The sequence below is a fragment of the Pyrinomonas sp. genome, assembly GCF_040289685.1.
Classification (GTDB): Bacteria; Acidobacteriota; Blastocatellia; order Pyrinomonadales; family Pyrinomonadaceae; genus Pyrinomonas.
On the sequence record NZ_PSLQ01000015.1, the window covers coordinates 1 to 53197 of the forward strand.

Genomic DNA, 53197 nt, shown 5'->3' on the forward strand with positions numbered 1-53197 from the left:
CCCGACGAAGCGCGCACACGCTCGGATCACCTCCGAGAATCCCCCGGCTTTAGCCGTGGGGAGGATGTCAACCTCGTGCCTTGAGACTCAAAACGCGCCGTGCATCCAAGCTGCTTTGAGGGCCAGCATCGCCCAAGCGATGACGAAGCCGAGCGCGGCGCGATATTCGCGGTAGCGCATGTAGAGCCGGGGGTCGAAGTTCGATGCGGCTCGGCCCACATAAACCGTCGGACGTGGAAAAAAGAGCGGCACAGCGCGCGCATAAGCATCGTATTCGGCGCCGAACAAACGGCGCATCGTCGCCTCTTCGACGCGCATGACGGGCAAATAGATGCCCACAAAGAAGGCGACGAAGAGCAGACCGAGAACGACTCTCCCGGCGGCGATGGTGAACCCAAGTCCTAGGAGGAAGCTGCCGAAATAGAGCGGGTTGCGCGTATAGCTGTAAGGTCCGGAGGTGGCGAGTTCGGCGTTTTTGCGGATGTGTCCCGCAGCCCAAGCTCTAACCAAAAGGCCAAGCGCAGCGACGATTCCGCCTGCCATCATGCTCCATGGATGTGGTTGCGCCAGTGCGATGAAGACCGCACCGCAGGCAAAGCCGAGCGGCACGCGCCACCGTTGAAGCCGCGCTTTGAGACCATCGCGTGGCCTCTCGGTCAGCGTCGAGTCTTCGCCGTCGTTTGCCTCTTTTGCCGCATGCCGAAATGGGGGCGACGTTTGCATTGAAGCTTCGTCGTTTTTCATCGCATGTAAATCAGTCGCGTTTGGTCAATGGTTTGGCCAGTTCACATTGAGGCTCATATCGAGTTCGAAGCTCGGTCCAAGGTGCGAGCGAAAGAAGTTCGCACTGAAACTACGTCGTTGCTCGTCGCGAGCGCGTGACATGCCTTCTCTCATTGGGTGCGCGCGGAATTCGCACTGAAGTCGCTCCTCACCGTTCAAGCGAATGGTAGTTCATTCGGTCGCAAAATGGAAAGCGTAGCCCGATGTTCAACCTCGGTTGACTCAAGGTGCTTGCGGTTGAGATGCAAACGCCTCTGCTTTCGCTGCGCGTCGCAATCTTTCTGCAACTGCGTTGAACACGCGCTCCGTTTCGATCTCCATGCAAACCCAGCGACTGCACGAGCGACGGTGGCAGTTTTCGCGGCAGCCGATATCGGTTCTTTCGACGCAGATGTCTGCCGCGCGCGGCGAGCCGTTGCGCCACCATTCGGTTGGCCCGAAGATTCCGACGATCGGGGCACCGGCGGCCACCGCTAGATGAGTCGGGCCAGTATCGCCGCCGACGTAAACGCGCGCGCGGCGGGCCAAAGCGTAGAAGCCTTTGAGCGAGGGACTGGCGACATGGACCGCATTCGCGCGACATGCGCGCGCTGCTCGTTGAGCCAGTTCGATCTCGCCTGGACCATGCGTGATGATGGAGGGAAGACCAAATCGCCGCCACAAAGCATCGGCCAGCTCGCCGAAGCGCTCGGCGTCCCAGAGTTTGGTCGGCCAACCTCCGCCCGGATTGAGCAGGGCAAAGCTGCCGCCGACGGTGGCGATCAATCTTGCTGCCTCGCATTCATGCTCGGGCGCAACCGTGATCGGAAAGCGATACTCTTCCGGATCTTTCGGCACGTCGATGGCGAGCGCTTGCGCTGCCAAGGCGAGGTTGCGCGCGATGACGTGTGCGCGCAAAGGGACACGATAGGTTTCAGTCAAAAGAAAGCGACTCGCCGGTTCACGCAACGCATCGCGGGCAAAGCCGCAACGACGCTCGGCCCCTGCGAGTCGGGCCAAAAAAGCGGATTTGATCAATCCTTGTAGATCAAGGGCGACATCGAAGGGCTGGGCGCGCAAACGGCGCAACTGTTGGCGCACAACCAACAGCGTCTCCCCAAGCCTCGACGCGCGCCGCAGCGCCTTCGTGTCCACTTCGATGAGCCGATCGAGCGACGAGTTGTCCTGCAGTATTTCAGCCGCGCGCCGTTCGACGACCCATGAGATCTCGGCGTGCGGCAGCGCGCAACGAATGGCAGCCAACGTTGGCAACGCGTGAACGACATCGCCGATGCTGCTCAGTTTGACGATGAGAATTCGCATCGCATCACCGGGCCTGGCGGGGCGCATCTGCAACTGAGACCGCATTCATGAGGAGCGCGTTTCAGTTCTGATCCGTCCGACGCAACTTTTCGACCATCGCCGAAGAGGAATGGTCTTTGGGATCGCCGACGATCACGACGCGCCCACCGTAAGAACGCACGATCTCGCGTTCGGGCACGGTCTCTTCAGTGTAATCGGTCCCCTTGGCGTGGATCTCCGGGCGCAAAGCCAACAGCAACGCTTCCACGGTCGGTTCGTGGAAGATCGTCACTAGGTCGACAGCGCGCAAAGAGGCGACGACCTCGGCGCGTTCGCGTTCGGGCACAATGGGGCGTCCTGGTCCTTTGAGCGCGCGAACCTGCGCGTCGCTGTTGATTGCCACCACGAGTAGGTCGCCGAGGGCACGCGCCGCTTCAAGGTAGCGCACGTGGCCGACGTGTAGGATGTCAAAACATCCGTTCGCAAGGACGATGCGCGCGCCGTTTTTACGCGCGATGGCGACGCGCGCGATCAAACGGTTGCGCTCGAGAACGCGCCCTGCCGCTTCCGTCTGTTCGCTGTCGATTCGCATGTGAGCTCGTTCTTCAAGTCGAATGCGCCAGCGCCGCCAGCAGTTCTTCGATTGAAACGGTCGCCGTGCCGCGCTTCATCACGACGACGCTGCCAGCGTAATTGGCGACGTGCGCTGCTTCTTCGAAAGAAGCGCCGCAGGCGAGCGCCAAAGCGTAGGCGGCGATCACCGTATCGCCAGCGCCGGTGACGTCCACTGCATCGCGCGAGCCGACGGCTGGGATGTGCAACGGAGCGCGATCCGGTTCGACAAGCAGCATCCCGTTGGCGCCGCGCGTGATCAACAGCGCGCGGTAGTGCAAGCGGCGGCACAACTGTTGACCGATCTCTTCGAGATGCTGCGCGTCGCGGATGCGCTCGCCGCACAGGTCCTCCACTTCCGCTTCGTTGGGCGTCGCCGAAGTGAGCCCGAAAAAGCGGTCTAAGCTGTGACGCGAATCGACGACCACCGCGATACGCCGCTCGTGCGCCAACCGGCGAGCCTGCTCCGCAATCCGTTCGGAGGCGACGCCGTAGCCGTAATCCGAGATGATCGCGGCGTCGCATTCTGCAAACGCCTTGTGGGCTTCGGCGTCAAGCGTCGGACGCAGCCGGTCCGCTTCATCCATGTTGTCTTCGTAATCGAGGCGGATCACCTGCTGCCGCGGCGCGTGGGCGCGTCCGGCCAAGATACGGACTTTGGTCGTCGTTTGCGCCCCCGAGACGGTCTGAACCGCGCGGCAGATGACGCCGGCTGCTTCCAGCTTCTTCCGCAACGCATGCCCTGCTGCATCATCTCCGATTACACCGACGAGCTGCGCCGTCGCTCCGAGCGCCGCGACGTTCATCGCGCAATTGGCCGCCCCTCCCGGAACGGTCTCGGTGTGTTCGTGGCGCAGAATCAACACCGGCGCTTCGCGTGAAACGCGGCTGATCTCACCGTGGACGAACTGATCAGCGATGATGTCGCCGACGATGGCGATGCGCCGACCGGAGAAGAGAGGCGCGAGCGAATGCAAACGGGAACGCAAAGCGGTTTCGTTTGCGGACGCGCGAGGCGGATTGGCGTCACGGTTTCGCATGATACTCTATTTACCTTCAGTTCTCGTCGGCGCGCAACAAAGCACATGTCTTGAGCCGACAATGAGCCGTTTTTTGCTCATCTGGCGTGCGTGCCTTTTGCGCCTTTTGTTCATCGGCTTTCCAAGCGCTTTTGTTCATCGAAAAGGATGATGCGTTCAACCGCTTCGCCGAGATCGGCGGCGACTAGATCGGGCATCTGCTTCCACTGATCGCGCTGATATTCCCATTCGCCAAGTCCGTAACCGGTCAGCACAAAAGCGGCGCGTACGCCGGCGTTGCGCGCTAATTCCACGTCGCTGTAACGGTCGCCGATCATCCAACTCCGTTGAAGATCTATCTCGAGCTCTCGCGCCGCGCGATGGATCAGGCCGGGCTTCGGTTTGCGGCAATCGCAGTCGAGCTTGTAAGGCGGTTTGCCCGCTGCCGGATGGTGTGGGCAGTAGTAGATCGCATCGAGATGTGCGCCCTGTTTTTCAAGCGCGTCTTGAAGCATGCGATGCACTTCGAGCAAAAGATCTTCGGTGAAGTAGCCGCGTGCCACACCCGCTTGATTCGTCACGAGAACGGCCAACCATCCGGCTTCATTCAACCTGCGGATGGCCTTTGCCGCGAAAGGGAAAAGACGAAAGCGCGAAGGGTGGTTGATGTAGCCGACCTCTTCGGAGAGCGTTCCGTCGCGGTCTATGAAGACGGCGCAGCGCAAATGAGTGTTTCGTCGGTCCATGGGTGATGGCAGCCCTTTCGGTCAAGTTTTCCGGGCGGAAAGATGCGATTCGATCTGTTGGACCGCTCGGTGAAAGACCGTTTCCACCGTGATGCGCCTCATGCACCGATGATCAATAGGGCAGCGGCGCAAGTGGCACGGGGCGCATGCAGGTGGGTTGGCGATGATCTGCGCCGTCGGCGAAAAGGGGCGCGTCAATTTCGGATCGGTCGGGCCGAAGATCACCAGCGTCGGCGTGCGCAGTGCGCCGCCGATGTGAGCCGGACCCGTATCGTTGCTGATGAGCAATGCGGCAACGCTGAGCAGCGCTACCGTCTGCTCAATGGCGAGCGCGCCGACGAGCGATTTCGGTTCGCGTCGCATGCGACGTGCGATCTCGCGAGCGACCTCGACTTCGCTTGCAGCGCCGATGAGTACCACTTCGACGTCCAACTCGTCGATCAAACGATCGGCCAAAGCGGCGAAGCATTCGGCAGGCCAACGCTTCGCCTGGCTGTTGGTCGAACCTGGGCAGAGCGCGACGATGGGGCGTTCGATGGCAACGCCACGTGCGCGCAAAAGGTCGCGGGCAAATGCGCGGCGCTCCGGCGAGACGCGCAGCTGCGGCAACTTTTGGTCGCTCGGATCGCCTTCTCGCGGCGTCTCCAGCGTCGCTGGCTCGACAGCGCGACCAACTGCACAGGCTCGTTCCACTTCCGAGGCGAGATGAAGGTAGTAGAAGACCTCGTGGCGTTCGCGCCGCCAAGCCGGGACGGGCACCGCATGGGTGAGAAGAAACGCGCGTCCATCCGTCGCATAGCCGATGCGCCGTGCGATGCGAGCGAGCGCAGTGGTCGCCGCTGCCCCGAAGGCGTTTGGCAAAAGCACGGCGAGATCGAAGCGGCGAGCACGCAACTGTTGGGCGTAGCGCAACGTGTCAAGAAGAGAGCCCCGCTGGTGGACCAGAAGCTCATCGATTAAATCCGTTTCGGCGAACAATCCGGCCGTCCACGGGCGCGCCACATATGCGATGTGCGCTGCGGGAAAGACGCGCCGCAGACGCTCGATTGCCGGAAGGGACATGACCGTATCGCCGACCCAACTGGTGCCGTAAACGAGTATACGCTCGGCCTGTTCGATTTTCTCGCTCACCGTTTCGCCTTCGGCGCGAGGTTTGATTGTTGGATTGAGCGGGCCGTTCCTCACATTGGTGCCCGCCGTTTCGCCATCAAGAGACCAGCTCTCTGATGCCTTGTTCAAGCGTGAACGTCGGCGCCCAACCGAGTTCAGCGCGCGCGCGTGAGATGTCGGCGACGTAGTGGCGAGGAACGGGCTCCGCTTCGCTCCGTTCGATGAACGGTTCGCGCCCAACGACGCGACCGATCGTCTCAACGATCTCGCGCAACGTGGCGGCATGTTCCGGCCCAGCGCCGAGATTGTACACCCCATAGCGCACGTTCGAATCGATGAAAGCGCGACAAGCGCGGGCGAAATCTTCCACGTAAAGCGGATCGCGTCGTGGCGTGCCGTCGAGCGGCAGACGAATCGGCAACCCGCGCTGTATTCGCTCGACGTAATCGCCGACGAAACTCGGTTGATTGCCGTCAGATGGCGGCGCGTAGACAGGCGACAGGCGAAAGATGCATGCGCGTAGGGCGCGCGCGTGCGCGTAGAATTCGACGTACCGCTCGCCGACGAGTTTCGCCCACTCGAAGGCCGTTTGCCCGCAGTAATCGGTCGAACACGTTTCGGGAACGAACTCGTAAGCGTCCGCATGAGCGCCGTACACATCTTTGGTCGAGGCGTAAATGAAAACAGCTCCCGGGCGCACATGCTGCAAGACGTTGGCCGTGCCCTCGGCGTTGACGCGAAAGCAAGTTTCGGCGGCAACGAGCCTTTTGTCGGCGTGGGCGGCCAAGTGTATGACCACATCGTAGTCGCCGACGAGCGCAACGTCGTGTGGATTCAAAACGTCGTAGAACGAACGGCGCGAAAAATCGTCAGCCTTGAAGAATCGGCGTAGATGCGTGCCGAGATAACCGCTGCCACCTGTGACGAGAACTTTCAACAGCTTCTTTGCCTGCGATCCAAGTGGGTTTCACTCTCACAACGGCGCACGCGCGCTGTCGCGTCGGTTTTGCTCCGCCTCGAAGCGGTTCGCGTGCCGAAGCGCTTCCTCTATCTTCCATCGGTTGGCTCGCGTCTCATACGTCGCCAGCCGGGACGAACGATGATGTGCTGTTCCTCGCGCCGAACGCAATCCCAGCAAACATAGTGGATGTCGTTGTCCGGGCCGACGTACTGAATGAAATGGTCCGTTTCCGCATCGCACCGTTCGCAACGGACGATGGGTCGCCCTTCAGTGCGTGTATCGGAAGAGACGAACGGCAAAGGATTGGTTGCAGGTCGCTCCAAAGCTTGCATCGTCTCCATGTTTGACCTCCTCAAGCGAGCCATGCATCCGGCAAGGAATGAAAATACATCAAAGTCGCGGTGCGCGGCAAAGCGTCTCAAGGCCGGTCGGCGCACTGAGAAAGAGGGTGGACAGCCGACGGGCAAAAAGTTTAGAGTGAAATCGCGGCGGAAAGTTTGGTCGCTGCGCCGTTGGCGAGAAGATGGCTGCCAGTCACTCACCAAAAAAGAGTCCGCGTCGAGCGCGCGTCATCCGTTACGATGATGACTGGCCCGACGAGCCGCGGCGGCGCTGGTGGCGCGCGCTATTAAGCGCACCGGTGATCGCCGTGCTCGCTATTTTAACTACGGCCTGCGTGGGGGTTTTGGTCTATTACTACATCGTGTTCTCGGCACGGATTGATCGCTTGCTGCGCGGAGAGATCTTCACTCGTTCGGCGGGCATCTACGCTGCGCCGAAGCAGGTGCGCACTGGCGAGCCGCTGTCGGTCGAGGAGTTGGTCGCGAGTTTGAAGCGCGCCGGTTACGTCGAACGCGCGCAGCGGGCCGACAGTTCGCGCGGACGTTACGCGATCAACGGCGGTGCAGTCGAGATCGAACCGAGCGAAAACAGCGTCGTTGATGGCAAGCGCGTGTTCGCTCGTCTGCGCGTTCAGTTCACGCGCAACGGCAAGGGGATCGCCGCGATCACCGACCTCGACAACAATCAGCGGGTCAACCGCGCGTGGCTCGAACCGGAGCAGATCAGTTCCGTCACGGGGCGTGAGCGTGAGAAGCGGCGCATCATCGGTTTCAAAGACTTGCCGCCACACCTCGTCAAAGCCATCCTCGTCACCGAGGACCGCAGCTTCTTCGAGCATCCGGGCATCAACTTCCGCGGCATCTTGCGCGCGCTTTTGCGCCGCTACGAGGCGGATCCGAATTCGCCCGTTGCGCGACAGGGCGGATCGAGCATTACGCAACAGTTGGTCAAAAACCTCTTGCTGTCGCCCGAAAGGACATTGCGCCGCAAGTTGGCTGAAGCCTATATGTCGGTCATCCTCGAGACGCGCTTGTCGAAAGAGGAGATCTTCGCGCTCTATTGCAACGAAGTCTATTTGGGCCAGCAAGCGGGCTTTTCGATCAACGGTTTCGGCGAAGCCGCACAAGCCTACTTCAACAAGGACGTGACGGAATTGACGCTGCCGGAAGCGGCCTTTCTCGCCGGATTGATCCGCAGTCCGAACCGCTACAACCCCTACCGCGATCTCGAACGGGCGACGGCGCGCCGCAATCAGGTCCTGCAATCGATGGCCGAAGCTGGCGCGATCACGCCGCAAGAAGCTGCTCAGGCGCAAGCCACGCCGCTTAAAGTCGCTCCGGCCAAAGGGCGCGTCGATATGTCGGATGCGCCTTATTTCGTCGATTACGTTCAAAACTTGCTCGGCGATATCTTGGCCGACGTCAGCGTCGCGCAGCACTTGCGCATCTACACTTCGATCGACATGGACCTGCAGCGGGCCGCCTACGCCGCTGTGACGAAGAATCTGACGGCGCTCGATCGCGTGCTCGCGCGCAGAAAGATCGCGCCCGGCACGGTGCAAGCGGCGCTAGTGGCGATCAACGCGCAGACGGGCGAAATCGTGGCGATGGTCGGCGGACGCGACTACGAGCGAAGCCAACTCAACCGCGCCGAGGCGATGCGGCAACCGGGATCGGTCTTCAAACCGTTTGTTTATGCGACGGCGCTCAACACGGCTTATGACCCGGTGCCGCGCGTCATCACCGCCGCCACTACCTTCATCGACGAACCGAAGACCTTCACCTTCGACAACCAAGAGTATTCGCCAGGCAACTTCGGCGATAGCTACACATACGGTCCTGTGACCCTGCGCGATGCGCTGGTGCGCAGTTTGAACGTCGTCACGGTCGAAGTGGCCAACGAAGTCACCATCGGGCGCGTGATGAATCTTGCGGCCAAAGCAGGTTTGCCGAAGCCGCCGCGACCCTATCTGGCCATGGCGCTCGGCACAAACGAAGCCACCCCATTGCAAATCGCCTCGGCTTACACGGCGTTTGCGCAAAACGGCAGACGCACGACGCCAGTACCACCGGACGCGGCGAGACGGTGGTGGCGCCCACCGCGCAACGTAATGAGGTCATGACGCCTGAGGTCTCCTTCATCATGACTTCGATGATGAAAGACGTGGTCAATCGCGGCACGGCGGCGCGCTTGCGCGCGCGCGGATTTCGCGCCAACGTGGCGGGCAAAACGGGCACGTCGCGCGACGGATGGTTTGCTGGTTACACGCCTTCGCTCGTCTGCGTCGTATGGGTCGGTTTCGACGACGGTTCGCAGCTTGGGTTGACCGGCGCCGATTCGGCCTTGCCGATCTGGGCTGATTTCATGACGGCTGCGCTCGCCGAACATCCAGAGTGGGCCGGGGATTGGCCGGTGCCGCCGGGCATCGAAACGGCGGAGATAGATCCGAGCACCGGCCAACTCGCCGCGCCCGATAGTCCGAACAAGCGTGTCGAATACTTCATTCGCGGCACGGCTCCCACAGCTCAGAGCCAAACGCCGCCCGATGCCTTGCCGACGCCCGAAATAGAGATGCCCGAAGCGCCGCCGCCCGATTACGTGCCCATGCCTGAAGCTTCACCGGAAGAGCCGGGCACGCTCTCTGAGCCGACTTCGACACCGCGACGCCTTAATGCGCCGCGGCTCGAAGGGCGCGGCGTAACACAACCCGACGGGACGACGCGTTTGGTCGGCACGATCACGCTTGACATAGACCCGACCACCGGCTTGATCGCCGCACCGACGTGTCCGGTAATTCGGACCAAAACTTTCCTCATCGGTCAAGAGCCGCGCCAGTATTGTGGACCGGAATACCACAGCGGAAAGACGCCTGCCCAGCCGAGCGGTGCAACCCGCCCACGACTGACGACGCCGCGCGCGCCTTGACGAAGGACGCCTCTTCTTCGTTGAGAAAGCTTCAACGCGCAGAGCAAATCGCTTGCCGTCTGAACCGACCTCGAATTCAGCGAGCGCAGAACCCCATAACCTTTGATTTCGGGATACGCTCCCCTCGAAGAACACTCTTTCGAGATGGGGCCTGAAGGTTCTCGTGCGGCTTATTCGGATGCAGCTCGTTGCGCGCGAGTCCGTCGCAGCTAGTGCGCGGGCCTGAAAATTCTCGCGTGGCTTATCCGGATGCAGACCGCGCTCGTCAGCGAAGGTCTTCGCGCTTACGGCAAGAGGAATCAGCAATGCGTAGATCCGCCTGCGGATCAGGCCCGTCGCTTCGGCGAAGCTTTTCCATCGAGCGCCCGGTCTTGCCACTCTTTCAATCGGTCGCTCAGCGCACGCAGCCAGTAGGTGTAGCGCTCCGGATGACGACTGATCTCGCGGACCAGTTGTTGAGCATTCACCCAGCGCCATTCGCTCACTTCACCATTGTCGGGCGCTGGCGTGCCATCGAAGCTGCCGACGAGCACGTGATCGTATTCATGCTCGATCATCTGGTTGTCTAACTCAGTGCGGTAAACGAAAGCGAAAACGGGATGCAGTTCGCAATCGAAGCCCATCTCTTCCCGCAACCTTCGGTGAGCAGCTTGCTCCACCGTCTCGTGCGGGCGCGGGTGGCCGCAACAAGTGTTGGACCATAGGCCGGCGGAATGGTATTTGTTCGGCGCGCGACGTTGGAGCAACAGATCGCCGCGCGAATTGAAGACGAAGATCGAGAAGGCGCGGTGCATCCGCCCGTGAAGGTGGGTCTCATGCTTTTCGCCCGTGCCGATAGCTTCATCCATTTCGTTGACCAAGATCACTTCTTCTCGCATTGAGTTTCATCCGTGGCGCCGAAGCGATGGTTTGTGATAACAATAATGCATGTTGATTGTCAAAGTTTTGTTACACACGTCTGGTTAAAGGTTGGCGACGCAGCATGATGATTCGTTGGCGAAGCGGCAACAACGTCTGGAACGAACGAGAATGGGCCAGAAGCGAAGAAGCATTGCGCCGGCGCGCGCTCGGTTCGCCGCAAAGCGCATGGCACGAGATCGTCCGTGGAGCGCGCGCCGTACTGCGTCGTTACAGCACGAGCTTCTTCATCGTGACGCGCTTTCTGCCGCCGGAAAAACGGGCCAGAGTCGAGGTCATCTACGCGACGGTGCGCTTTCCGGACGAAATCGTTGACACTTTCCCGCTCACTGCTGAAGAGAAATTAGCGCGGCTCGATGCGTGGGGCGAAGGGTACGAGCGCGGGCTGCGCGCCGATTCATGCTATTCGGCGCTGCTCGCAGGCGTGCCCTCTTTTCTCGCTGGGTTCACCGCTGTGGTGCGCGATCATCGCATCCCGCACGAACACTATCGCGCCTTTCTCGCAGCGATGAAGCGCGATGCGCAACCGCGCCCATTCGCTTCGTTCGATGATCTGATCGAAAACTACATCTACGGTAGCGCCATCGTCGTCGGATATTTCCTGACCCACGTCTACGGCACTGAACGCGGGCAACCGCTTGAACGCGCGCTTCGCTCAGCGCGCGCCTTGGGCATCGCGCTGCAATTGACGAACTTCGCGCGCGATGTCGCTGAAGATGCCAAGAGAGGACGGCTCTATGTCCCGCTCGACCTCCTGTGCGAACACGGCATCGATCCACATGAGATCGGTAGCGCGCACAGGAACGGAAAATTAGCCGCAGCGGTTCGCCACATGACCCAAGTGGCCGAAGACCACTATCGGCAAGCGGAAGCGGATCTCGACTCCTTCGCCGCTGATTGTCGGCCTGCGATCCGTGCGTGCATAGATGTCTATCGTCAGTTGAACGACCGCGTGGCGGCTCATGCGAGCGACGGTCGACAGAGCGTGCCGATGCGCGAGAAGTTTCGCGTCTTGCCCGTCAGCAAGTACTGGAAGTTGCCGCTCGCATATCTTGTGCGATGAAACGAGCGAAAACACGCCCGCCGGTCGCCATCGTCGGCGGCGGCATGGGCGGACTGAGCGCTGCGATCCACCTGCGCTTGCGCGGGCATGAGGTCGTGCTCTACGAAGCGAACCCTAGGGTTGGCGGACGGGCCAACCTGCTCGAGCGAAACGGCTTTCGCTTCGACACGGGACCTTCGTTGCTCAACTATCCGTGGGTCTTTCGCGATCTGTTCGCTGCTGCTGGACGGAGCATGGAGGATGAGGTCGAACTGTTGCCAGTCGATCCATCGCTCGTCTTCGTCTGGCCCGATGGAGTGCGCTTTGCGCTGTCGAATCGGCTCGATCGCCTTCTCGCCGAATGCGCGCGGCTCGACGGCGACGTAGAGCCGCGCCTCTTCGCGTTTCTGCAAGATGCGGAGGCGAAGTATCGCATCGCTTTCGACAAACTCGTCGTGCGCAACGAGGATCATCCGCTGCGGTGGTTTGGCGCGCTTTCGTGGCGCGAGATGAGTCGTTTGAGCATCTGGCATTCGCTCGACCGCGAACTCGAACGCTTCTTTCGTTCCGCGCGCATTCGTCAAGCGCTGGGCGCTTACGCCATGTACCTTGGCGGTTCGCCTTATGCGCTGCCCGGCTTTTACTCGATCCTTGCTTACGGCGAACTAGCTTACGGTCTATGGCTGCCGCGCGGCGGAATCTACGCGCTCGTCGTCGCGCTCGCGCGATTAGCGGAAGACTTGGGGGTCGAACTGCGTCTCGGACGTCCCGTGCGGCGCATCCGGACCGACGGGCGGCGCGTGCTTGGGGTGGAGACCTCTTCGGGCGAACGCGATGATTTCCCCATCGTCGTCTCCAACGTCGATGTCCCGACCACCGATGAACAGTTGCTCGAACGCAAGGCTCGGCGCATGCAGATGACTCCCGCTGTGGTCACTTTCTACTGGGGCGTGCGCAACGCGGTCGGCGGGCTGGGCCACCACACGATCTTCTTCCCCGAAGACATACGCGCCGCTTACGATGATCTGTTCGTTCGACACAGAATCCCCACGGAGCTGCCGTTCTACGTGAGCGTCCCATCGGGGACGGATGAGAGTTTAGCGCCGCGCGGCGCGACGACCATCTTCGTCCTCGTGCCGGTCCCGCTGCTCAGCGAGATGCGCGGCGCAAATTGGGCGAGCGTCGCCGATCACCTCCGCGCGCGCGTGCTCGCTCGTCTCCGCCATGAGGGCGTCGAACTCGACGAGACTCAAATAGATGTCGAAGAAACGTGGACGCCCGTCGAATGGCAAAGAAGGTTCGGACTCTACGACGGCTCAGCATTTGGGGCGGCGCACACGCTGCGTCAAATCGGCCCTTTTCGCGCGCCGAACTACTCACGGCGGATCAAAGGGCTTTATTATGTCGGTGCGAGCACGACGCCCGGAACCGGTCTCCCCATGGTCGCGCTCGGCGGACGTTTAGTCGCCGACAGGATCGAGGAGCAACTCTAGAAAGCGATGTTCGTCAAACGTTACGGCGCGGGAAGCAGAGTGATCTTCGGGTTGCACGGCTGGGGCAGCGATCATCGCGTCTTTCTGCCCCTTGCCAGAAGGGTTCCAAGAGGCTTTGCGCTCCATGGCGCGGATCTGCCCGGTTACGGACAAAGCCCAGCGCCCGCAAGCTGGAGCGTCGAAACCGTGGTCGAGGAGATCGTCGAAAACATCCGGCGCACCGAAGCTGAGGAGTTGACTTTGGTCGGGCATTGCAGTGGAGCGATCTTCGCCTATCTCGCCACAGAGAGACTAGGCGCGCACGTTGATCGGCTCGTGCTGCTCGATCCGTACGCTTACGTGCCATGGTATTTCAAAATCTTCCTCTTCGGCGAGATCGGGAAGCGGGCGTATTTTACCAGCTTCGCCAACCCCATCGGACGTCGCGTGACGAACGCGCTTCTGAATTTAGGCGTCAAGACCGAAAGCGACATGACGCGCTCGTTCGCCGAAGTCGATCACGAAGCGACTTACAGGTACTTGCAGATGCTCGGCGAGTTGGAACCGAAGATCGTCTTCAAACCTCTGCCGTCTAGAATTGCGCTGGTTTACGGCGAGCACACGTTCGCTGATGTCAAGCGTTCGATTGACTTCTTCGCGCGCGTTTGGCCCGAAGCAGAGCGCATCGAACTGAAGCGCGCAGCTCATCTTCCGCTCACGGAAGCGACCGAGCAACTGAAGGGCATCCTTTACGACGAAACGAAGCCCGCTTCAGTCTTGGCCGGAGAGCGGCGCTGAAGCTCAAAGCTCCATTTCAAAGCGAGCGGCGATCAGGGAGCGGGCGGGTCTCTTCACGGAGCTTGCAGGAAAGTTCGTCGCGCGCTGAAGATAGCACCCGAAGCGCGCGACGCAGGTGCGGACGCGAGTCAAGAACGGTGATGAAAGCAGCGTCATCCGGGCGCGGGGCAGAAGAGGCGAAGTCGCAAAGAACGCCGAAGGTTTGGAAAAAGATTTTATGGACCAGTTGCGGAAGTTCATCGAGTCACACAGAGAACGTTTAGAAGAAGCGCTGGCCCGATACTTGCCCGTCTCCGCCGAGCCGGGAACTGAGTGTTTGAATCGAGCGCTGCGCTACGCCATTTTTCCGGGCGGCAAGCGCCTGCGTCCGATGCTCACGTTGGTCGGCGCCGCTGCTCTGTGCGGATCAACCGAACGAGCTTTGCCGGTCGCTTGCGCCATCGAGTATCTGCACACGAGCTCGCTTATCCTCGATGATCTTCCGGCCATGGACGATGCCTGCGAAAGGCGTGGGCGGAAGGCGTTGCATCTGATCTTCGGCGAGGGGATCGCCATCCTCGCTGCGCTCGCTTTGCTCAATCGCGCTTATGGGTTGATGGCCCATGTGGATGCTAGCAAAGGCGCGCTGTTGGTTGCGGAGGCGGCGCGCTCCATTGGGGTCGAAGGCATGATCAGCGGGCAGGCGACCGACATCAGCGTGCAAGCGGAGACCGCTTCCGAAGCGACCCTTGCGAGCCGCAACCTGAAGACCACTTCGTTGATGCGTTTGAGTCTCGGCGCCAGCGCCATTCTGTGCGATGCGACAGAAGAAGTGTGCGCCGCTTTGAACCGCTTCGCCGAGTGTTTGGGCGCGGCTTACCAGATGGGCGATGACCTCGCCGACGGCATAGAGACGACGGGCAAAAGCGTCGGGCAGGATGCGCGCCTACGGCGTCCGAGCTTCGCGTTGAAGAGCGACCGTCGCGAAGTCACAGAACGAGCTTGCTCGTTGATCGAAGAGGCGAAATCCGTCGTGTGGGATGCGCTCGGCGAGCGCAGTTTACTGCTCGTCGATTTCGCCGAATACGTCAAAGGAAAGGTCCTGCGTTGAGTCTTCCCGAAACGGCGTTGGCAGCCGAGACGGTGCTATTTGTCGTGCGCCTGCTCGCTTTTGCCACGGGCGCGGTCGCGTGCGGCGCGCTCGCGCTTGTCGCTTGGAACGTTTTGGCGTGGCCGAAGGTCGTCCCGTGTCGGGAAGAGGATCGAAAGCGCTTCGAAACGGTCTCGGTTCTCGTTCCGGCACGCGACGAAGAGGAGAACATCGTCGCTTGTCTTCGAGGCGTCGCGCGTCAAGGCGCAACGGTGCGCGAGATCATCGTTTACGACGATCAATCGAAGGATCGAACCGCGCTCTTGGTGCGAGAATTCGCCAGCGCAGATGATCGCGTGCGTTTGATCGTGGGTGGTCCAGTGCCCGACGGATGGTGCGGAAAGACTTTCGCTTGCGCGCAACTAGCTTCGCACGCTCGCGGCGACTGGCTTCTTTTCCTCGACGCCGATGCGCGGCTCAACGACGGCGCCGTTTGCGCTATGTTGCATGCCGCCAAGCTTCATCGCGCGACTCTGCTTTCGTGCTGGCCCGGACTCGATATGCGCAGCTTCTGGGAACGAGCCTTGATGCCCATGCTCAACTTCGCCGTGCTGACGCTTTTCCCCGCGCCTTTGTCGCTGCGGCGCCGCGACGCTTCTCTGGGGCTAGCGCACGGAGCGTGCTTGTTGGTTGAGCGCAGGGCTTACGAGCGCATCGGCGGTCACGCCGCGGTGCGCGGCGAGCTGTTTGAGGATACGCGACTGGCCCGCGAGTGGCGGCGCGCTGGCGAACGCGGCATCTGTCTCGATGGGCAGGAGGTCGTTCGCGTGCGTATGTACCGTTCGCGACGCGAGATCTGGCACGGTTTCACGAAGAATTTTCGGCCCGCTTTCCAACGCGAAAGGAACTTTTGGCTCTTCTGGTGCTACCATGCTTTAATTTTCGGTCTGCCTTGGGCGCTCGCTCCCGCGTCAGCATGGTTCTGGTTACCGGTCACGAGCGTTTTTGCGATGCGTTTGCTGCTCGCGTTGAGGTTCAAACAGCCCCTCTGGTCCGCGTTTCTCCATCCGCTCGGGCAAGCGGCGCTGCTCGCTGTGGGGCTGGCCTCGTGGCGCGCTTGGCTGCGCGGCGTCGGTGTGGAATGGAAGGGGCGCATTTACCGCCGTACTTCGCTGCGCGTTCCGGGGATGGCGTCGGCGGAAGATGAAGCTCTTTCGTCGGGCACAGCGACGCGGACGAGCGATGGGGAACTTTCAAGTCAGTAGCGGAAGAGGCTTGACGAGCGGCGAGACTCATGTGTCAACAGCGAAAAGGGCTTTTCGTCAAGCGCTCCGGCGCGCACGAGCGATGAAGCGAATGAAGCGCGTCGTCGTCATCGGTGGTGGTCTCGGTGGATTGGCCGTTGCGCTCAGACTTGCGGCGCGCGGTCATCAGGTCACGGTGTGCGAACAACACGAAACCTTCGGCGGCAAGATGAACGTTTGGCGAGCCGAAGGTTTCAGTTTCGATACCGGTCCATCGCTCATCACCATGCCGCACGTCTTCGCCGAACTCTTCTCTGCAGTCGGCGAACGCATGGAAGACCATCTCACTTTGATGGCCGTTCATCCGCTCGCCGAGTACGTTTATGCTGATGGAACGCGTTTCGCTTACAGCGTCTCTTTGCCTGAATGGCTCGATGTCGTTCGGCGTTTGGACGCGCGCGACGTCGATGGTTTCTTTCGTTTCATGAAGCTCGGCGCGAGGCTCTTCGCGCTTTCGCGTGAGACTTTTCTGCGCCGTTCGTCGCTGGAGCCGCCGGACGCGAGAACGCTCGCCGCCCTGCGCCATCTACCGCTTCGGCGCGGTTGGGGCAACTATCACCGCACGGTAGCGGACCACTTCCACAGCCCTTATCTGCAACAGCTCTACGACCGCTATCCGACTTACGTCGGGTCTTCGCCGTACGAATCGCCCGCGACGTTGATCGTCATCCCGTATCTCGAATGCGCTTTCGGCGGCTGGCATGTGCGCGGCGGACTCTATCGCATCGTCGAGAGTTTGATCGAGATAGCGCGCCAATGGGGCATTGAACTACGAACGCGCAGCCGCGTCCGACGGATTTTGGTCGAAGGCGGACGCGCACGCGGCGTCCAGCTCGAAGAGGGCGAGACGTTGCAGGCTGAAACGGTTGTTTTCAACGGCGATGTGGCGTGCCTGCCGCAACTTCTCGGCGCGTCGAGCGTGTCCGCTGCCCCGGCGGAACGCTCGCTCTCAGGCTTCGTGCTGATGCTCGGCATCAGACGAACGCTGCCGGAATTGTCTCACCACACGATCTACTTCTCGGCTGATTACCGGCGCGAATTTCACCAGCTTTTCGCCGAGCAGATTCTGCCCGATGACCCGACCGTGTATGTCTGCGCGCCGAGTCGCACGGATCGGTCGCTCGTTCCCGGCGAGGGCGAAACGCTCTTCATCATGATCAACGCTCCGGCCTGCGGCGCGCGTTTCACCGCGGATTGGATCAGCACTGCGCGCGCGCGCATCATGCACAAACTCAAGGGCGCTGGTTTCCCAGACATCGAAGATGACATCGTGGTGGAAGACGTTTGGACGCCGCACCGCATCGAAGCGACCTATTCGATGCCCGGCGGCGCGATCTACGGTCCGAACTCGCACGGTTGGCGACGCGCGTTCTTGCGCCCGCCGAACAAGGATCGGCGCATCGCCGGACTTTACTGCGTCGGCGGCAGCTCGCATCCAGGCGGCGGCACGCCCACCGTCTTGCTGTCGGCTGAGATCACGAGCCGATTGATTGAAAAGTATGAATCGTGATCTCACTGGCAGGAGGTCGCGGCGAGGTTTCGGGAGCGAGTGCTTGCGCGGCACTTCATGACTGCTCGCCTCGTCGTCAACGAGTGAGCGTGCCGGTCGAAAGCGGTAATGGAAGGATGCTCAAAGAAAGAGGGGAAGCAATGAGCTTTGGCAGCGTGGAGGCAAGAGCGCGCCACGCAGCCGAACGAGGGCGCGCGCACGGCGCGTTAAAGGGAGTGACGCTTTTCGCTTATCTCTTCCTTTGGCTTGGCGGGGCGTTGACCTACGCGCTCGGTCTGTCGCCGCCGCCGCAGTTGTGGTGGACGGCACCGCTCTTTCTCGTCCTCGCTGGCGCCATCGCTTTGTGGGGAACAGCGGGGCGCGAGCGCGTGGATGCACTGATTGCGGCGGCGATCGGTTTTACGATGGAACTCTTCGGCGTCAAAGCCGGTCTCCCGTTCGGTTCGTATCGCTACACGGATGTTCTCTGGCCGCAAGCGTTCGGCGTGCCGTTGGTCATCGCGTTGGCGTGGATGTTGCTCGCGCTTTACGCGCGAGATATCCTTTCGACGTTCGATCATCGCCCGCTGTTGCGTTGGTTGTTCGCCTCGGCGCTGATGGTCGCGTTCGATCTGGTGATCGATCCGCTGGCCGCTGGTCCACTCGGTTACTGGCAGTGGGAGGAAGGTGGGATGTACTACGGCATCCCAACGAAAAACTTCTTCGGGTGGTTTGTGACCGGAGCGATCATCTTCGCGCTCTTTGGCACGCGGTGGCGGCGGCGAGGCTGGTCCCATTTTGCCGGCGCGAGCGTCATGCTCTTTTTCGCGTCCATTGCGGCTTCGCGCGGGTACGTCGTGCCGTGCGCGTTGGGTTTGGCGCTCGTCGGTCTTGCCGCATGGCGGCGATTCTTCGGCAGCGAGGCGAGATCGGCGCACGACTAAAGGCCTCGGCATTCCCGATGAGCGACCCATGCGATGATGCTCTTCGCCGTCGGTGATTGAATCCAAGGCCAACGCTTCGTTGCTGAGGCGAGGAGAAATTCTTACGAGGAGGAGCGATGGAGATAATGAGGGCGAGTCGCTTCGCTTTCTTGTGTCTTTTCGTCTGCGGTTGTTTTTCGTCGGGCCTTGCAGCCCCCACGCCACAGGCTTTGCAGATCAACGCGCCGAGCAAGCAGGTGGCCGTTTATGGAGCTAAGTTGAGGTATTTCGATGTCGGCAATGGTCCGGTGATCATCCTGCTTCACGGTCTGGGTGGCGATGCCAACGGCTGGAGCGCGACCCTGCCAGCGCTGGCGAGCAAGTATCGCGTGATCGCGCTCGATCAGATCGGATTCGGGCAATCGGACAAGCCCTTTTTGCAGTACCGCGTGGCAACGTACGTCGATTTTCTCGATGGTTTCATGCGGGCGTTGAAGATCGAACGGGCGGCGTTGGTTGGCAACTCGCTCGGCGGATGGATCGCCGCCGCCTATGCGTTGGCTCATCCGCAGAAGGTGACCAAACTCGTTTTGGTGGATGCCGCTGGATTCGCCATCCCCGCTGAGGTGAACGTGCGTTCGCTTCTTTTCCCGGCGACGCGCGAAGGCGTGCGACAGTTGGCCGGGTTGATCTTTTACAACCGCGAGCTGTTCACAAGCGACGCGGCGGTTGACCTGCTCTTTGCGCAGCGCATCGTCAATAACGATGGCTACGCGATTGAGAAACTGACCGAGTCGATCGCGCGCAACGAAGACGTGCTCGATGGAAAACTCGGCGCGATCAAACAACCGACGCTCATCGTTTGGGGGCGGGAAGATAAGCTGACGCCGCTGCTTTTCGCCGAAAGGTTTAAACGCGAGATCCCGCAAGCGCAACTGGTGATCATCGAGCGCTGCGGCCACGTCCCGCAGATCGAAAAGCCCGTGGAGTTCAACGCTGCGCTCATGAAGTTCCTCGGCGAACCGGCGGCGAATTGAGCTTGGGATGAAGGAGCGCGCTCCGCCCATGCCGTAAACGGCGCGCGTCTGTGTCTTTCTTCATAGCGATCCCAGCCGCATGGATGAGCCTCTTCCCCGATCGCAGCAGCTCGCATCTTTAGCGAGCCGGTGACTTCGGATGGTTGCGAGCTGGGATGAAGATGCTCGTCGGCGGTTCTACCTGGAACTTTCCGCGCAACGGATGCGCGAGCTATGATCAGTTGTCGTGTTGAGGCAACGAATACGCAAGCGAGGGGCAGTCGTTGCGTTGACCTCGTTCGTCAGCGATTTTGCGCGAGTTTTGGGAGAGATTGTGGCCCCTTTGCTTTTCCCGCTGGCCGCGATTAAATTCATGGCCGTGGAGATCACGACAAGGAGTCTTTATGCGTAGCGAATTTCGGAACGAACCGTTGACCGATTTCAGCCGGCCAGAGAACGCGCAAGCGATGCGTGCGGCGATCGAAAAGGTGCGCGCCGAACTGGGGCGCAGCTATCCGCTCGTCGTCGGCGGCGAACGTCTCGAGGCGGGGCGAACCTTTGAAAGCCTCAACCCAGCGCGCAAGACCGAAGTGGTCGGGCGATTCCAGCGCGCAACCGAAGAGCAAGCGCGGCGTGCCGTCGAAGTTGCTTACGAAGCTTTTCGGTCTTGGCGCTGGACCAGCGCCGAAGAACGCGCGGAACTCCTCTTTCGCGTTGCGGCCAAAATGCGCGAGCGAAAGCACGAGCTGTCCGCGTGGATGATGCACGAAGTCGCCAAAACGTGGCCCGAGGCGGATGCTGACACCGCCGAGGCGATCGACTTCTGCGAATTCTACGGGCGCGAAATGTTGCGCTATGCCGAGCCCCAACCGCTCGTGCGCATTCCAGGCGAGGAGAATCATCTCGAATACATACCGCTCGGCGTGTGCGCCGTGATCCCACCGTGGAACTTTCCGCTGGCGATCATGTGCGGCATGACGGTCGCTGCCGTCGTCACGGGCAACACGGTGGTTCTCAAACCCTCTTCCGACTCGCCGACCATCGCCTACAAATTCTTCGAGATCCTGGAGGAAGCGGGCATGCCGCCGGGCGTGGTCAACTTTCTGACCGGATCGGGCGGCGAAGTCGGCGACACCATCGTCGATCATCCGAAGACGCGTTTGATCGCTTTCACGGGATCGAAAGAGGTCGGCATTCGCATCAACGAGCGGGCTGCCAAAGTCCATCCAGGACAGATCTGGCTCAAGCGCGTGATCGCCGAAATGGGCGGCAAAGATGCCATCATCGTCGAGCCGGATGCCGATCTGGACGAGGCAGCGCTCGGTGTGGTCCAGTCCGCCTTCGGTTTTCAAGGGCAGAAGTGCTCGGCCTGTTCGCGTGCGATCATCAATCAGTCGGTTTACGATGAGATGCTCGAGCGCATCGTCGCGCGAACAGAGAAGCTGCGCCTCGGCGAAGCGACCGCTCCGGAAACCGACGTGAGCGCCGTCATCAATGAGAAAGCTTTTCGTTCGATCAACGAGTACATCCAGAAAGGTCAGGCCGAAGGCGGAAGACTCGTCTGCGGCGGCGGCTCCGATGGCGAACGGGGCTTCTTCATCGAGCCGACGGTGATCGCCGACGTTCAACCGGGCCAGACCATCGAACAGGAAGAGATCTTCGGACCCGTGTTGGCCGTTATCAGCGCGCGTGATTACGAAGAAGCGTTGAAGATCGCCAACGACACCGAATACGGTTTGACCGGAGCGGTCTACACTGCGGATCGCAAGAAGATCGAGCGCGCCGCGCGTGAGTTTCACGTCGGCAATCTTTACATCAACCGCAAGTGCACGGGAGCGCTGGTCGGCGTTCATCCGTTCGGCGGCTTCAACATGTCAGGCACCGATTCCAAAGCCGGTGGGCGCGACTACCTTTTGCTCTTTTTGCAAGCGAAGGTCTGGTCCGAACGGGTGCGCGCTTGAAGCCCGGTTTAGACGATGGCGAAAGAACCGTTCTCGCGCTCTGATGTCCGATCGCTTGCGCCTTGAGGCTCGGCTTAGACGATGGCGAAAACGAGCGGTGACGTCTTTTGGCCGTCGCCTTTTTCGGCACGGACTGAAGCGAACTGAGAGAGGCGCGTCTTCGCTACCGAGCTTCTAGCGGTTTTCAACACCATTGGTTCCGACCGTCTCTCGATCATGCGCGTGGTCTTCATGGGAACGCCGGAATCGGCTGTGCCTACGTTGGCCCGGTGTCTTGCCGACGGGCACGAAGTGGTCGCCGTGTGGACGCAGCCGGATCGCCCCGCCGGACGCGGCGGCAAGCTCCGTCCGTCGCCAGTCAAAGAGTTCGCCCTCGCGCACGGCATCGCTGTTCATCAACCGGATAGGATCAAGACGCCGGACGCGGCAGCGCTTTTCGCTGCGCATCAAGCCGATGTCGCAGTGGTCGTCGCTTACGGGCGAATCTTGCCGCCCGCCTTTTTGCGCGCGCCGCAGCGCGGATGCATCAACGTCCATTTCTCTTTGCTGCCTAAGTATCGCGGCGCAGCGCCGGTCAACTGGGCCATCATTCGCGGGGAATGCGAAACGGGCGTGACGACCATGTTAATGGACGAAGGTTTGGATACGGGACCGATCTTGTTGCAGCGCGCGACGCCCATCGGCGAAGAGGAGACGGCTCCGGAGCTGATGGCGCGGCTGGCCGAGATGGGTGCAGAGCTTCTGAGCGAGACGCTGCAGCGGCTGGACCAGCTCGAACCGCAACCGCAGAAGGAGGCGGAAGCCAGCTTCGCGCCGTTGCTCAAGCGAGAAGATGGCCTCATTGATTGGACCGCGGACGCGACGACCATCGAGCGGCGCGTTCGCGGTCTGCAACCGTGGCCCAACGCGTTCACGTCTTTTCGCGGGCAGCGCTGGATCATCTGGCGCGCGCGCGCCGAAGCGACGCCGAAAGCACACAGGCTGCCCGGCGAAATCGTGGAGGCGACGGGCGACCGACTGGTGGTCGCCTGCGGCGAGGGGACGGTCCTGCGGCTGATCGAAGTGCAGCCTGAAGGCCGGCGGCGCATGGGCGCGCGCGACCTGATAAACGGCGCGCGCATCGCCGTCGGCGAGCGTGTGGGATAAGCGGGAAACCTACCTTCAGGAAGGATTGAGCCTTCTTCAACCGCTGGTCGGCAGTCGGGCATTACGACCCGCGACGAGCTTCGGTCTCCTCGTCCGAGGGGGGCACGCCTGCCTTCGCTTGCGACGAGGAAGAGCATCGTCCTCAGCATGTTTTGCGTTTGGTTCAACCGTGCAAGAGAGAAGAACGAAACGGTCGGTGTCGCGCGCAAGGCTCACCGCTTACCACATTTTGCGGCGCGTTGAGGAAGAAGGCGCCTACTCGTCCGTGCTGCTCGCGCTCACCACAGATGATCTCTCCGCTTCGGATCGTCGGCTCTGTTACGAGTTAGTGCTCGGCGTTTTACGGCGTCAAATCTGGCTCGACCGTTTGATCGAACATTACGCCGCGCGCCCGACGGATGAGCTGGATCCGGCGGTGCGACGCGCGTTGCGCCTTGGTCTTTATCAACTGCGTTGCCTTGCGCGCGTGCCAGCATCAGCAGCGGTCAACGATGCGGTAAACTTAGTCCGCCTCGCGCGGCGCGGCTTCGCTGCTGGTTTGGTCAATGCGGTGCTGCGTCGAGCGGCGCGCGAGGTCGAGTTCGATCCTGTGGCCGCTATCGCCGACCCGGTCGAGCGGTTATCAGTCGAAAGCTCGCATCCGATCTGGTTGTTGAAAAGGTGGATCGCTCATTTCGGCATGGAGGAGACGCGCGCTTTCGCCCGCGCGAACAACGAGCCAGCGCCCGTGGCGTTTCGTCTGACGCCCAAGGCAGAATCGAACGCGGTTTTGCAGCGATTGCGCGAGCAGGGCGTAGAGTTTGAAGCATCGTCGGTGGCCTCTTGTGCGTGGCGCACGCCCGCGATAAGCGGCGCCCTGCGCGCTCTCATCGCAGAAGGCTTGATCTACTTGCAAGATGAAGCGTCGCAGTTGGTCGCCTGCGCGCTCGGTGCAAAAGCCAAGGAACGAGTCTTCGACGCTTGCGCTGCGCCCGGAAGCAAGGCGACGCTCATTGCCGCTTTGACCAACAATCGTGCGATGATCGTCGCCGGCGACTTGCATCTGCATCGATTGCACACGGTGCGTGCCCTTGCGCATCAGCAGGGAGCTGAAAACATCCATCTCGTTAATTTGAATGCCGAACGCCCTTTGCCTTTCGAAGAGGAGACGTTCGATCGCGTACTGGTCGATGCGCCGTGCAGCGGAACGGGGACGTTGCGGCGCAATCCGGAGATTCGCTACCGTTTGCGTCCATCAGACATCGCTGAGCTACAGGCTCGGCAAACGCGCATCTTGCTCGAAACCGCGAAGGCGGCGCGCAAGCGTGGGCGGCTCGTCTATTCAACCTGCTCGGTCGAGCCGGAAGAGAATGAAGATGTCGTGCGCGAGTTTCTCCGCGCCTGCCCACAAGCGCGCATTGCGTGGGAGGCTTTGCCTGCCGCTTTGCCGCGCACGGATTTCGGCGTACGCACTTGGCCGCATAGAGAAGGGACAGATGGATTTTTCTTCACTGCCGTAGAGTTCTCTGCGTTTGATCGCACGGCTTGAATCCCACGCGGACGCGGATGATTGCTTGCCGCAAGCTTTGAGTGGGTGCTAGACTTCATGCTTCGCGTCAAAGCGCGGCGTCAGACGAAATGCGCTCCGGGGAACGAAGTGAGAAACCTGTGCGTTTGGCAGTGGGCCGACTGGTGATCGCTTTGATGGTCGGCGCGATGTTTTTGGTCGGCTTGGTCGGCACGGTCTATCTCTCTTTGCGCAGCCCCGAAGTGAGCGTGCCGAATCTCGTCGGGCGCAATCGTTGGGATGGTGAGGCGGAGCTGGAAAAGGTGGGATTGAAGATGCGCGTGCGCGTGACCCGTCCGAGCTTGAAAGTCAAGCCCGACACCATTCTCGATCAATCGCCGCGTGCTGGCGAGGTAGTCAAGGCCGGGCAGACCATTGCCGTGGTCGTCAGTCGCACGCCCATTGGCAACGAGATCGAGGCGCTTAAAGAATCGGAAAAGGCGGCGCAAGAGGCCGCGGCGCAGCCGACGCCGATGCTCGAAAACACCAATCGCGAACGGCGTCGCCCGAACCGTAATGCGAATCAGAACGCCAATCAAAATGCGAACGGGAACGCCAATCTCAACGTGAACGCGAATCGTCGTCCGCCCGCGAATGCGAATGAACCGGCACGCAACGTGAACGCGAATCGGAGCGGTGCCAACGTGAACGCGCGCCCGGCTGAAGCGTCGCGCAACGTGAACGCGAATCGGAGCGGCGTCAACGCGAATCGTCCGCGATCGGTGACCAACAGCAATCAACCGCCGCGCGCCGCAGAACCCGTGAAGCGCGTGCCGTAAGGCAGCCCGCTAGCGGCAAGGCGTCATCGAACAACGGCATGACGGAGATCGCCCCATCCATTCTGGCCGCTGACTTTGCGCGTCTCGGCGAAGCGATCGCCGCCGTCGAACGCGGCGGCGCTTCCATCATCCACATCGACGTGATGGATGGTCACTTCGTGCCCAACATCACGATGGGCCTGCCGGTGGTCCAGTCGCTTGCACGCGCGACACGCTTGCCGCTCGACGCCCATTTGATGATCGCAGAGCCGGCGCGCTACGCCGTTCGGTTCGTCGAAGCTGGGGCGCGCATGGTGTCGGTGCACGTCGAGGCGGATGCGCACCTGCATCGAACCGTCACGGAGATCAAGCGCCGCGGCGCCTTGGCCGGCGTCGCCATCAACCCAGCTACACCCTTGAATGCGCTCGAAGAGATTTTGCCGTATGCCGACTACGTCGTCTTGATGTCGGTCAACCCAGGGTTCAGCGGTCAGCGGTTCATCCCGACGGCCCTGGAGAAGCTGCGTCGTTTGCGGCGCATGATCAGCGAGCGCGGCTTGACAGCGCGCATCGAGGTCGATGGCGGCATCGAACGCGATAACGTCGCCGAAGTGGCGGCTGCCGGAGCACAAATCGTCGTCGCTGCCACCGCCATCTTCGGCGCAGATGACCCGGAAGAGGCCGTTCGGCAATTGCGCTCGGCGACGGTGCAGTGGGTTTGATCTGCAAGCCCGACCGGTCAAGAAGTTTCCAGAAGAGCAGCTTGGGAGGTTCAAGCGATGCGGTTTCGGTTCATGCTTCAACTCACGCTAGCAATGGTGATGAGCGCGGCGGGTATGGGCGCGCGCGCGGCGGCAGCGCAACAGCGGACGACAAGCGATGCGTCGCCGGCGCAGCGCTTGGAAGTGATGCGCTCGCGCCTTGAGACCATGCGTCGTTCGCTCAACAGCGCCATCGCCGCGCTCAACGCGCAGGATGCAGCGAAGAGTAAGGAAGAGAAAGTTTCGGCGGACGACCCGCGAACGCGCTTGCGCGGGCTGGAGCGCGAAGCCGACGCGCTCTACTCCGAAGTCAACGAACTACGCAACAAGCAGGAACGGGCCGAGCGCTACGATCAAACGGCGCTCGACCGTTTGGAGACGGCCATCGCCGATCTTGATGCGCGCGTGCAAGCGGTGTTGCGGGCGACGGCTGGCGAGCGTCGCGTTGCCGACGCCACCGCCAGTTCGACGCCAGCGCCCAAAAAGAAGAAGAGCGGATTCTTCGGACGCCTTTTCGGGCGCGGCGGCGACGATAAGTACAGCGAACTGATCGGCGCGGTCGCTCCGGGCCGCGATCGTCAGATCTTCGAAGAGGCTTCCAAAGCGGCGCGCAAAGGCAACTACGATGAAGCTCGTCTGCTCTACCAAGTGATCATCACAACCTATCCGGACTCGCCCTATTTGCCGCTGGCCAAACTCGCTATCGCCGACACCTTCTACCTCGAAGGGACGACGAGCGCGCTCATTCAAGCGGCGGCGGCGTATCAGGACTGGTTGACTTTCTTCCCGACCGATCCGCTCGCTGATGATGTGTTGCTCAAAATCGCTGAGACCGAAATGCGCCAAATGGGCTTGGCCGACCGCGACGTCTCGCACGCGCGCAAGGCTGAACAGCGCTTGAAAGCACTGTTGCAGCAATTCCCGCAGACGAACTTGCGCCCTGAAGTAGAGCAGCGCCTGCGTGAAGTGCAAGATAATCTCGCGCTCCACAACCTGCAGGTCGCCAACTTCTACTTCGACCGCTACACGCAAGGCAAAGCGTCCAACCCAAAGGGCGCGCAATCGCGTTTGCGCGAGATCGTCGAGAAATACCCGAACTTCTCGCGCATGGACGAGGTGCTCTACAAATTGGCCGTCACCTACGTACAGGAAGAGGAACCGGATGAAGCGGCCAAGTTCTTTCAGCAGTTGGTGCGCAACTATCCGAACAGCGAGTACGTCGAAAAGGCGCGTGAACAATTAGAAGCGATCGGCGCCGCGGTGCCTGCGCCCGATCCGACGCGCGTCAACTATCAACCGCCGCCGCGTCCCTCATTGGCCACCAGATTATTCCGCGAAGTGATCGGCAGCGTGCCCGTCACCGTAAACAAAGACGGCGTGCTGATCAGCCGCGACAAAGAGAAGGAAGATCTGCTCGATGTCGCGTTGCGCAACGGCGGACAGTTGCCTTCAACCGTCGATACGCCGACGGCTCCGGTGATTCGGCGCGCTCCGGCGCGACCCATTGAACCCGTTCCGACGCCGCAAGGCGATACGAGACGAAGACCGGCGACGCGCCCGGCTCCAACTGGACCACCAGCGGGCGTCAACCCCAATCTGCCTCAGGGAGCACCATCCAATCCAGTCGCGCAACCGCCGAAGCCATAAGAGGTCTTTGGCTTGCCAAAAAGGTTTGAGCGAACGTGCCCGAGCGCTTCATCCGGCGTTCGGGCCCGACGCTTTTGGTTTGCGGTGCGGGCAGGTTAAAATCTTTGTTTACGAAAGAGGCGACCGCCCGACGGCGGGGCGACGCCCCTGTGAACGGAGAAGAGAGGTTTGGCGAGAGCGGGGACGGAAACCATTGCGTTCGATATCGCGCGTCGTCAGCGGAAAGCAGCGCGCGCTTCAATGGCGGCGGTTGCGCTAGCGCTTTTGCTCTTAGCTCTTGCGTTCGTCTTTTCCGTCAACGCGCGCCCCGTCTTGCAAAACGCGAGTTCAGTTGCGGTCTTGTGGGCTGTCGTGTTGGCGAGCGGTTTAGGAGCGATCTTTTTTCGTCGCGTGCAGTTCAGCTCACGGCGGATAGCGCATCTTGCTGCGATGGGTGGGCCCGAACGCGTGTTGCAGACGCTTGAGCGGACGACTGTGTTGGTTGCGGCGCTCGCTGGCGCGATCGCGCTAGCGGGATTCGCCATTGTTGTAATCACTGGTGAGCCTTTCGACATGCTGCGCGCTGCGTTCATCAGCGTCTTTGTGGCGCTCAGCAACTACCCGCGTCTGCATGCGTGGCGGCGCGTCGTCGAGGGAGTCGCCACCAAGGGCAACGATGAAGTTGCGAAAGGATAGAGGTCGCGTGAAAAACTGGATCTTCACTTCGATTTTGGCCGTTTCGATCTCGGCGGCAAGCGTCGGAGCGCAAACGCCAAGCGCGGTTGCGCAACAGCCCTCGCCGCAAACGACGCCCACCGCACGCGAGCGGCGAGCGCAAGCTTATGCGAAGCTTCTCGAAGGCCAACGTTATTTTGTCGGAGCGCGCACCGGACGTTTGACCGTGGAGACGCTGCGACAGGCGCAGAAAGCTTTCGAAGAGGCCGTGCGGCTCGATCCGACGTTGGCCGAAGCGCACACCGCGCTCGGCGAACTCGCTTTCTTCTTCCTCGAAGATTTGGATGTTGCCGAGCGCGAAGCGCAAGCGGCTTTGCGCGCCGACCGCGACAACTACGGGGCGGCCCGCCTGTTGGCGCGCGTGCTCGTGCTTCGCAGCGGTTTTCGCGAGAAGAAGCTGGATAACGCCGTTGCCGAACGCGCCATCGCCGCGTTGCGTGAGGTGACGCGGCTCAACCCGAGCGACGCCGAGGCGTGGGCGTTGCTCGGCGAGTTCTACCAAGCGCTGGGCCAACAGCAACAAGCGATCGAAGCCTTCAGGCGCTGGGCTGGCGTGCCGCCCTCGATCGATACGCGCTTCTATCAGATCGTCACCGGCGGAAGAGAACTTTCGCCCGATGCGGCGGCAGCGCGTCTGGGCCAAGCGTTGCTCAAGGCCGGGCGCACCGCCGAAGCCGTTTCGGCTATTCGCCGTGCCGTCGCGCTGGAGCCGGGCAATCGCGAGTACCTCGCCTTGCTCGGGCGCGCGCTTGAAGTCGGTGGCGGTGGCGACACGGTGCTCATCGCCGAGCTGCAACGCATCGTCGCCAGCGATCCGACCAACATCGCCGCGCTCGATCTTTTGGGGCGCTCGCTCGCCGAAGCGATGCGCTACGATGAGGCGATCGAGGCCTACGAAAAGATCTTGCGTGCACGCGGCGTTGGCGACGCGCCCGTAAACAGCGACCAGGATAAACAGCTCGTTAGTTGGGTGCTGGAGCGTATCGCCGGGCTGCAACGGCAAGCGGGAAAAACCAGCGGCGTGATGGCCACCATTGAGCGCATGCGGCGTTTGCTCGGTCGTGACGATCCGACGGCCGATTTTCAGCTTGCGCTGCTTCTGCGCGAACAGGGCAAGCGCGCCGATGCGCTTCAAGTGTTGCGCACGGCGCGTCTGCGCAACCCGAATCAGCCAGCGTTGGTGCGTCTTGAAGCGACCATCCTCGGCGAGTTGGGTCGTCCGGATGAAGGTGCGGCGCTCCTTCGCGCACGTTTGAAAGGTAACCCCGAACAAGATTTCTTTGAGCTTTTGAGCATCGCCAACGTCTATCTGCAAGCCGGGCGGGCGCGTGAGGCGGTGGAAGAAGCGCGCAAAGCTTTGGAACTCGCTCCGCAAGCGCAAGCGGCGCGTCGCCGCGGCAGCGGCGAAGACGAAGGCGGCGAGCAGGTGGATTTTCAGACGCAAGCGCTCATCATGCTTTCGTCGGCGCAGGAGCGCGCTGGCGACTTCAAGGGATCAGAAGAATCTTTGCGGCGCATTCTCGCCAAAGACCCGAACAACGCGACCGCGCTCAATAACCTCGGTTACTTCCTCGTCGAGCGCGGCGAGCGGCTGGAGGAGGCTTTGGAGATGATCAAACGCGCCGTGCAGGCCGAGCCGACCAACGCCTCGTTTCTCGACAGTCTCGGCTGGGCCTACTTCAAGCTCGGGCGATTGGCCGAGGCGGAGAAATACCTGGTCGAAGCGGCGCGACGCGACCCGACCTCAGCGACCATTCAAGAGCACTTGGGCGACGTCTATCACAAGCTCGGCAAGACGGATCTGGCGCGAGCAGCGTGGCGTAAGGCCCTTTCGCTTTCAGTCGAGGCCGCCGAGACGGCGCGCATTCGAGCCAAGCTCGACGGCAAAAAGTAGCTGCGGTTTCGCAGGATTAAGAAGCGACGCACAGCGTGCGCGCTCGCGAAGAGCACGCTGCGCGTGATTTTGTGGAAGTCTTAGATGGCAGAGACCTTTACGGTTGATCTGGTTGTCGACCGCGCGACGAACTATGACCGCCGCGCCGCGCGATTTGCGCGTTATGCATGGGGCGTCGTCGCCTACAACATCGCCGTCGTGCTTTGGGGAGCGTATGTGCGCGCGACCGGTTCCGGCGCCGGTTGCGGCAGCCACTGGCCGCTTTGCAACGGCGAAGTGATCCCACGCGCGCCGGAAGTCGAAACGCTCATCGAATTCACGCATCGGGCGACGAGCGGGCTAGCGCTGTTGTCGGTCATCGGGTTGTTCTTTTGGGCGCGTCGCCTCTACGGTCGCGGACACATCGTGCGACGTGGTGCGACGCTTTCGCTGTTGTTCATCATCACCGAAGCGCTCATCGGCGCCGGATTGGTCTTGTTCGAACTGGTCGCGCACGATCGTTCGCTGGCGCGCGCCTTTTCGCTCGCCGCACATTTAGTCAACACGTTCGTCTTGCTCGCCGTGATGACCTTGACCGCGTGGTGGGCGCAGACGGGCAACGGACTAGATCTCGCGCGGCGCAAGCCGCAAGTCATCATCCTAGCCATCGCCTTGGCCGCCACGCTCGTCGTCGGAATGAGCGGTGCCGTCGCGGCGCTCGGCGATACCCTCTTCCCTGTGGATTCGTTGCGCGAAGGGATTCGACAGGATTTCTCCGAGACGGCGCATCTGCTCGTTCGCCTGCGCGTTCTTCATCCGACATTGGCCGTAGCGTCCAGCCTCTACCTGCTCGTTTTGGCCGGAAGCCTCGCCCTTTGGCAGCGCGAAACGAACGTTCGACGGTTCGCCTTCTTGACGGCTGTGCTCGTCATCGTTCAATTGTGCGCGGGCGTGGCCAATCTGTTGTTGCTCGCGCCGGTCTGGATGCAGCTCGTCCATCTGCTGCTTGCCGACGCGCTCTGGCTCACGCTCGTGCTCTTGACCGCAAGCGTGCTTGCGCGCTCTGCGCGGGCGGTTCGTCCGCATCCAGAGCTGGTCCAGTAGCCGGTGTTCGATGGCCAAAAAAGCAGCCGAAAATCCCTCGCGCCCTCGGCGTAAGTACAGTCCGAGTGTGTTATACTGTTCGGCTTGAATCCGTCCTTGAGTTTTGAAAGGGCCTCGATTGGAGAGCAGAGCAAGAAAAAGGAAGTGACAGACAGAATCGAAATCATCCCGCTCGGCGGTCTCGGCGAGTTCGGGATGAACTGCATGGCCGTTCGCGCAAACGGCGAGATGATCATCATCGACGCCGGAATGGGTTTCCCTGAAGAGAGCGTCTATGGTGTCGATGTCGCTGTGCCGGACTTCTCCGCGCTCGACGATTACCGGGACGAAATATCGGCCGTTATCCTCACGCATGGGCACGAAGATCACATTGGCGCTCTTCCGTACTTTCTGCGCAGGTTCAACGTGCCGGTTTACGGGTCGGCCTTTACGATCGCGTTAGCGGAGAGTCGCCTTGAAGAGCACGAGCTGTTGGACCAAGTCCTGCTCCACCGCGTCGAAGCGCGCGATCGCATCGAACTGGACTCTTTCGAGATAGAGTTCATTCGCGTCTCGCACTCGCTGGTTGACTGCTTCGCTTTGGCCATCACGACGCCCGCTGGCATCATCGTGCACACGGGCGACTACAAAATGGACGAAACGCCCGTCATCGGCGATCCCGTCGATTTGCGGACGCTGCGCCGCTACGGCCAAGAGGGCGTGCTCGCCTTGCTGTCTGACTCGACCAATGCCACCGTGCCTGGCCGAACGCCTTCGGAACGGGCTGTCATCCCGACCTTCGAGGAGATCTTCGCGCAGGCTCCGGGACGCATCATCGTCGCTTGTTTCGCTTCGTCAGTTCACCGGCAACAGATCGTGCTCGACGTCGCGCAGCAGTTCGGACGGCGCGTCTGCGTGCTCGGTCGCTCGATGCAGAAGAGCGTCGAGATCGCTGACCGGCTCGGCTACCTAGATATCCCCGTGGATCTGTTGGTTTCGCTCGATGAGGCGAAGCGTTTGGATGGTGACGAAGTGGTCTTTTTAGTGACCGGCTCGCAGAGCGAACCGCGCTCGGTCTTGCAGCAAATGGCGACGCAGAGTTACAAAGGCATCTCCATCGAAGAGGGCGACACGGTGGTGCTTTCGGCGCGCATCATTCCGGGCCACGAACGGGCCATATCGCGTTTGATCGGCGAGATCTACAAGCGCGGCGGTCAGATCTTCGACGAAAAGCGACGTTTGGTTCACGTCAGCGGACACGCCTCGCAAGAGGACATTCGCTTGATGACCGAGGCCGTACGCCCGCGCTACGTCATCCCGATTCACGGCGAGTACCGCATGCTCTACCGGCACAAAGAGTATCTGCGCCGACACGTGGGATTGGATGAAGAGCGCGTGGTGCTTGTCGAAAACGGCGACGTGATCGAACTAAATGCCGAGCGCGCATCCGTCATCGATCGTTGGGCGATCGGGCGCGTCTTCATTGACGAGACTGAAGTCGGATTCGAAGAGGTTGATGATGAGACGGTGCGCGAACGTCGTCAACTCGCTTTCGATGGCGTGCTCACGCCCGTCGTAACGATCAACGAACGGACCGGCGCGCTCGAGGCCGCGCCCGAGATCGCCGCTCACGGGCTGGTCGGCATGGACGGCGACGGGTTCGTGCGCGAGCTAAAGCGCATCGTCGCCGAAACGGTGCGCACGGCTTCAGCCGCCGAGAAGCGCGACACGACACTGCTCAAGGAGCGAATCCGCCTCGAACTCAAGCGTTTCATTCAGCGGCAAACGGGAGCGCGTCCGGTGATCACGCCCGTCATCGTGCAGGTCGGTTGCGAATAGTTTGCACGCGCGCTCGAGAGCGAAGACGTCTTGCGCAGCTTCTTCCCAGTCTTCGAAGATCGATCATGGCGGTTTGTTGGATAGAGACGACGGCGCTAGTTACGGGGGCTTCGAGCGGCATCGGACGAGCGCTGGCCATAGAGATGGCGCGTCGAGGGGCGCGCGTTGGGTTGCTCGCGCGTCGCGCTGAGGCGCTCGATGAAACCGTCGGCGAGATTCAAGCGGTCAACGGCACCGCTCTTTCTTTGCCGACAGATGTTCGTGATGGCGAAGCGGTTGCCGCCGCCGTGCAAAAACTGCGGCGGAGTTTCGGCCCGGTCAATATGTTGATCGCCAATGCCGGGATCGGCGATTTGACGCCGGCCACCAAATTCGATGCGCAGCGGGCGACCGAAATCATCGCGATCAACCTCGTCGGCGCGATCAACTGTGTCGCGGCGGTTCTTCCGGATATGCTCGCACAGCATCGCGGTCACTTGGTCGCCGTTTCGAGCCTTGCGGCTTACCGTGGGCTGCCTGGTTCGAGCGCGTATAGCGCGAGCAAAGCCGGCCTTTCAACCTTTTTTGAAAGTTTGCGTCTCGATCTGAGAAGTTCAGGCGTCAAGGTGACGATCATTCATCCGGGATTCATCCGCACGCCGATGACTGAACCGCGTCGCGGCCCGATGCCTTACCTGCTCGAACTCCCCGATGCGACGAGCCGCATCATGCGCGCCATCGAACGCGAACGGCGTTCTTACGCTTTCCCATGGCAGTTGGCGACCATCGTGCGCTTGCTCCGTCTATTGCCCGATGCGCTCTACGATCGGCTGATGGAGCGCGCGACCCTCAGACGCTGAACTCGCTTCGGACGGGAAAAGCGCGAGGGAGCGCCTCGATCGCTTTGCGTGCGACGCGCGCGCAAACCTCTTTGCGGTCTTGGAATCTTTCCACGCGCGCGTCCGGAGCGATTCCGCTCCTCTTGATGACTTCGAGGATTTGCATTCGCTTTCGGCTTGGCTTTAAAGTTTGGCCGCTGCCTCAAGTTTCACCGATCTCAAGATGAAAGCGTGATCTTTTGATGACCATTCTCCAAGCGATCATCCTCGGCATCGTTCAAGGCTTGACGGAGTTCATCCCTGTTAGCTCGACGGCTCACCTCGTATTTGCCGCGCGATTGACTAACCTTTACGCCGGAGTTGAGCAGAACTTGCGGGCGCAACAGACGACAGCGACCATAGCGGTCGTCCAACTCGGCACACTGGCCGCCGTCATCGTCTATTTCGCGCGTGACATCTGGAATATCTCGCTCAGTTTTGTGCGCGATCATTGGCGTTTGCTCGCCAATCGGCGCGCGCGTGAAGCGGCCAACGGCCCATTCGTCGGCGGCCTTTCGAAGGAGACGCTCCTTGGTTGGTACATCATCATGGGAACGTTGCCGATCAGCATCATCGGTTTGCTCTTCAAGAAGGAGATCGAAGGGACGTTGACGAAAAACCTGTGGATCATCGCGACGATGCTGATCGTCATCGCCATCCTCTTGCTCGTGGCCGAGAGAGTCGGCACGCGCCGCCGAACCATGAATGATCTCGGCTGGCGCGACGCGCTCATCGTCGGTTGCGCGCAAGTGTTGGCGTTGATTCCGGGCGCGAGTCGATCCGGCTCGACCATCATGGGCGGGCTGTTTGCCGGATTGACGCGTGAAGCGGCAGCGCGTTTCTCCTTTTTGCTCTCGATCCCGGCCATTTTCGCCAGCGGTCTGCTCGAACTACGCGAAGCGCTCGCCAAACTGCCGCCCCACAGTTTCTTCGCGCTCGCCGTGGCGACGGTCGTTTCGGGTCTCGTCGGCTACGCTTCGATCTGGTTCCTCTTGCGTTACTTGCGCACGCATTCGACGCGGCTCTTCATCGGTTATCGCCTCGCGCTCGGCATCCTTCTGTTGGCGCTTCTTACGGCGGGCGTCATCGATCCGCTCGGCACGCCCTGACAGCGCCGAAGAGGATGGGCTAAACTAGCCCTTGCTTTGTGCGAGCGCAAAGGATTGCCTCGCATGAACGGGTGCGATTCATGACCGAAAAGCGTTGGATCATTCGTCGGTACGATTTGGCCGCTGCCGAGCGTTTGGCGGCGGCGCTCGACTGCGATCCCGTCATCGCCGCGCTCCTCGTGCTGCGCGGCGTCTCCGATCCGGAAGAGGCCCATCGAGTGTTGCATCCGTCGTTGGACCAACTTCACGATCCGCAATTGATGCTCGGCATGGACCGAGCTGTCGCCCGCCTGATGAGCGCCATCGCGCGCGGCGAACGCATCCTGATCTACGGCGATTACGATGTTGATGGGACGACCGGCACAGCCCTTCTAAGGCGCACGTTCCAGATGCTCGGCGCGCAAACCCATTACTACATACCGCATCGCCTCAGCGAAGGGTATGGCATCAATCGCGAGGCGCTGGAGCGAGCCTGCGCCGAAGGGTATAAGCTGCTTCTGAGCGTTGATTGCGGGATCAGTTCGCATGAACCTTTGAGCTGGGCCAGCGCGCAAGGCATGGAGGCGATCGTCACCGATCACCATTTGCCGGATCTAGGACGGGGCGTGCCGCCAGCCGTCGCCGTGCTCAATCCGAATCAGCCGGGGTGTCCCTACCCGGACAAGAATTTGACGGGCGTCGGCGTTGCCTTCAAGCTCGCGCACGCGTTGTTGCGCGCCAACGGGCGCGCCTCGGAAGAGATGATACGCGGTTTTCTCAAGTTAGTGGCGATCGGGACCGTGGCGGACGTTGCGCCTTTGGTTGGAGAGAACCGCGCCATCGTCGCGCTCGGATTGCGCGATCTGCCCATGGCGAAGAATCGCGGCTTGCGCGCGCTCATGGAGGTTGCCGGATGTTACGCGGGGCGCGGTATCAAGGCTTACGATATAGGTTTTCGCATCGGGCCGCGCATCAACGCTGCTGGGAGAATGGATGCGGCGCGCATGGTGGTCCAGTTGTTCGAATCCGAAGACGACTCTCAAGCGCGCAAGCTGGCCGCCGTGCTCGACGAGCGCAACCGCGAAAGGCAGCGTCTGCAAACTGAGCTGCTCAAAGAAGCGTTGGCCGAGGTGGAAGGTTCTCTGCACGGCTCGCACGTTGTCGTCGTCGCGCGCGAGGGTTGGCACCGCGGCGTCATCGGTCTGGTGGCTTCCAAGCTGGTCGAACTAACCGGAAGGCCAGCGATCGTCATCTCACTGGAAGGCGAGATCGGGCACGGATCGGCGCGAAGCATCGAAGAGTACCACCTGCACGAAGGACTTTCGGCGTGTGCCGAGTTGCTTGAAAGATTCGGCGGCCACCGTCATGCCGCCGGGTTGCAGATCAGGCGCGAATCGATCGCAGAGCTACGTCGGCGTTTGAACGAACACGCGGCCTCGCTGCTGCGCCCGGAAGATCTGACGCCCGCGCTGCGCATCGACATGGAACTGCCGCTCGGCGCAGTGACGTTTGATCTGGCGCGCAAGCTCGAAACGCTCGAACCCTTCGGCACAGGGTGGCGCCGCCCCATCTTCTTGACGCGCGGGCTTGAAGTCGATGGCGAACCGCGCGCCTTCGGAAACGAGCATCTAAAGTTCTGCGTGCGCGATGCTGATGGTGCGAGATGCACCGCCCTGTGGTGGCGGGCCGCTCTCTCAGGGCGGCGAACTCCGCGAGCTGGCGAGATCATCGAATTGGTCTATTCAGTGGAGTTGAATCTTTGGCAGGGGCTTGAGGAATTGCGGCTTGTCGTCGAAGATTGTCGCGCGATGGGCGAATGAGAAACGTTGAAGGGATGGCGCAGCAAAGATGATCGATGCGGAGCCGACAACTGCGCGGCGCGAAGAGGCGACGCAAAGCGGTGCTGAAGCGCCAAGGCTAAGCGCACGGCGCGCGCGGTTCGTCGATCTGCGCGCGCGCATTCCTTGGTTGTTACGCGTCATCGCCGCCTTCGTTCTCGTCGCCAGCATCGCCGTGGTGATCGTTTCGTACTACCGTCTGCGCGAACAGACGCCCTTCCGCATGCTCTCCGGTAAACCGACGCTCGCGAAAGAGGTGGTCGGAGTGGTCGAGGGGTACGAACGGCGCGTGACCGAGGGGGATCGTCTGCGCTTGTTACTGCGCGCCGCGCGCGACGTGACCTATGCGGACGGGCATCACGAACTCGAGGATGTCTATCTCGAATACTATCCTGAAGGCAACGACAATCCCGACAAGATTTCGGCGCGCCGCGCGCGCTACGATCAACAAAGCGCGCTCATCAATTTCGCTGGCGAAGTTCGCATCGAAACGCGCGACCATCTTCGCGTCGAAACCGAGGAGGTCATCTATCACCAACAGGAAGAGAGGGTCGAAGTGCCTGTAGCGGTCGCTTTCGCACGCGAGAACGTGCGCGGCAAAGCCGGAGGCGCGACCGTTGAGGCCAAGAACCGGCGGCTTGAACTGCGCAATGGCGTCGAGATCACGGTCGAACCGCAAGGTGGCGCGCGCGGCCAACCTGTGGTATTACGCGCCGCTCAGGCCAACTTTGATCAAGCTAGCTCGGTTCTGGCCTTTTCCGGCGGGGCTACTGCCGAACACGGGCGTGAGGCGCTGAGCGCCGAGACCCTCACCGCACGATTGGCGTCGGACCGAAAGGTGCAACGCATCGAGGCGCGCGCCAACGCGTCTTTGCGTAGTTTGACCGAAGGGCGCGCTGCCGAAGTGCTCGCCGCAGAGATCGATCTCTTCTTTGACGCCGATCAGAGATTGGAAAGAGCAACTGCGGCGCAGAACGTGCGCGCGCGCACGCTCGATGCCGACGCCGAGACCACCGTTCAAGCGAACGAAGCGCAACTTGCTTTCGCCATCGAGGATGGCCGCAGCCTCTTGCGCGAGATGAGGATCGGCGGGCGACCCGTCATCACGCTTGCGGCCCCGCGTTCGCAAGCCGGCGACCCACGCGCTGCGAACAAACGCTTGACGGCGGACGTCGTGCGCCTCTTCTGGCGAGCGACGGGGCGCGATCTCGAACGAGCCGAAGCGACGGGCAACGCCGAGCTGGTGGTCGAACCGGTCCGCCCAACGCCGCAGGCCGAACGCAAGAGGCTCTTTGCACCCCGCTTCGACGCTGACTTTTACGAAAACGGCAACCTCGCCCGTCAGTTCACCGCGACAGGCGGCGCGCGCGCCGTCTTCTCGCCCGTTTCGGGCGAAGGCTCCGAGCGCGTCCTCACAGCCCAGATGGTCGTCGCACTTTTCGCGCGCGCAACGCAAGACGTCGAAACGGTGGAAGCGCGCGGCGACGCGCGTTTCAACGAAGCCGCGCGCGCTGGACAAGCGGACAACGTCGCTTACTCGGCGACGGAAGGGATGGTGCGACTGCGTGGCGGCGAACCGACCGTTTGGGATGACCGCGCGCGTCTCAAAGCACAAGAGATCGACTCAGACGTGCGACGTGAAATCTCGTTTGCGCGCGGTCGCGTCGCTGCAACCTACTACAGTCAAGAACAGACGGGCGGCGCCGCGCCGTTTGCCAAAACAAAAAGTCCGGTCTTTGTGACCGCGGCGGCTGCGGAGTTTCATCATCGCACGGGACTGGCTATCTTCACGGGCAGCGCGCGCATGTGGCAGGACGACAACTTCGTGCGCGCCGAGCGATTGGTTCTGAGGCGCGAAGAGCGACGCATGGAAGCCGAAGGCAAGGTGCAGAGCGCCTTTTATCAACTGCGACGTAAAGGCGGCGAGATCGTTCCGGTCTTTGCGCTCGCCGATCGCATGGCCTATTCCGAGGCTGAACGCTTGATCCGCTACGAAGGCGACGTCGATGTCCGTCAGGGCACCGATCGCATCACGAGCGAGACGGCGGAGGTCTATCTCGACAAGGGGGCGAACGAGGTCGAGCGGACCATCGCGCAACGCAACGTTGTTGTCACGCAGCCAGGCCGACGCGGCGTCGGCGAGTGGGCGCAGTACACGGCTTCCAACGAGATGATCGTTTTGACCGGATCGCCGGCGCGCGTCGAGGACGTCGAGCAGGGAAGCACAGAGGGCCGACGCTTGACGGTCTACCTGCGTGAAAGGCGCGTCGTCGCCGAAGGGGGCGATGGCCCATCTGCTTCGGGGCGCGTTCGCTCGACGCATCGCGTCCGACGCCAAAACTGAGCGAGGGATGTCTTTGCTGGACCGGACTTCATCTGATCGCGTGAACTTGAGGTCATCGCAAGGATGAGAGAGGTCGTTGAACAAGTCGCGTTGCCGGAAGAGAGGCACGCCGCAAACGCTCCTTCACCCTCCGCGCTCGTCGCTCAAGATTTGGAAAAGTCTTACGGGCGGCGGCGCGTGGTCGATGGCGTGAGTTTGCACGTCGAACGGGGCGAAGTGGTCGGCCTGCTCGGTGCAAACGGCGCGGGCAAGACGACGACCTTTTACATGATCGTCGGTTTGGAGCGGCCCGACAAAGGGCGCGTGCTGTTGGCCGAACGTGACATCACCAGACTCCCGATGTACCTGCGGGCGCGACTCGGACTCGGCTACTTGCCCCAAGAGCCGTCCGTTTTCCGGCGGATGACCGTCGCCGAAAACATCCTCGCTGTGCTCGAGACGATGAAGTTGCGACGACGCGAACGCTTCGCGCGGTTAGAAGAGTTACTCGAAGAGTTCGGCTTGACGCACGTGCGCAACACGCGCGGTGATGCGCTGTCGGGCGGCGAGCGAAGAAGAACCGAGATCGCACGGGCTCTGGCAACGGAACCGCAGTTCATCTTGCTCGATGAACCATTCGCCGGAATCGATCCGAAAGCGGTGGATGATATTCAACGGATGATCCTCTATCTGCGCGCGCGCGGCATCGGAATCTTGATCACTGACCACAACGTGCGCGAGACCTTGGGCGTCACCGATCGCGCTTACATCATGGCCGAAGGGCGCATCTTTCGTTCGGGCGCGCCGTTGGCGTTGGCCGAAGATGAAGAAGTGAGGCGTCTTTACCTTGGGGAAAAGTTTCGCTTGTGAAAGCGACGCGCGAGTTTAATTTCTATAAAGCAAAAGAGCGTCGAGTTCAAGTGTAGCGATGAGAATTGTCTTGCCTTGTGGTGCACGCTTTCGCAAAAGATGAGTTATAATCATCGCTCGTAACGCACCGATCTTTGGCGCCAAAGCCCATCGAGATCAACGAGGATGAGTTAAGGTATGTCGGTTAAGCTCACAACCAATCTCTCGCAGCGTCTGGTCTTGACGCCGCAGTTGCGTCAGCGTATCGAGATGCTGCAAATGACGGCGCTGGAGCTTAATGAACTCATCCAGCAGCAGTTGCTCGAAAACCCTGTGCTCGAAGAGGTGCCAGCGCAAGAAGAGGTGCGCGAGATCGCGGAGCAAGTGCTCGACTATCAAGCTTGCGGCAATCTCGATCTCGCTTCGGAGAACGGGCTGACGAGCAACGGGACAGCCGCCGACAAGGAAGCGAACGAGGCGGTGGAGTTCTCTGCAGCGCCCATTGAAGAAGTCACGAGCGGAGAGCGCGCCACGGAGACGGATGTAGAAGAGGAAGAATCCGTTGGCGAGCCGTCGCCCGATCCTTTTGAAGAGGTCGATTTCGGTCGCGAGTTTCAAGAGTACCTCGATCCGGGATATAAAACTCAAGAGTACGAACACCGCGAAGACGAGCCGACGTTTGAGCAGTTCCTCTCGCGCCCGCCGACGTTGACCGAACATCTGATCTGGCAGCTTCACGTCGAAAGCGTCGAAGACGAACTGATCCCCATCGCCGAATGCATCATCGGTAACCTCGATGGTGACGGAAGGCTGACGGCGACCAACGAAGAGATCGCTGCGCTCGGCGACTGGAGCGTTGAAGAGGTTGAACGCGCACGTCGGCGCGTCATGCAACTCGATCCGGTCGGCTGCGGCGCACGCGATGCGGGCGAGTGTCTGCTGGCCCAACTTGAGGCCCGTGGCGAGGGCGACCGCTTAGCTGCGCAGCTCATTCGCGAACACGGTTTAGCCGAATTGCAGCCGCATCGTTTGCCAGCGCTGGCGCGTCAACTCAGTCTTCCGCTCGAAGAGCTGGCAGCGGAACTCGAGGCGATCCGCCAGCTCGATCCCTTCCCGGGGCGGCGTTACTCTTCGGATGAACCCGTGCTCATCGTGCCCGAGATATTCATTGAGAAACGGGACGATGGCGAATACGAAATCTCTTTCGCTGATGATGGCGGCCCTCGGTTGCGGATCAGTCAGACCTACCAGCAGTTGCTCGAACGTCCCGACACGAGCAAAGAGACCAAAGATTTCATCAAAGAGAAGACGCGCTCGGCCATCGAGTTGCTGCGCAACATCGAACATCGTCGGCAGACGATCTACCGCGTAGTGGAGTGCATCGTGCGCCGTCAACGCGAGTTTTTGGACAAGGGGGTCGAGTATTTGAAGCCGATGATGTTGAAGGATGTCGCCGAGGAGACCGGGATGCATCTATCGACCGTGTCGCGCGTCGTCAATCGCAAGTACGCGCATACGCCGCAGGGCGTGATCGAACTGAGGCGCTTCTTCACCGAAGGCATGCTCAATGAAGACGGCGAAGAGGTTTCAACGCGCATCATCAAACTGAAGATCAAAAAACTGATCGAGGAAGAGGACCCGCGCAACCCGATCACCGACGACCAAGTGGTCAAGATCCTCGCCAAAGAAGGGATCAAACTCTCGCGCCGCACCGTCGCCAAATACCGCGATCAAATGAACATTCCGGGATCGCGCGAGCGTCGCGTGATCGTGTGACAGCCCGATTTCAAAACTGATGAGCCAGTGATGGCGAGCGGTTCTTACGCCTCTTCTTTTCGCTGGCGGGAGGAGGAAGATGAAGATCGAATTCACTGGAAGACACGTCGAAGTGACACCGGCAATTCGCTCTCATGTCGAAAACAATTTCAAAAAGATCGAGCACGTCTTCAACGACCCATCGACCAGTGCTCACGTCATCATCGATGTTGAAAGGAGCCGCCATATCGGCGAAGTCGTCCTCCACTGGCGTGACCACACGTTGACGGCGCGCGTCACGGACAAGGATATGTACCAAGCTTTGACGCGCGCCATCGAGAAGCTCGAGAAACAGGCGCTGAAGCTGAAGAAGAAGATCATCGATGGCAAACAGAATTCGCGCAAAGAGCGGGCCGCCGCGGAAGAGGCGGAGCCGGCAATGGAGACTCGCGCTGAAGCGCCGCGAATCATCTTGGCGCAGAAATACGAAGTCAAACCGATGACGCCGGAAGAGGCGGCGCTTCGCTTGGCCGAGAACAGCGATCAGTTCATCGTCTTTCGCGACGCGGAGACGGACCGCATCGGCGTCCTCTACAAACGCAAAGATGGCCATTTCGGTTTGATCGAACCGTAACCGACAGCAAGATGGACGAAGCGAGCGCGCATCCGGAGATTACGGTTCGGGAGTTCCTCGATCACGCTCCAGCGGAACTCGCGCTGCGTCTGCTTGCCGGCGCGCACGGTTTGGACCAACGGTGCATCACGACGGCGCGCATTCAAAAGCTCGGGCTGGCGCTCGCGGGCTTTACGCATTACATTCGGCCTGGGCGCGTGCAGATCGTCGGGCAGAGCGAGGTCTGGTTTTTGGGGCAGCTTGCGCCGGACCAGCGACGCGAGCGCATCGCGCGCCTCGAACTGGACCGGATCTCTTGCGTGCTCGTGACCAAAGAGCTGGAGCCGCCTGCAGAACTGGTGCTCGCCGCCGAACAGGCCGCGCTCCCGCTGTTGCAAACGCCGCTCGTCAGTTCCATTGCCATTCAAGTCGTCACCGATTTCTTGCAAGCGGCGCTCGCGCCGCGCGAGCTGCGCCACGGCGTTCTGCTCGACATCTACGGTTCGGGCGTGCTCCTTGAGGGGCCATCGGGCATCGGCAAGTCCGAATGCGCGCTCGATCTGATTGCGCGCGGCCACCGACTCGTGTCAGACGATCTGGTCGAAGTCCGCCGCACCGGACCGGAACGGCTGCTCGGGTGCGCGCCCGAGCTGCTGCGCGAACACATGGAGATCCGCGGGCTTGGGATCATCAACATTCGCGATCTCTTCGGCGTGTCGGCCATCAGCGGACCGAAGGAGATCGACCTCGTCATACGTCTGGAGCGTTGGAACGAAGCGAGCGATGTGGATCGACTGGGACTCGATGCGGGCGCGACCGAAATCCTCGGCGTGCGCGTGCCGCAGGTGCTGCTGCCGGTCAGTTCCGGACGAACGCTCTCGACTTTGATCGAGACGGCGGTGCGCATTCACCTTTTGCGCAAGCGGGGTTACAATGCTGCGCAGCAGTTCATCGCGCGCCACGAGCGATTGGTGCGCGCGGCTGAAAAAGAGCTGGCTCCCAACACGAACAGCGCCGATGAGCAAGAAAAAGAGTGAAACGCTGGGCGCGCCGCAGATCGTCATCATCACAGGGCTGAGCGGATCGGGGATGTCATCGGCGACCAACGCGTTTGAGGATCTCGGTTACTTTTGCGTCGATAACTTGCCGCTGACCCTGTTGCCAACCTTTGCGCGTTTGGTTAAAGAGAACGACGACGAACGTCCGAAGATCGAACGCGCCGCCATCGTCATCAACATTCGCGAGCGCGAGTTCCTGCACGAATTCAACGCGCAGCTCGAGCGCTTGCGCCAAGAGGGATTGGGCGTCTTCGTCCTTTTCCTCGAAGCTTCGGATGAAGTCTTGCAGCGTCGCTTCAGCGAGACGCGCCGCCCGCATCCAGCCGACGAGGGCGAGGGGCTAGCCGCTGCCATCGAAAAAGAGCGCACGGCCATGGCTGACATCCGCGCACATGCCGACTTGGTCGTGGACACATCGGAACACACGGTGCACACCTTGCGCCGCTTTTTGGTCGAGCGTTTCAGCCCCGATGCGCAAGGCGTGCCGATGCGCGTTCAAGTGCTTAGTTTCGGTCATAAATTCGGCGGGCCGCGCGATGTGGACCTGCTCTTTGACGTGCGCCACCTGCCGAATCCACATTTCGTTCCGGAGCTGCGCGATCTTTCGGGGCGCGACCGACGTGTGGTTGAATATCTGATGGCGAGCGACGAGGTCAAAGAGACGCTGCAGCGACTCGGCGATCTGCTTGAATACTTGTTGCCGCTCTACCGGCGCGAAGGCAAATCCTACGTGACGGTCGGCATCGGTTGCACGGGCGGCAGGCACCGGTCTGTAATGGTGGCCGAGTCGCTGGCGCGTCGGTTGCGACGCGCCGGTTTCGATGCGACAGCGGTGCATCGCGATGTGCGCAAGACGCCGCGCAAGAGGAGCAAACGGGGCGCTGAAACCGTTCCGCAAACGACCGCGTGAGCTGGCGAAGCGCAAGTGAAGCGAAACTAAAGAGAGCGGAAGACGATGCAGAGCGAAACGAAAACTGGGCGCGTCGGCGGCGTGATCGTCACGCACGGGCAACTGGCGACGGAGCTGTTGGCGGCAGCCGAGATGATCGTCGGGCCGATTGCGCACATCACCGCCGTGTCGATCGGGTGGCACGACGATGTTGACGCGGCGCGCGACGAAGTCGAACGGGCCATCGCGCGGGTCTCCGAAGGGCGCGGCGTCTTGATCTTGACGGATATGTTCGGCGGGACGCCGACCAACATCGCGTCGATGTTTCTCGCCGAAGGGACGGTGGAGGTCGTCACGGGCGTCAATCTGCCGATGGTCATCAAACTAGCGAGTCAAGCCGGGGATGAAACCCTCACGGAGGTTGCCCATCGCGTGCGCGATCAAGGGCGCGAAGGCATCTATCTGGCCGGGGAATTGCTGACGCCAGGTCCCAAGAAGTGACGAGGAGCGATCGGCTGATGGCGGAAAGGCTCGTGGTCGTCAAGAATCGCTTGGGACTACATGCGCGCGCCGCAGCACAGCTTGTGCGCACGGCCAGCCGCTTTCAGAGCGCGGTGCGGTTGGAAAGAACTGATGGCAGCGCTGTGGCCGATGCTAAATCCATCTTGAGCGTGCTCATGTTGGCGGCTTGTCGCGGGACGCAACTGCGCGTGACGGCGAGCGGCGAAGACGAAGCCAACGCCATCGAGGCGCTCACGGCGCTTTTTGAGAGCGGATTCGGGGAAGAAGCGGTTGAAGGGTGAGCACGAACGCCGTCGCGATCAGCGGCGTGTTGGATGTCAGCGAGCGCGCAAGCAATCGAAGGGCAGGCCATGGCGGAAAAGCATGAGACGGTGAACGCACGCGACAGAGGGGAGCGACGATGGCGCGGCTTGGGCGTATCGCCCGGGATCGCCGTCGGGCGCGTGCTGCGTATTCATGGCAGCGGACGGTACGTTTACCGCGCCGTGCTCGACGAAGCCGACATCGAAAAGGAGGTCCGACGTTTTCGCGCCGCCGTGCGATTAGCGAGGCGGCAACTGCTCGCCATTAAAGAACGCGCCGAGCGCGAGCTGGGTGCCGAACACGCCTACATCTTCGACGCGCATCTGTTGATGCTCGAAGACAGCAAGTTGCTCGAAGAGGTCGAGGCGCACATTGAGCGCGAGCGCGTCAATGCCGAATGGGCCGTCAAAGTGGTCGGCGATCGCTTGCTCGCCGTCTACGCCGAGATCAAAGACGAATACTTGCGCGAGCGCGGATCGGACATTGAAGACGTGGTCCGGCGTTTGTTGGTCGCGCTGAGCGGAGCGGGCGCGCATGCGCGTAGGCTGACCGAAGACGCGATCATCGTCGCCGAAGAGCTGTTGCCTTCGGCGGCGGCGGAACTCGATTTCGCACACGTGCGCGCCATCGTTTCGGACATCGGCGGTTGGACTTCGCACACGGCCATCATCGCGCGCGGTCTCGGCATCCCGGCGGTGGTGGGCGTCCGCAACCTGTATCGCCGCGCGCGCACAGGCGACGCTATCATCGTCGATGCGACGCAGCACGAAGTCATCCTTCACCCATCGAGCGAAACGCTGCAGTTTTACCGACAAGCGCCGACTCCCGCGCAAGAGATTTGCGTCTCGGACCTTTCTCCAGATCCGTTGTTTACGCTCGACGGCGTGGAGATTACCTTGCGCGCCAATCTGGAACTGCCAGCAGAGTATCAAGGCGTGCGTCGGTACGGCGCGCAGGGCGTCGGACTCTACCGTTCCGAGTTCTTGTGGTCACGGCACGATGGGGCGCCTACCGAAGAAGAGCAATACCAGACCTACGTTGAGATCGCGCAACTGGCCGGAGCCTATGGCGCTATGGTCCGGCTCTTCGATCTCGGCGGCGAGAAGCTCTCCGCTCACGCCCCAGAGCGGAATCCGGCGCTCGGCTTGCGCGCCATTCGGTTCTGTTTGCGGCACGAAGATATCCTCCGGACGCAGCTGCGCGCCGTGTTACGCGCAGCGGCGCACGGCCATCTCGACATCGTCTTACCGATGGTTTCGGATATTGCCGAAGCGCGCCGCACGCGCGCCGTGCTGGAAGAGGAACGACAACGGCTCTTGCGCCAAGGTCAAACGGCGGGCGAGGTCCGTTTGGGCGCGATGATCGAAGTCCCTTCAGCTGTGATGATGGCCGAAAAGCTCGCCGCCGAAGTCGATTTCTTCAGTCTCGGGACCAACGATCTGGTCCAGTATCTGTTGGCCGTGGATCGCAGCAACGACGAAGTCGCCGAGTGGTTTCGGTCGCTGCATCCGGCCGTGCTGCGCAGCATCTATCGAACGCTGGAGGCGGCGCGTGCCGCACCGATTCCGGCAGTGGTTTGTGGCGAAATGGCCGCCACGCCCGCTTATGCGCTTATTCTCGTCGGCTTGGGAGCGCGCGACCTGAGCATGACGGCCTCGTCGATCCCGCGCGTGCGCCGCGTGTTGCGGCAGATCGAAGCGCGCCGTGCGCGCGCCATCGCGCTCGAAAGCATCGGTTGTGCTACTGCCGATGAAGTCGAAGAGTTGGTGCGCGTGCGCCTGTCGACTGAATGGCCGCATCTTTTCCCACCAGACGCCTTGCCTCCGCCGAAAAACGCGCAGTAGAATTGGGCGTAAACGGTAGGCGTAAACGCGCAAAAGATGACGGCGCCGTGAAGATGGAGCGTCGGCCTCACCTGTGTTCATGCCGTCACTCTCCCCGATAGAATCCTGGCGCGTTGTGTTGAGTGAGATAGGTTGGGGCCGGAAAGTTGAGGGAGGGTAAGATGAATTCGGGAGCGTTCCCCATCGCCGCCATCATCGTCATCTTCAGCGCTTCGGCGCTCGGCGCGCTGCAAACAGGCAACGGCGCAACCGCCAATCAGTCCGCTGCGCAGGAAGAGAGGGTCTTCGTGCGTGGGAAATGGCTTTCGCGCAGCGAGTACTTGCGTGAGCAGGAACGGCGACGAAGACCGGAAGAAACAGGCATCGCTCCGCTAGCAGGAGCAGGAGACGAAACGCGCGCAGGAAGCGGAGGCGCCAACGCCTCTTTCGTCAAAGAGGGGGCCAACGCTGCTTCTTCCACGCCCAAAGAGGCTCGGCCGGTTGAAGATTTGACCGCGCTCACCAAAATCTATCGCGTCGGCGTCGGCGATGTGCTCGATGTACGCGTGCTCAACGCTCCGCCACGCAACAGCGAATCAACGCTCTACACCGTGCTCGACGGCGGCTACTTGGACTTCCCCTTAGCTGGCCCGCCGATGATCGTCGCTGGTTTGACCACGGAAGAGATCGCCGCCAAGATCGCTGGCGAATTGCGGAAGCGTGCCGTTTACGAGCAGCCGCTCGTCACTGTGACGGTGCGCGCCCACATGAGTCACACGGTGATCGTCACCGGCTTGGTCAATGAACCCGGAGCAAAGGTTTTGCGGCGCGAAGCCGTGCCGCTCTACGTCGTGCTGGCCGAGGCCCAGCCGCGCGCCGAAGCCGGCCTAGCGACCATCATCTCGAACAGAACTGGGAAGACCACCATCATTGATCTTGCCGATCCGGCGGCGACGACCATGCTCGTCTTTCCCGGCGATGTGGTCAACGTCGCGCCGCGGCCGCCCGCTTTCCTCTACGTCGGCGGCGACGTCAACATGCCCGGTCAAATAGACTTCCATCCGGGAATGCGTTTGACACAAGCGATACTCGCGGCTGGTGGAGCGCGCAGTTCATCCGCCATTTGGGTCAAAGTCTCGCGGCAAAAGGAGGATGGTCGCCTGACGTGGACGCAGTACAATCTGCTCGCTATCATGGATGGCGTCGAGCCGGACCCGGAATTGCGGCCCGGTGATCGCATCGAAGTCGGTCGTCGACGGTGGTGACGATTACAGAGCTGCGCTAATCGGATTCGGCTTGCCAGTAACCCAGCTCGGTTTGTGGGGCGTCGCTGCCAGACGGAAACTCTTCCATGCTCGTCATCGAACAGCGCCGCATCAGGGTGGCGAGATTGGTCCACGCCTTGATCGCCAAAGCCTTTTTGGACATCATCTTCATCATCGCGTTGGTGGCCAGCTCCAGCTTCCAACTTTTCGAGCCGCGTTTTCGCGGCAACGTTGATGAGGCCAACGCCGCGCGCGTCGCCGGATGGGTCGTCAATGCCGCTGTGCCCGCGCGTCGCGTGGAAGTGCAGCTATACATCGACGGGCGTTTCATCGCGCACAGCGTGGCCGATCTCCCGCGCCCCGATGTGGTCGCCGCCGGGCGGGCGAAAGATGCGGCGAGCGGATTTGAGTTCAAGACGCCTCCGCTTGATGCGGGCTTGCACGAAGCGCGCGTGTACGTCATGCACCGAAGCGAAGACGACGCGCGCCGCACGTTGCAGCTTCTGGGGAAACCTTTGGCGTTTCGCGTCGAACGCAGAGGAATCGCCGCCCCGAAAGAGGCTGCCGCGAACCGAGACGCGAGATGAGAGAGAGCGTCGGGAGATGACGGATGGGATCGGAGCAGCTCGCGCAACGCGATGAGAAGATCGTCGCCTTTTGGGAGATAATTTCGGTTGTCGCTTCGGTGTTGATCACCTCTTGGGTTGTCGTCCCGCTATCTGGAAGCAACCGGCTTGGCAGCGTTGTGCCTGGATTGCTGGCCGTCGCTTTCATGCTCTATTCGCACCGTCTGCACGGCGAGACGGCGCGCGAAATAGGTTGGCGCGTGGATAACTTCTTGCCCGCGACGTGCCTTCTCATCGGCCCGATGGTTTTGGGCGCGTTGCTTCTGTTGCTCGTCGGATGGGTCGCACGAAAGGCGGGATTGGGCGAGCCAGAACGGGTTCGCTCAGCGTGGTGGATTCTTCTGTGGGGGTTCGCTTGGGGGTTGTTGCAGCAGTACGCCTTGCAAGGATTCATTCACCGCCGTTTGCGTATCCTCCTCGGGCGTGGGCCGAAAGCCTATTTGAGCGTAGCGCTCATTTTCGCGCTGCTCCATGCGCCGAATCTTGGGCTGATGGCCGCGACCTTTCTCGGCGGGCTGATATGGGCGTCGGTGTACGATCGCGTCCCCAACCTACTGGCTCTTGGCCTCTCACATAGCACGATGTCTTGGTTGCTGATTAGAACCTTGCCTGATTCTCTCATCGTCGGTTTGCGCGTCGGATACAAATACTTCACCTGATGGCCCTTGTTGATCCGCTCATGTAGCTGCCGAACGCGCTGCCGTCGGAAAATAAACGCTGCATCCAATCTCTTTTCGACCGGAATGGCGCCCCACCGTGTCCGCCGGACGGAAGTCAGGGAATAAACGCTTCGCCAGATCGCTCTTTGACTCCTCAAGCACGCCTTCTCATCCTGAACGCTTTACCCAATAGCTTTTCGATCCGACCCTAAACCCCGGTCCGCTCCCTTTTGGGGCGCATGCAATCGCATCGAGCATCAAGGAAATGAAAATGGGGCCCGATTGCGACTATAAACTCATTGCAGCGCAACGTGTGCGCAAGGTCAGCGCAAGTGCGCCGAAACTTTTTGCGCTCATCTCGCGGTAAAAAGTGTATTTGCTTGTTGAACACTAGTTGTTTATAATTGAGATGTCGCGCTGAACGGGAGCCGAACGGGCGGTCGCTGCTTCGCCGTAATGGCGGAGGAGAGGAAAGTCCGAACACCGCAGGGCAGCGAGCCTGCTAACAGCAGGGCATCAAGCCCGCAAGGGGTTGATGACGACAAGTGCAACAGAGAATAGACCAGCCAGCGGACGGTGCGGTTGCGCACCGTTGCGGGTGATGGGTGAAACGGTGCGGTAAGAGCGCACCAGCGCATGTGGTGACACGTGCGGCTAGGCAAACTCCTCGCGGTGCAAGACCAAATAGGGGAACGCTTGAGGGCGGCCCGTCCGAGCGAAAGCCAAAACGGCTTTCCGCGTTCCCGGGTAGGTCGCTTGACCCATTCGGCGACGGATGGGCTAGAGGAATGATCGCCACCCTCGCAGTCGAGGGTACAGAATTCGGCTTACAGGTCGGTTCCCGTCGGCGCGACCCTCTTTCAAAGTTATTCAACCCTCATCGGAGAGAGCCGGAGATAAAAATGGCAAATCGCAAGGGAGTCTTCATTGGAGCTTACGTTCCAGTAGAACTGAAAGAATCTTTGCGACGACGTGCAGCCGCCGAACACCGGACGTTGTCGCAAGAGATCACGCGCATTTTGACCGAGGCTGTGCACGGGAAGAACCTCCCGCCGGGAGTTTTGGTGGATCGTCGCGGCCCCAATTCTGGTCCGCGACGGCGGGCGACCGATCCGTGGCCGCGGCGGCGCGCCTACGATCTGCCCTACGTCCCAGCAGAACAAGAACAAGGAAACGGTCGGTCAAGCGGCGATTGAAAGCGCCGCTCCTTGTCTGCGGGCGCCTCGCCACGTTACAGGCCCGTCCATCAAGTTTCTTATTATCTACCAACGGGTCGCGGGCGCGCTCGGCGACAAGGAGCGGGTACGGCGCTTGTACGATGAAGCGGTTCCCTCACGAGCGCTCTTCGCGCGGAACGAGCTGACAGAGGCAAACGATGGTTGCGTTCCGCAACTTCACCGATCGTCTTTGTGCGGAGTGATGCAAACTCGGTTGGCGATTTGCACAAGTTGAAAGACAACCCGACATAAGCTGCCTGCCAACGCGATAGAACGACTTTTCGATGAATCGTCGCTTACCAAAATTGCGCCGTAAAGCCCCGGCACGTCGTGAGCGGAGACGTATCGACAGTTAACCGGATTCTTCTCTCCAATCAGCCTTTTTAAGGCTTTGCTTCAACGAGCGGTCCTCGCGTATTCGCCTATCGGGTTAGGAAGAGAATTGCCACAAGGTTGGTGCTGCGTGATCTTTCTCGCTTCTATTGAGTTGAGAAGAGAGTTGCTTCGTTGGTCGGGGCGGCAGGATTTGAACCTGCGACCCTTCGCTCCCAAAGCGAATGCTCTACCAGGCTGAGCCACGCCCCGACTGATTCAACACGGCAAATTTTATAGTCTCTTTCGGGAAAGTTGAGACTAAATTTCCAACACACTAAAGATAAAGATTAGGCTGCTCAAGCAGCAACTTGAATTTTACTACGTTTGCCGGAAGAGCGCAACTAGCGAGCTACACAAACCCTTTCACAGAGGAGCGAAAGAAGCAACAAAGAGGCGATCGGCACAGCTTCCCTTTGTGCGAAAAAGGTTCATTAGCCGTGGAAGTTTCAGAAGGGACCAGCTAAGGCAGCCTCCTGCCCTAGCTGGTCCCTTCACTCGAGGATCGTCTTCGTTTATCGTCCTGCTTCGGCTCGGCTTGCCTTCGAGAAAGCCCTAGGCTCGCAGACTGCGTCCGGTTGCAAGCCTGTAGATGACCAGCACGACGATCGCGCCGAGCACGGCCAGCAGCAAGCCGGTCAACGAGAACGATTCGTTGACGTCCGGTCGACCCAGCAGATTGCGGCCTATGAAGCCGCCGATCACGGCACCGACGATGCCGAGTATGATCGTGACGATCGCTCCGCCTGGGTCCTTACCGGGCATGATCGCCTTGGCGATCAGTCCAGCGATCAATCCGAAGATGATCCATCCGAGAATATCCAAAATCATTTTTCAAACTCCTCCGTCCTTTGGTTTTGTTCCCTTCTTGCCAAACCCCTTGGAAGCCCCTTGAAGAGGGCGCCCCTTCGATTGTTATGGAGCGCTACGTCGCAACATCCGTGGGTGTACGCTTTTAGTGCTCTAATTCAGAGCCACGCTTTACGCTAGCAAATGGCAAACCAAAGAGCTTTGTGCTCAGCTCGGATAACTTGGAAAGGCGATCTGCGCGCTTGCGGCAGGGAGAGTTGAGTGTTGCGTTGGTTTTCAGGCAGCGAACTCTGTAACGCGATATCGCCGCCGCCCTCGGCAAGAGAAGAGGAAAGGGGGTTGTCACGAGCGACCGTTCGATTCACATCCGGCGTTGAAGTATCCACCCTTCAGCCGCGACCTTACGGGGGTTAGGCACAGTTGTTGCTCTGGTATGCCAACAGAGGACGAGGGGGAAGACTAAAATTGTACACGAAAGGAGAGTGGTAAAGATGGGAATTTTCGATCGCATGTTCGGACGCGGCGCTAGCACTGCAGCGCAACAGCAACCTGATGCCCAGCAAAAGTTCGAGCAATTGAAGAGCAAGTACCACACGGCTTTGACCGTTATGGATCAGCTCGGAGTGCGTTTGCAAAACCTTCACTTGCAGGACGATAAACTATTCATCCGGGGGGTTGCGCCTTCGCAAGAGGCCAAGGAGAAGGTCTGGGATCAGATCAAGTTGATTGACCCGAACTACCAAGATCTGATCTGCGACATCACTGTGGAAGAACAAGCGGCACCGCAAGCCCAAATGCAGACATACACGGTGCAACCGGGTGATACCCTGTCGAAGATCAGCAAACAGTTCTACGGTGACCCGGATGAATACATGCGCATCTTCTATGCGAATCGCGACAAGCTGAAGGATCCAGACAAGATTCAAGTCGGGCAGGAGTTGGTCATCCCGCCCGCAGAATCTTGAGCGTTGTCTGAATTCAATGCAACAGGCGGGCTTTTGAGCGCCCGCCTGTTTTCTTTCTCTAAGACCTGATTCACTTCTGAAACGCCAGCTTCGTGCGCCCCGATGTACCATCGCTTGTCGCGCCGCGAGCTTTGCTTGGAGGTATAAGGCGCGCACGTTGGTAGTAGAAAGAGCTTACGCAGTCGAACGCAGAGTCAACGATTCGCCGAGGCCGAGAAGCTCCATCC

The 53197-nt window shown here is 60.9% G+C and carries 47 protein-coding genes, 1 tRNA gene and 1 other RNA gene; 38 read left to right on the forward strand and 11 right to left on the reverse strand.

From position 1 onward, the window contains the following. Nucleotides 1–87: 87 nt before the first annotated feature. The 8 genes from C4334_RS05280 to C4334_RS05315 form a co-directional block, all read right to left on the reverse strand. A complete protein-coding gene (locus C4334_RS05280; protein ID WP_352431039.1) occupies nt 88–744 on the reverse strand; it encodes a methyltransferase family protein in 657 nt (218 codons plus the stop codon). A 261-nt stretch (nt 745–1005) separates the two neighbouring features. Then, nucleotides 1006–2085 carry a lipopolysaccharide heptosyltransferase I gene (waaC, locus tag C4334_RS05285; RefSeq protein WP_352431040.1) on the reverse strand — a complete coding sequence of 360 codons (1080 nt, stop codon included), beginning with the start codon at nt 2083–2085 and terminating at the stop codon, nt 1006–1008. Nucleotides 2086–2146: 61 nt separating this feature from the next. Next, the gene (gene rfaE2, locus C4334_RS05290; RefSeq protein WP_352431041.1) at nt 2147–2656 is read right to left on the reverse strand and encodes a D-glycero-beta-D-manno-heptose 1-phosphate adenylyltransferase; all 510 of its coding nucleotides are present in this window, start codon (nt 2654–2656) and stop codon (nt 2147–2149) included. A gap of 13 nt (nt 2657–2669) precedes the next feature. Beyond that, nucleotides 2670–3716 carry a bifunctional heptose 7-phosphate kinase/heptose 1-phosphate adenyltransferase gene (locus C4334_RS05295; protein WP_352431042.1) on the reverse strand — a complete coding sequence of 349 codons (1047 nt, stop codon included), beginning with the start codon at nt 3714–3716 and terminating at the stop codon, nt 2670–2672. Nucleotides 3717–3826: 110 nt separating this feature from the next. After that, the gene (locus C4334_RS05300) at nt 3827–4441 is read right to left on the reverse strand and encodes a D-glycero-alpha-D-manno-heptose-1,7-bisphosphate 7-phosphatase (protein ID WP_352431043.1); all 615 of its coding nucleotides are present in this window, start codon (nt 4439–4441) and stop codon (nt 3827–3829) included. Nucleotides 4442–4462: 21 nt separating this feature from the next. Then, entirely contained in the window at nt 4463–5572 is a 1110-nt protein-coding gene (gene waaF / locus C4334_RS05305; protein ID WP_352431044.1) for a lipopolysaccharide heptosyltransferase II, read from the reverse strand. A gap of 76 nt (nt 5573–5648) precedes the next feature. Next, entirely contained in the window at nt 5649–6488 is an 840-nt protein-coding gene (locus C4334_RS05310; RefSeq protein ID WP_352431045.1) for an NAD-dependent epimerase/dehydratase family protein, read from the reverse strand. 110 nt (nt 6489–6598) lie between these two features. After that, the gene (locus C4334_RS05315) at nt 6599–6853 is read right to left on the reverse strand and encodes a hypothetical protein (RefSeq protein WP_352431046.1); all 255 of its coding nucleotides are present in this window, start codon (nt 6851–6853) and stop codon (nt 6599–6601) included. Between the two features lie 182 nt (nt 6854–7035). On the opposite strand from C4334_RS05315, the gene C4334_RS05320 reads away from it, so the two are divergent. Next, complete coding sequence (locus tag C4334_RS05320) at nt 7036–8976, forward strand: transglycosylase domain-containing protein (RefSeq protein WP_352431047.1); 1941 nt, start codon at nt 7036–7038, stop codon at nt 8974–8976. Beyond that, a complete protein-coding gene (locus C4334_RS05325) occupies nt 8973–9779 on the forward strand; it encodes a hypothetical protein (protein ID WP_352431048.1) in 807 nt (268 codons plus the stop codon). The genes C4334_RS05320 and C4334_RS05325 overlap by 4 nt, the downstream gene beginning before the upstream one ends. 326 nt (nt 9780–10105) lie before the next feature. Here the strand turns inward: C4334_RS05325 and idi are convergent, their stop codons facing one another. Then, entirely contained in the window at nt 10106–10657 is a 552-nt protein-coding gene (gene idi, locus C4334_RS05330) for an isopentenyl-diphosphate Delta-isomerase (protein ID WP_352431049.1), read from the reverse strand. 104 nt (nt 10658–10761) lie between these two features. On the opposite strand from idi, the gene C4334_RS05335 reads away from it, so the two are divergent. From C4334_RS05335 to C4334_RS05505, 35 genes are all read left to right on the forward strand, one after another. Further along, complete coding sequence (locus C4334_RS05335) at nt 10762–11760, forward strand: phytoene/squalene synthase family protein (protein ID WP_352431050.1); 999 nt, start codon at nt 10762–10764, stop codon at nt 11758–11760. After that, on the forward strand, nt 11757–13232 hold the full coding sequence (locus C4334_RS05340) for a phytoene desaturase family protein (RefSeq protein ID WP_352431051.1): 1476 nt from the start codon (nt 11757–11759) through the stop codon (nt 13230–13232). Before C4334_RS05335 ends, C4334_RS05340 begins: the two co-directional genes overlap by 4 nt. Nucleotides 13233–13238: 6 nt before the next feature. Then, entirely contained in the window at nt 13239–14009 is a 771-nt protein-coding gene (locus tag C4334_RS05345; protein ID WP_352431052.1) for an alpha/beta fold hydrolase, read from the forward strand. Nucleotides 14010–14226: 217 nt separating this feature from the next. Beyond that, nucleotides 14227–15099, forward strand: a complete 873-nt coding sequence (locus C4334_RS05350; RefSeq protein ID WP_352431053.1) for a polyprenyl synthetase family protein — start codon at nt 14227–14229, stop codon at nt 15097–15099. Next, the gene (locus C4334_RS05355) at nt 15096–16343 is read left to right on the forward strand and encodes a glycosyltransferase family 2 protein (RefSeq protein WP_352431054.1); all 1248 of its coding nucleotides are present in this window, start codon (nt 15096–15098) and stop codon (nt 16341–16343) included. The genes C4334_RS05350 and C4334_RS05355 overlap by 4 nt, the downstream gene beginning before the upstream one ends. A gap of 82 nt (nt 16344–16425) precedes the next feature. Then, nucleotides 16426–17892 (forward strand): phytoene desaturase family protein, encoded by a 1467-nt coding sequence (locus C4334_RS05360; RefSeq protein WP_352431055.1) that lies wholly within the window; start codon nt 16426–16428, stop codon nt 17890–17892. Nucleotides 17893–18032: 140 nt separating this feature from the next. Beyond that, on the forward strand, nt 18033–18815 hold the full coding sequence (locus tag C4334_RS05365) for a carotenoid biosynthesis protein (protein ID WP_352431056.1): 783 nt from the start codon (nt 18033–18035) through the stop codon (nt 18813–18815). Nucleotides 18816–18931: 116 nt separating this feature from the next. After that, a complete protein-coding gene (locus C4334_RS05370; protein ID WP_352431057.1) occupies nt 18932–19831 on the forward strand; it encodes an alpha/beta fold hydrolase in 900 nt (299 codons plus the stop codon). Nucleotides 19832–20214: 383 nt separating this feature from the next. Next, on the forward strand, nt 20215–21771 hold the full coding sequence (gene pruA / locus C4334_RS05375) for an L-glutamate gamma-semialdehyde dehydrogenase (RefSeq protein WP_352431058.1): 1557 nt from the start codon (nt 20215–20217) through the stop codon (nt 21769–21771). A 216-nt stretch (nt 21772–21987) separates the two neighbouring features. Next, a complete protein-coding gene (gene fmt / locus C4334_RS05380; RefSeq protein ID WP_352431059.1) occupies nt 21988–22917 on the forward strand; it encodes a methionyl-tRNA formyltransferase in 930 nt (309 codons plus the stop codon). A 196-nt stretch (nt 22918–23113) separates the two neighbouring features. Continuing rightward, nucleotides 23114–24445: a 16S rRNA (cytosine(967)-C(5))-methyltransferase RsmB gene (gene rsmB, locus C4334_RS05385; RefSeq protein ID WP_352431060.1), complete on the forward strand. Its 1332-nt coding sequence runs from the start codon at nt 23114–23116 to the stop codon at nt 24443–24445. A 119-nt stretch (nt 24446–24564) separates the two neighbouring features. Continuing rightward, nucleotides 24565–25242 carry a PASTA domain-containing protein gene (locus C4334_RS05390; protein WP_352431061.1) on the forward strand — a complete coding sequence of 226 codons (678 nt, stop codon included), beginning with the start codon at nt 24565–24567 and terminating at the stop codon, nt 25240–25242. Between the two features lie 38 nt (nt 25243–25280). Next, complete coding sequence (rpe, locus tag C4334_RS05395) at nt 25281–25943, forward strand: ribulose-phosphate 3-epimerase (protein WP_352431062.1); 663 nt, start codon at nt 25281–25283, stop codon at nt 25941–25943. A gap of 57 nt (nt 25944–26000) precedes the next feature. Next, nucleotides 26001–27629, forward strand: coding sequence for an outer membrane protein assembly factor BamD (locus C4334_RS05400; RefSeq protein ID WP_352431063.1), 1629 nt, complete (start codon nt 26001–26003; stop codon nt 27627–27629). A gap of 168 nt (nt 27630–27797) precedes the next feature. After that, entirely contained in the window at nt 27798–28304 is a 507-nt protein-coding gene (locus tag C4334_RS05405) for a hypothetical protein (RefSeq protein ID WP_352431064.1), read from the forward strand. A gap of 7 nt (nt 28305–28311) precedes the next feature. Next, nucleotides 28312–30237: a tetratricopeptide repeat protein gene (locus C4334_RS05410; protein WP_352431065.1), complete on the forward strand. Its 1926-nt coding sequence runs from the start codon at nt 28312–28314 to the stop codon at nt 30235–30237. 84 nt (nt 30238–30321) lie between these two features. Then, complete coding sequence (locus C4334_RS05415) at nt 30322–31320, forward strand: COX15/CtaA family protein (protein WP_352431066.1); 999 nt, start codon at nt 30322–30324, stop codon at nt 31318–31320. Between the two features lie 144 nt (nt 31321–31464). Continuing rightward, entirely contained in the window at nt 31465–33138 is a 1674-nt protein-coding gene (locus tag C4334_RS05420; protein ID WP_352431067.1) for a ribonuclease J, read from the forward strand. Nucleotides 33139–33203: 65 nt separating this feature from the next. Further along, nucleotides 33204–33977: an SDR family NAD(P)-dependent oxidoreductase gene (locus tag C4334_RS05425; RefSeq protein WP_352431068.1), complete on the forward strand. Its 774-nt coding sequence runs from the start codon at nt 33204–33206 to the stop codon at nt 33975–33977. Between the two features lie 221 nt (nt 33978–34198). Then, the gene (gene uppP / locus C4334_RS05430) at nt 34199–35104 is read left to right on the forward strand and encodes an undecaprenyl-diphosphatase UppP (protein WP_352431069.1); all 906 of its coding nucleotides are present in this window, start codon (nt 34199–34201) and stop codon (nt 35102–35104) included. 80 nt (nt 35105–35184) lie between these two features. After that, the gene (recJ, locus tag C4334_RS05435; RefSeq protein ID WP_352431070.1) at nt 35185–36903 is read left to right on the forward strand and encodes a single-stranded-DNA-specific exonuclease RecJ; all 1719 of its coding nucleotides are present in this window, start codon (nt 35185–35187) and stop codon (nt 36901–36903) included. A gap of 28 nt (nt 36904–36931) precedes the next feature. Then, a complete protein-coding gene (lptC, locus tag C4334_RS05440; protein WP_352431071.1) occupies nt 36932–39265 on the forward strand; it encodes an LPS export ABC transporter periplasmic protein LptC in 2334 nt (777 codons plus the stop codon). 63 nt (nt 39266–39328) lie between these two features. Next, nucleotides 39329–40114, forward strand: coding sequence for an LPS export ABC transporter ATP-binding protein (gene lptB / locus C4334_RS05445; RefSeq protein ID WP_352431072.1), 786 nt, complete (start codon nt 39329–39331; stop codon nt 40112–40114). 177 nt (nt 40115–40291) lie between these two features. Next, a complete protein-coding gene (gene rpoN / locus C4334_RS05450; RefSeq protein WP_352431073.1) occupies nt 40292–41869 on the forward strand; it encodes an RNA polymerase factor sigma-54 in 1578 nt (525 codons plus the stop codon). 79 nt (nt 41870–41948) lie between these two features. After that, the gene (gene hpf, locus C4334_RS05455; RefSeq protein ID WP_352431074.1) at nt 41949–42482 is read left to right on the forward strand and encodes a ribosome hibernation-promoting factor, HPF/YfiA family; all 534 of its coding nucleotides are present in this window, start codon (nt 41949–41951) and stop codon (nt 42480–42482) included. A gap of 11 nt (nt 42483–42493) precedes the next feature. Beyond that, entirely contained in the window at nt 42494–43498 is a 1005-nt protein-coding gene (hprK, locus tag C4334_RS05460) for an HPr(Ser) kinase/phosphatase (protein ID WP_352431075.1), read from the forward strand. Next, nucleotides 43479–44429, forward strand: a complete 951-nt coding sequence (rapZ, locus tag C4334_RS05465; RefSeq protein WP_352431076.1) for an RNase adapter RapZ — start codon at nt 43479–43481, stop codon at nt 44427–44429. The genes hprK and rapZ overlap by 20 nt, the downstream gene beginning before the upstream one ends. Nucleotides 44430–44474: 45 nt before the next feature. Further along, entirely contained in the window at nt 44475–44909 is a 435-nt protein-coding gene (locus tag C4334_RS05470; protein ID WP_352431077.1) for a PTS sugar transporter subunit IIA, read from the forward strand. A 17-nt stretch (nt 44910–44926) separates the two neighbouring features. Beyond that, entirely contained in the window at nt 44927–45211 is a 285-nt protein-coding gene (locus C4334_RS05475) for an HPr family phosphocarrier protein (protein WP_352431078.1), read from the forward strand. Between the two features lie 69 nt (nt 45212–45280). After that, on the forward strand, nt 45281–47077 hold the full coding sequence (gene ptsP, locus C4334_RS05480; protein WP_352431079.1) for a phosphoenolpyruvate--protein phosphotransferase: 1797 nt from the start codon (nt 45281–45283) through the stop codon (nt 47075–47077). Nucleotides 47078–47238: 161 nt separating this feature from the next. After that, complete coding sequence (locus tag C4334_RS05485; RefSeq protein WP_352431080.1) at nt 47239–48321, forward strand: polysaccharide biosynthesis/export family protein; 1083 nt, start codon at nt 47239–47241, stop codon at nt 48319–48321. Between the two features lie 86 nt (nt 48322–48407). Then, the gene (locus tag C4334_RS05490; RefSeq protein WP_352431081.1) at nt 48408–48908 is read left to right on the forward strand and encodes a hypothetical protein; all 501 of its coding nucleotides are present in this window, start codon (nt 48408–48410) and stop codon (nt 48906–48908) included. Nucleotides 48909–48931: 23 nt separating this feature from the next. Beyond that, nucleotides 48932–49606, forward strand: coding sequence for a CPBP family glutamic-type intramembrane protease (locus C4334_RS05495; RefSeq protein WP_352431082.1), 675 nt, complete (start codon nt 48932–48934; stop codon nt 49604–49606). A gap of 424 nt (nt 49607–50030) precedes the next feature. Further along, nucleotides 50031–50452: RNase P RNA component class A (rnpB, locus tag C4334_RS05500), an RNA gene on the forward strand. Nucleotides 50453–50508: 56 nt separating this feature from the next. Further along, nucleotides 50509–50802, forward strand: a complete 294-nt coding sequence (locus C4334_RS05505; RefSeq protein WP_352431083.1) for a hypothetical protein — start codon at nt 50509–50511, stop codon at nt 50800–50802. Between the two features lie 529 nt (nt 50803–51331). On the opposite strand, the gene C4334_RS05510 is transcribed toward C4334_RS05505, so the two are convergent. Continuing rightward, nucleotides 51332–51408: transfer RNA gene (locus tag C4334_RS05510), tRNA-Pro, on the reverse strand. A gap of 342 nt (nt 51409–51750) precedes the next feature. Next, nucleotides 51751–52026, reverse strand: coding sequence for a GlsB/YeaQ/YmgE family stress response membrane protein (locus C4334_RS05515; protein WP_502943404.1), 276 nt, complete (start codon nt 52024–52026; stop codon nt 51751–51753). Between the two features lie 470 nt (nt 52027–52496). On the opposite strand from C4334_RS05515, the gene C4334_RS05520 reads away from it, so the two are divergent. Continuing rightward, the gene (locus C4334_RS05520) at nt 52497–52970 is read left to right on the forward strand and encodes a LysM peptidoglycan-binding domain-containing protein (protein WP_352431084.1); all 474 of its coding nucleotides are present in this window, start codon (nt 52497–52499) and stop codon (nt 52968–52970) included. Nucleotides 52971–53197 lie beyond the last annotated feature (227 nt).

Bases quoted from the DNA above. Each gene is read 5' to 3' on its own strand.
- C4334_RS05280 (WP_352431039.1), bottom strand. From the start codon at position 744: ATGAAAAACGACGAAGCTTCAATGCAAACGTCGCCCCCATTTCGGCAT.
- waaC (WP_352431040.1), bottom strand. From the start codon at position 2,085: ATGCGAATTCTCATCGTCAAACTGAGCAGCATCGGCGATGTCGTTCAC.
- rfaE2 (WP_352431041.1), bottom strand. From the start codon at position 2,656: ATGCGAATCGACAGCGAACAGACGGAAGCGGCAGGGCGCGTTCTCGAG.
- C4334_RS05295 (WP_352431042.1), bottom strand. From the start codon at position 3,716: ATGCGAAACCGTGACGCCAATCCGCCTCGCGCGTCCGCAAACGAAACC.
- C4334_RS05300 (WP_352431043.1), bottom strand. From the start codon at position 4,441: ATGGACCGACGAAACACTCATTTGCGCTGCGCCGTCTTCATAGACCGC.
- C4334_RS05315 (WP_352431046.1), bottom strand. From the start codon at position 6,853: ATGGAGACGATGCAAGCTTTGGAGCGACCTGCAACCAATCCTTTGCCG.
- C4334_RS05320 (WP_352431047.1), top strand. From the start codon at position 7,036: ATGGCTGCCAGTCACTCACCAAAAAAGAGTCCGCGTCGAGCGCGCGTC.
- C4334_RS05325 (WP_352431048.1), top strand. From the start codon at position 8,973: ATGACGCCTGAGGTCTCCTTCATCATGACTTCGATGATGAAAGACGTG.
- idi (WP_352431049.1), bottom strand. From the start codon at position 10,657: ATGCGAGAAGAAGTGATCTTGGTCAACGAAATGGATGAAGCTATCGGC.
- C4334_RS05335 (WP_352431050.1), top strand. From the start codon at position 10,762: ATGATGATTCGTTGGCGAAGCGGCAACAACGTCTGGAACGAACGAGAA.
- C4334_RS05340 (WP_352431051.1), top strand. From the start codon at position 11,757: ATGAAACGAGCGAAAACACGCCCGCCGGTCGCCATCGTCGGCGGCGGC.
- C4334_RS05345 (WP_352431052.1), top strand. From the start codon at position 13,239: ATGTTCGTCAAACGTTACGGCGCGGGAAGCAGAGTGATCTTCGGGTTG.
- C4334_RS05350 (WP_352431053.1), top strand. From the start codon at position 14,227: ATGGACCAGTTGCGGAAGTTCATCGAGTCACACAGAGAACGTTTAGAA.
- C4334_RS05360 (WP_352431055.1), top strand. From the start codon at position 16,426: ATGAAGCGAATGAAGCGCGTCGTCGTCATCGGTGGTGGTCTCGGTGGA.
- C4334_RS05365 (WP_352431056.1), top strand. From the start codon at position 18,033: ATGAGCTTTGGCAGCGTGGAGGCAAGAGCGCGCCACGCAGCCGAACGA.
- C4334_RS05370 (WP_352431057.1), top strand. From the start codon at position 18,932: ATGGAGATAATGAGGGCGAGTCGCTTCGCTTTCTTGTGTCTTTTCGTC.
- pruA (WP_352431058.1), top strand. From the start codon at position 20,215: ATGCGTAGCGAATTTCGGAACGAACCGTTGACCGATTTCAGCCGGCCA.
- fmt (WP_352431059.1), top strand. From the start codon at position 21,988: ATGCGCGTGGTCTTCATGGGAACGCCGGAATCGGCTGTGCCTACGTTG.
- rpe (WP_352431062.1), top strand. From the start codon at position 25,281: ATGACGGAGATCGCCCCATCCATTCTGGCCGCTGACTTTGCGCGTCTC.
- C4334_RS05400 (WP_352431063.1), top strand. From the start codon at position 26,001: ATGCGGTTTCGGTTCATGCTTCAACTCACGCTAGCAATGGTGATGAGC.
- C4334_RS05415 (WP_352431066.1), top strand. From the start codon at position 30,322: ATGGCAGAGACCTTTACGGTTGATCTGGTTGTCGACCGCGCGACGAAC.
- C4334_RS05425 (WP_352431068.1), top strand. From the start codon at position 33,204: ATGGCGGTTTGTTGGATAGAGACGACGGCGCTAGTTACGGGGGCTTCG.
- uppP (WP_352431069.1), top strand. From the start codon at position 34,199: ATGACCATTCTCCAAGCGATCATCCTCGGCATCGTTCAAGGCTTGACG.
- recJ (WP_352431070.1), top strand. From the start codon at position 35,185: ATGACCGAAAAGCGTTGGATCATTCGTCGGTACGATTTGGCCGCTGCC.
- lptC (WP_352431071.1), top strand. From the start codon at position 36,932: ATGATCGATGCGGAGCCGACAACTGCGCGGCGCGAAGAGGCGACGCAA.
- lptB (WP_352431072.1), top strand. From the start codon at position 39,329: ATGAGAGAGGTCGTTGAACAAGTCGCGTTGCCGGAAGAGAGGCACGCC.
- rpoN (WP_352431073.1), top strand. From the start codon at position 40,292: ATGTCGGTTAAGCTCACAACCAATCTCTCGCAGCGTCTGGTCTTGACG.
- hpf (WP_352431074.1), top strand. From the start codon at position 41,949: ATGAAGATCGAATTCACTGGAAGACACGTCGAAGTGACACCGGCAATT.
- hprK (WP_352431075.1), top strand. From the start codon at position 42,494: ATGGACGAAGCGAGCGCGCATCCGGAGATTACGGTTCGGGAGTTCCTC.
- rapZ (WP_352431076.1), top strand. From the start codon at position 43,479: ATGAGCAAGAAAAAGAGTGAAACGCTGGGCGCGCCGCAGATCGTCATC.
- C4334_RS05470 (WP_352431077.1), top strand. From the start codon at position 44,475: ATGCAGAGCGAAACGAAAACTGGGCGCGTCGGCGGCGTGATCGTCACG.
- C4334_RS05475 (WP_352431078.1), top strand. From the start codon at position 44,927: ATGGCGGAAAGGCTCGTGGTCGTCAAGAATCGCTTGGGACTACATGCG.
- ptsP (WP_352431079.1), top strand. From the start codon at position 45,281: ATGGCGGAAAAGCATGAGACGGTGAACGCACGCGACAGAGGGGAGCGA.
- C4334_RS05485 (WP_352431080.1), top strand. From the start codon at position 47,239: ATGAATTCGGGAGCGTTCCCCATCGCCGCCATCATCGTCATCTTCAGC.
- C4334_RS05490 (WP_352431081.1), top strand. From the start codon at position 48,408: ATGCTCGTCATCGAACAGCGCCGCATCAGGGTGGCGAGATTGGTCCAC.
- C4334_RS05495 (WP_352431082.1), top strand. From the start codon at position 48,932: ATGGGATCGGAGCAGCTCGCGCAACGCGATGAGAAGATCGTCGCCTTT.
- C4334_RS05505 (WP_352431083.1), top strand. From the start codon at position 50,509: ATGGCAAATCGCAAGGGAGTCTTCATTGGAGCTTACGTTCCAGTAGAA.
- C4334_RS05515 (WP_502943404.1), bottom strand. From the start codon at position 52,026: ATGATTTTGGATATTCTCGGATGGATCATCTTCGGATTGATCGCTGGA.
- C4334_RS05520 (WP_352431084.1), top strand. From the start codon at position 52,497: ATGGGAATTTTCGATCGCATGTTCGGACGCGGCGCTAGCACTGCAGCG.